Annotated in this window: 56 protein-coding genes, 1 tRNA gene and 1 riboswitch; of the genes, 30 read left to right on the top strand and 27 right to left on the bottom strand. The window is 57.1% G+C overall.

Translation table 11 applies throughout. From position 1 onward, the window contains the following. Positions 1 to 170 precede the first annotated feature (170 nt). Both AACZ86_RS14855 and folK read right to left on the bottom strand, forming a co-directional pair. Positions 171 to 246 (bottom strand) — tRNA-Lys (locus AACZ86_RS14855). 44 nt (positions 247 to 290) lie between these two features. Further along, complete coding sequence (gene folK, locus AACZ86_RS14850; protein WP_339693848.1) at positions 291 to 821, bottom strand: 2-amino-4-hydroxy-6-hydroxymethyldihydropteridine diphosphokinase; 531 nt, start codon at positions 819 to 821, stop codon at positions 291 to 293. Between the two features lie 117 nt (positions 822 to 938). Between folK and AACZ86_RS14845 the strand changes: the two genes are divergently transcribed. The 4 genes from AACZ86_RS14845 (at position 939) to AACZ86_RS14830 (ending at position 3,908) form a co-directional block, all read left to right on the top strand. Then, positions 939 to 1,490 (top strand): superoxide dismutase family protein, encoded by a 552-nt coding sequence (locus AACZ86_RS14845; RefSeq protein ID WP_339693845.1) that lies wholly within the window; start codon positions 939 to 941, stop codon positions 1,488 to 1,490. Between the two features lie 36 nt (positions 1,491 to 1,526). Next, a complete protein-coding gene (locus tag AACZ86_RS14840) occupies positions 1,527 to 1,991 on the top strand; it encodes a low molecular weight protein-tyrosine-phosphatase (protein WP_339693841.1) in 465 nt (154 codons plus the stop codon). 328 nt (positions 1,992 to 2,319) lie between these two features. Further along, positions 2,320 to 3,054: a Bax inhibitor-1/YccA family protein gene (locus AACZ86_RS14835; protein WP_339693838.1), complete on the top strand. Its 735-nt coding sequence runs from the start codon at positions 2,320 to 2,322 to the stop codon at positions 3,052 to 3,054. A 149-nt stretch (positions 3,055 to 3,203) separates the two neighbouring features. Then, positions 3,204 to 3,908, top strand: a complete 705-nt coding sequence (locus AACZ86_RS14830; RefSeq protein WP_339693835.1) for a hypothetical protein — start codon at positions 3,204 to 3,206, stop codon at positions 3,906 to 3,908. A gap of 71 nt (positions 3,909 to 3,979) precedes the next feature. On the opposite strand, the gene AACZ86_RS14825 is transcribed toward AACZ86_RS14830, so the two are convergent. From AACZ86_RS14825 to AACZ86_RS14765, 13 genes are all read right to left on the bottom strand, one after another. Further along, the gene (locus tag AACZ86_RS14825) at positions 3,980 to 4,594 is read right to left on the bottom strand and encodes a glutathione S-transferase family protein (RefSeq protein ID WP_339693833.1); all 615 of its coding nucleotides are present in this window, start codon (positions 4,592 to 4,594) and stop codon (positions 3,980 to 3,982) included. A gap of 1 nt (position 4,595) precedes the next feature. Then, positions 4,596 to 5,315, bottom strand: coding sequence for a YafY family protein (locus tag AACZ86_RS14820; RefSeq protein ID WP_339693832.1), 720 nt, complete (start codon positions 5,313 to 5,315; stop codon positions 4,596 to 4,598). Continuing rightward, positions 5,315 to 5,689, bottom strand: a complete 375-nt coding sequence (locus tag AACZ86_RS14815; RefSeq protein ID WP_339693831.1) for a VOC family protein — start codon at positions 5,687 to 5,689, stop codon at positions 5,315 to 5,317. The genes AACZ86_RS14820 and AACZ86_RS14815 overlap by 1 nt, the downstream gene beginning before the upstream one ends. Before the next feature lie 105 nt (positions 5,690 to 5,794). Then, positions 5,795 to 6,586 (bottom strand): VOC family protein, encoded by a 792-nt coding sequence (locus AACZ86_RS14810; RefSeq protein WP_339693829.1) that lies wholly within the window; start codon positions 6,584 to 6,586, stop codon positions 5,795 to 5,797. Between the two features lie 12 nt (positions 6,587 to 6,598). Next, on the bottom strand, positions 6,599 to 6,982 hold the full coding sequence (locus tag AACZ86_RS14805) for a DUF1428 domain-containing protein (protein WP_339693827.1): 384 nt from the start codon (positions 6,980 to 6,982) through the stop codon (positions 6,599 to 6,601). Between the two features lie 25 nt (positions 6,983 to 7,007). Beyond that, positions 7,008 to 7,682, bottom strand: coding sequence for a glutathione S-transferase family protein (locus AACZ86_RS14800; protein WP_339693826.1), 675 nt, complete (start codon positions 7,680 to 7,682; stop codon positions 7,008 to 7,010). Positions 7,683 to 7,803: 121 nt separating this feature from the next. Further along, complete coding sequence (locus tag AACZ86_RS14795) at positions 7,804 to 8,262, bottom strand: SRPBCC domain-containing protein (RefSeq protein WP_339693824.1); 459 nt, start codon at positions 8,260 to 8,262, stop codon at positions 7,804 to 7,806. A 15-nt stretch (positions 8,263 to 8,277) separates the two neighbouring features. Further along, a complete protein-coding gene (locus tag AACZ86_RS14790) occupies positions 8,278 to 8,916 on the bottom strand; it encodes a glutathione S-transferase family protein (RefSeq protein ID WP_339693822.1) in 639 nt (212 codons plus the stop codon). Next, positions 8,913 to 9,395, bottom strand: coding sequence for a VOC family protein (locus AACZ86_RS14785; RefSeq protein WP_339693821.1), 483 nt, complete (start codon positions 9,393 to 9,395; stop codon positions 8,913 to 8,915). Before AACZ86_RS14785 ends, AACZ86_RS14790 begins: the two co-directional genes overlap by 4 nt. 28 nt (positions 9,396 to 9,423) lie before the next feature. Next, a complete protein-coding gene (locus tag AACZ86_RS14780) occupies positions 9,424 to 9,861 on the bottom strand; it encodes a VOC family protein (RefSeq protein ID WP_339693819.1) in 438 nt (145 codons plus the stop codon). Between the two features lie 102 nt (positions 9,862 to 9,963). Then, positions 9,964 to 10,611 (bottom strand): TetR/AcrR family transcriptional regulator, encoded by a 648-nt coding sequence (locus tag AACZ86_RS14775; protein WP_339693817.1) that lies wholly within the window; start codon positions 10,609 to 10,611, stop codon positions 9,964 to 9,966. 157 nt (positions 10,612 to 10,768) lie between these two features. Further along, positions 10,769 to 13,087 (bottom strand): ATP-dependent Clp protease ATP-binding subunit ClpA, encoded by a 2,319-nt coding sequence (gene clpA / locus AACZ86_RS14770; RefSeq protein WP_339693816.1) that lies wholly within the window; start codon positions 13,085 to 13,087, stop codon positions 10,769 to 10,771. Positions 13,088 to 13,356: 269 nt separating this feature from the next. Then, a complete protein-coding gene (locus AACZ86_RS14765) occupies positions 13,357 to 13,554 on the bottom strand; it encodes a DUF1192 domain-containing protein (protein WP_339693815.1) in 198 nt (65 codons plus the stop codon). Positions 13,555 to 13,657: 103 nt separating this feature from the next. Here AACZ86_RS14765 and AACZ86_RS14760 point away from each other — a divergent pair, with 103 nt between their 5' ends. The 6 genes from AACZ86_RS14760 to AACZ86_RS14735 all read left to right on the top strand — a co-directional run bounded on the left by AACZ86_RS14760 (position 13,658) and on the right by AACZ86_RS14735 (position 19,308). Continuing rightward, positions 13,658 to 14,668: an NAD(P)H-quinone oxidoreductase gene (locus AACZ86_RS14760; RefSeq protein WP_339693813.1), complete on the top strand. Its 1,011-nt coding sequence runs from the start codon at positions 13,658 to 13,660 to the stop codon at positions 14,666 to 14,668. Between the two features lie 4 nt (positions 14,669 to 14,672). Then, positions 14,673 to 15,092: an NUDIX hydrolase gene (locus tag AACZ86_RS14755; protein ID WP_339693812.1), complete on the top strand. Its 420-nt coding sequence runs from the start codon at positions 14,673 to 14,675 to the stop codon at positions 15,090 to 15,092. A 95-nt stretch (positions 15,093 to 15,187) separates the two neighbouring features. Continuing rightward, positions 15,188 to 16,117 (top strand): UDP-2,3-diacylglucosamine diphosphatase, encoded by a 930-nt coding sequence (locus AACZ86_RS14750; protein WP_339693810.1) that lies wholly within the window; start codon positions 15,188 to 15,190, stop codon positions 16,115 to 16,117. Next, positions 16,114 to 17,178 carry a glycosyltransferase family 1 protein gene (locus AACZ86_RS14745; protein ID WP_339693809.1) on the top strand — a complete coding sequence of 355 codons (1,065 nt, stop codon included), beginning with the start codon at positions 16,114 to 16,116 and terminating at the stop codon, positions 17,176 to 17,178. Before AACZ86_RS14750 ends, AACZ86_RS14745 begins: the two co-directional genes overlap by 4 nt. A gap of 152 nt (positions 17,179 to 17,330) precedes the next feature. Continuing rightward, positions 17,331 to 18,017 carry a DUF1013 domain-containing protein gene (locus tag AACZ86_RS14740; protein ID WP_339693851.1) on the top strand — a complete coding sequence of 229 codons (687 nt, stop codon included), beginning with the start codon at positions 17,331 to 17,333 and terminating at the stop codon, positions 18,015 to 18,017. 172 nt (positions 18,018 to 18,189) lie between these two features. Beyond that, on the top strand, positions 18,190 to 19,308 hold the full coding sequence (locus AACZ86_RS14735; protein ID WP_339693807.1) for an MBL fold metallo-hydrolase: 1,119 nt from the start codon (positions 18,190 to 18,192) through the stop codon (positions 19,306 to 19,308). Positions 19,309 to 19,346: 38 nt separating this feature from the next. On the opposite strand, the gene AACZ86_RS14730 is transcribed toward AACZ86_RS14735, so the two are convergent. Further along, the gene (locus AACZ86_RS14730) at positions 19,347 to 20,630 is read right to left on the bottom strand and encodes a TCR/Tet family MFS transporter (RefSeq protein ID WP_339693805.1); all 1,284 of its coding nucleotides are present in this window, start codon (positions 20,628 to 20,630) and stop codon (positions 19,347 to 19,349) included. A 97-nt stretch (positions 20,631 to 20,727) separates the two neighbouring features. Between AACZ86_RS14730 and AACZ86_RS14725 the strand changes: the two genes are divergently transcribed. After that, positions 20,728 to 22,407 (top strand): long-chain fatty acid--CoA ligase, encoded by a 1,680-nt coding sequence (locus AACZ86_RS14725; protein WP_339693804.1) that lies wholly within the window; start codon positions 20,728 to 20,730, stop codon positions 22,405 to 22,407. A 21-nt stretch (positions 22,408 to 22,428) separates the two neighbouring features. Here the strand turns inward: AACZ86_RS14725 and AACZ86_RS14720 are convergent, their stop codons facing one another. Next, the gene (locus AACZ86_RS14720) at positions 22,429 to 23,589 is read right to left on the bottom strand and encodes a diguanylate cyclase (protein ID WP_339693803.1); all 1,161 of its coding nucleotides are present in this window, start codon (positions 23,587 to 23,589) and stop codon (positions 22,429 to 22,431) included. Positions 23,590 to 23,753: 164 nt separating this feature from the next. Between AACZ86_RS14720 and AACZ86_RS14715 the strand changes: the two genes are divergently transcribed. Further along, complete coding sequence (locus tag AACZ86_RS14715) at positions 23,754 to 25,733, top strand: lipoxygenase family protein (RefSeq protein WP_339693802.1); 1,980 nt, start codon at positions 23,754 to 23,756, stop codon at positions 25,731 to 25,733. A gap of 24 nt (positions 25,734 to 25,757) precedes the next feature. Here the strand turns inward: AACZ86_RS14715 and AACZ86_RS14710 are convergent, their stop codons facing one another. Continuing rightward, positions 25,758 to 27,050 carry an NADH:flavin oxidoreductase/NADH oxidase family protein gene (locus tag AACZ86_RS14710; protein ID WP_339693800.1) on the bottom strand — a complete coding sequence of 431 codons (1,293 nt, stop codon included), beginning with the start codon at positions 27,048 to 27,050 and terminating at the stop codon, positions 25,758 to 25,760. Between AACZ86_RS14710 and AACZ86_RS14705 the strand changes: the two genes are divergently transcribed. The 4 genes from AACZ86_RS14705 (at position 27,049) to AACZ86_RS14690 (ending at position 29,958) form a co-directional block, all read left to right on the top strand. Then, positions 27,049 to 27,177, top strand: coding sequence for a hypothetical protein (locus AACZ86_RS14705; protein ID WP_339693798.1), 129 nt, complete (start codon positions 27,049 to 27,051; stop codon positions 27,175 to 27,177). The two genes, AACZ86_RS14710 and AACZ86_RS14705, sit on opposite strands and share 2 nt — an antisense overlap. A gap of 79 nt (positions 27,178 to 27,256) precedes the next feature. Then, positions 27,257 to 27,649, top strand: a complete 393-nt coding sequence (locus AACZ86_RS14700) for a hypothetical protein (protein WP_339693796.1) — start codon at positions 27,257 to 27,259, stop codon at positions 27,647 to 27,649. A gap of 87 nt (positions 27,650 to 27,736) precedes the next feature. Continuing rightward, positions 27,737 to 29,083, top strand: coding sequence for a metallopeptidase TldD-related protein (locus AACZ86_RS14695; protein WP_339693793.1), 1,347 nt, complete (start codon positions 27,737 to 27,739; stop codon positions 29,081 to 29,083). A gap of 86 nt (positions 29,084 to 29,169) precedes the next feature. Then, entirely contained in the window at positions 29,170 to 29,958 is a 789-nt protein-coding gene (locus tag AACZ86_RS14690) for an inositol monophosphatase family protein (RefSeq protein ID WP_339693791.1), read from the top strand. On the opposite strand, the gene AACZ86_RS14685 is transcribed toward AACZ86_RS14690, so the two are convergent. From AACZ86_RS14685 to crtY, 3 genes are read right to left on the bottom strand one after another with little or no spacing between them, the layout of a single operon-like run. Beyond that, positions 29,955 to 30,890 (bottom strand): phytoene/squalene synthase family protein, encoded by a 936-nt coding sequence (locus AACZ86_RS14685; RefSeq protein WP_339693789.1) that lies wholly within the window; start codon positions 30,888 to 30,890, stop codon positions 29,955 to 29,957. The genes AACZ86_RS14690 and AACZ86_RS14685 overlap by 4 nt on opposite strands. Then, entirely contained in the window at positions 30,887 to 32,407 is a 1,521-nt protein-coding gene (locus AACZ86_RS14680) for a phytoene desaturase (RefSeq protein WP_339693787.1), read from the bottom strand. Before AACZ86_RS14680 ends, AACZ86_RS14685 begins: the two co-directional genes overlap by 4 nt. Before the next feature lie 13 nt (positions 32,408 to 32,420). Beyond that, on the bottom strand, positions 32,421 to 33,593 hold the full coding sequence (gene crtY / locus AACZ86_RS14675; protein WP_339693785.1) for a lycopene beta-cyclase CrtY: 1,173 nt from the start codon (positions 33,591 to 33,593) through the stop codon (positions 32,421 to 32,423). A 109-nt stretch (positions 33,594 to 33,702) separates the two neighbouring features. Here crtY and AACZ86_RS14670 point away from each other — a divergent pair, with 109 nt between their 5' ends. From AACZ86_RS14670 to AACZ86_RS14655, 4 genes are all read left to right on the top strand, one after another. Next, complete coding sequence (locus AACZ86_RS14670) at positions 33,703 to 34,467, top strand: sterol desaturase family protein (protein WP_339693783.1); 765 nt, start codon at positions 33,703 to 33,705, stop codon at positions 34,465 to 34,467. Next, positions 34,433 to 34,867 carry a DUF2141 domain-containing protein gene (locus AACZ86_RS14665; protein ID WP_339693781.1) on the top strand — a complete coding sequence of 145 codons (435 nt, stop codon included), beginning with the start codon at positions 34,433 to 34,435 and terminating at the stop codon, positions 34,865 to 34,867. The genes AACZ86_RS14670 and AACZ86_RS14665 overlap by 35 nt, the downstream gene beginning before the upstream one ends. A 69-nt stretch (positions 34,868 to 34,936) precedes the next feature. Beyond that, positions 34,937 to 36,316: an HD domain-containing phosphohydrolase gene (locus tag AACZ86_RS14660; protein ID WP_339693779.1), complete on the top strand. Its 1,380-nt coding sequence runs from the start codon at positions 34,937 to 34,939 to the stop codon at positions 36,314 to 36,316. Positions 36,317 to 36,413: 97 nt separating this feature from the next. Further along, positions 36,414 to 37,280 (top strand): MipA/OmpV family protein, encoded by an 867-nt coding sequence (locus AACZ86_RS14655; protein WP_339693777.1) that lies wholly within the window; start codon positions 36,414 to 36,416, stop codon positions 37,278 to 37,280. On the opposite strand, the gene AACZ86_RS14650 is transcribed toward AACZ86_RS14655, so the two are convergent. Continuing rightward, complete coding sequence (locus AACZ86_RS14650; protein ID WP_339693775.1) at positions 37,277 to 38,176, bottom strand: LysR family transcriptional regulator; 900 nt, start codon at positions 38,174 to 38,176, stop codon at positions 37,277 to 37,279. The two genes, AACZ86_RS14655 and AACZ86_RS14650, sit on opposite strands and share 4 nt — an antisense overlap. A gap of 147 nt (positions 38,177 to 38,323) precedes the next feature. Here AACZ86_RS14650 and AACZ86_RS14645 point away from each other — a divergent pair, with 147 nt between their 5' ends. The 10 genes from AACZ86_RS14645 (at position 38,324) to AACZ86_RS14600 (ending at position 46,137) form a co-directional block, all read left to right on the top strand. Then, positions 38,324 to 38,968, top strand: coding sequence for a pyridoxamine 5'-phosphate oxidase family protein (locus AACZ86_RS14645; RefSeq protein WP_339693774.1), 645 nt, complete (start codon positions 38,324 to 38,326; stop codon positions 38,966 to 38,968). A 2-nt stretch (positions 38,969 to 38,970) separates the two neighbouring features. Continuing rightward, positions 38,971 to 39,381, top strand: coding sequence for a VOC family protein (locus tag AACZ86_RS14640; protein ID WP_339693772.1), 411 nt, complete (start codon positions 38,971 to 38,973; stop codon positions 39,379 to 39,381). A gap of 11 nt (positions 39,382 to 39,392) precedes the next feature. Further along, positions 39,393 to 39,863 (top strand): nuclear transport factor 2 family protein, encoded by a 471-nt coding sequence (locus AACZ86_RS14635; protein ID WP_339693770.1) that lies wholly within the window; start codon positions 39,393 to 39,395, stop codon positions 39,861 to 39,863. A gap of 38 nt (positions 39,864 to 39,901) precedes the next feature. After that, positions 39,902 to 40,020, top strand: a riboswitch (TPP riboswitch). Positions 40,021 to 40,065: 45 nt separating this feature from the next. Continuing rightward, positions 40,066 to 40,470 (top strand): hypothetical protein, encoded by a 405-nt coding sequence (locus AACZ86_RS14630; protein ID WP_339693768.1) that lies wholly within the window; start codon positions 40,066 to 40,068, stop codon positions 40,468 to 40,470. Positions 40,471 to 40,492: 22 nt separating this feature from the next. Beyond that, positions 40,493 to 42,415, top strand: coding sequence for a phosphomethylpyrimidine synthase ThiC (gene thiC / locus AACZ86_RS14625; RefSeq protein WP_339693766.1), 1,923 nt, complete (start codon positions 40,493 to 40,495; stop codon positions 42,413 to 42,415). Then, positions 42,412 to 42,993: a DUF2199 domain-containing protein gene (locus AACZ86_RS14620; protein WP_339693764.1), complete on the top strand. Its 582-nt coding sequence runs from the start codon at positions 42,412 to 42,414 to the stop codon at positions 42,991 to 42,993. Before thiC ends, AACZ86_RS14620 begins: the two co-directional genes overlap by 4 nt. A gap of 293 nt (positions 42,994 to 43,286) precedes the next feature. Further along, positions 43,287 to 43,742 (top strand): Rid family hydrolase, encoded by a 456-nt coding sequence (locus AACZ86_RS14615; RefSeq protein ID WP_339693762.1) that lies wholly within the window; start codon positions 43,287 to 43,289, stop codon positions 43,740 to 43,742. Between the two features lie 170 nt (positions 43,743 to 43,912). Further along, the gene (locus AACZ86_RS14610) at positions 43,913 to 44,779 is read left to right on the top strand and encodes a hypothetical protein (protein ID WP_339693760.1); all 867 of its coding nucleotides are present in this window, start codon (positions 43,913 to 43,915) and stop codon (positions 44,777 to 44,779) included. 1 nt (position 44,780) lies between these two features. Then, positions 44,781 to 45,398 carry an alpha-ketoglutarate-dependent dioxygenase AlkB gene (locus AACZ86_RS14605; RefSeq protein WP_339693758.1) on the top strand — a complete coding sequence of 206 codons (618 nt, stop codon included), beginning with the start codon at positions 44,781 to 44,783 and terminating at the stop codon, positions 45,396 to 45,398. A gap of 154 nt (positions 45,399 to 45,552) precedes the next feature. After that, positions 45,553 to 46,137 carry a hypothetical protein gene (locus AACZ86_RS14600; protein ID WP_339693757.1) on the top strand — a complete coding sequence of 195 codons (585 nt, stop codon included), beginning with the start codon at positions 45,553 to 45,555 and terminating at the stop codon, positions 46,135 to 46,137. Between the two features lie 278 nt (positions 46,138 to 46,415). Here the strand turns inward: AACZ86_RS14600 and AACZ86_RS14595 are convergent, their stop codons facing one another. The 5 genes from AACZ86_RS14595 to AACZ86_RS14575 all read right to left on the bottom strand — a co-directional run. Then, the gene (locus AACZ86_RS14595; protein ID WP_339693755.1) at positions 46,416 to 46,586 is read right to left on the bottom strand and encodes a CsbD family protein; all 171 of its coding nucleotides are present in this window, start codon (positions 46,584 to 46,586) and stop codon (positions 46,416 to 46,418) included. A 504-nt stretch (positions 46,587 to 47,090) separates the two neighbouring features. Then, positions 47,091 to 47,264 (bottom strand): CsbD family protein, encoded by a 174-nt coding sequence (locus tag AACZ86_RS14590; protein ID WP_339693754.1) that lies wholly within the window; start codon positions 47,262 to 47,264, stop codon positions 47,091 to 47,093. Between the two features lie 116 nt (positions 47,265 to 47,380). Continuing rightward, a complete protein-coding gene (locus AACZ86_RS14585; RefSeq protein WP_339693752.1) occupies positions 47,381 to 47,923 on the bottom strand; it encodes a lipocalin family protein in 543 nt (180 codons plus the stop codon). 138 nt (positions 47,924 to 48,061) lie between these two features. Next, positions 48,062 to 48,508 (bottom strand): GFA family protein, encoded by a 447-nt coding sequence (locus tag AACZ86_RS14580; protein ID WP_339693750.1) that lies wholly within the window; start codon positions 48,506 to 48,508, stop codon positions 48,062 to 48,064. Between the two features lie 247 nt (positions 48,509 to 48,755). Further along, on the bottom strand, positions 48,756 to 49,618 hold an 863-nt coding region (locus tag AACZ86_RS14575), incomplete at its 5' end, for a GIY-YIG nuclease family protein (protein ID WP_339693748.1).

Below are 49,618 nucleotides of genomic sequence, written 5' to 3'. Positions count from 1 at the left end.
ATTCGTTCTGGTGGCGCAGCTTGAGTTTCGCAGTGCTTAGGCCAATAAAATTGTTGTCGCTGAAAATAAATTTTCGGCAACCGTCCTGACTTTTGTTGCCCGAGATGTTGCCCCGCGCATGATTTTAGCTCAGACATTTTCGAGGATATTTCAATAAATAATTGAAATAATGGTGAGCCCTGCTGGGTTCGAACCAGCGACCTACTGATTAAAAGTCAGTTGCTCTACCGACTGAGCTAAGGGCCCCTCGATCGGCTGTGCAGTCCGCAAAGCCGTCGGGAAGCGCCTCCCTAGGGACGCTTTGTTTCATGGTCAAGCGGCTTTGGCGCTTTTTCCTGTCGTTTCTTGGGGCGGCGGTTGCGGGCGTCCAGTTGGGCGATGGTCCGGCCGGTCAGGGGATCGCGCCAATCGCCCGCTATTTGCGCCGCCGGGCGAAGCACAAAGCTGCGCTCGCGCATCAGTGGATGGGGGATGGTGAGGGCGGGCGCGTCGCCGTCAAACGCCCCGCCGCTCCACAGCAGGATATCGAGATCGAGCACCCGGCGCGACCAGGCCTGACCCCGCCGGCGGCCGAATTCCGCTTCGATGTGCTTGAGCCGGTCGAGCAGGTGAGGGGGATACAGAGTCGTTTCAATGAGTGCGACAGCATTGGCATAGGACCGTTGGGAGGGACCGATTGGCCGCGAGGTGATTACTGTGGATATTTTGGCAATACTCAGATCGTGCGCGGCAAGCCGCTCGATCGCTGCAGCAAGAACGTCACGCGGCAGGCCAAAGCGCTGGTGGCGCTGGTTCGAACCGAGGGCGATCAGATAGAACATATGCGGCAATCGAGATCCTGTGCGATACAGAAGGGACGAGAACGGAACAAAGGGTTCCAAGCGGGTGTATCGGCTGCTATCATGCAATCAATGTCAAGGAAATCAAGGAGAAGCTTCGTGCGCCAGCATCATATCGCTCTATCGAGCGTGGCCCTTTTGTCCCTCATGGTTGCCGGATGCAGTAAGGAAGGTGTGTCCCCGGGTGAAGTCAGCGGCAATGTTGCGCGCGCGGCATTGGTCGGTGCGGACCAGGCACAATATGGCGAAGTGATTGTCGCGCAGGGCGATAACGGTCTGCTGGTCAATATCAAGGCGCAGGGCATGTCGCCCGGCCAGCATGGTGTGCATATCCACGAGACCGGCAAATGCGTAGGTCCCGATTTCAAATCCGCTGGCGGCCACTGGAACCCTGCTTCGAAGCAACATGGATTCGACAATCCGCAAGGGGCGCATGCCGGCGATTTCTTCAACCTCGATATCGGCGCCGACGGCACCGGTGCGCTGGAAGCACTGGTTCGCGGCGCGACGCTCCGCGACGGAGAAAATGCCCTGCTTGATGCTGATGGCGCCGCCTTTGTCGTCCACGCAGGTCCGGATGATCTGAAGACCGATCCTTCCGGTGAAAGCGGCGGACGGATAGCTTGCGGCGTGTTCGTCGGCGGGCGTTGAGCCAACCAGTTTGTGAATGAAGATTAGAGTATTTTTATGAGTGTGTCGGTTCTGTTTGTTTGTCTGGGTAATATCTGTCGTTCTCCGCTGGCCGAAGCTGCCCTCCGTCAGGAATGCGCCGGCGCCGGTCTGAACATCATCATCGATTCTGCCGGCACCGGTGACTGGCATGTCGGACATGCGCCAGACAAGCGCGCGCAAGCGGTTGCGGTAAAAAACGGCGTTGATATCAGCCATCTCCGGGGGCGCCAGATATGCGCAGCGGATTTTCACGATTTCGATCATGTGATCGCGCTGGACAACCAGAATTTGAACGATTTGAAAGCGATGAAACCGGCCAGCGCAGCTGCGGAAATTTCGCTATTGTCTGACCATCTCGCGGGCAGGGCAGGCGAGGATGTCGCCGACCCATATTATGGCGAAGAGGCTGGCTTTGACCAGACCTGGGCAGAGGTTGCCGAGGCCGCCAGGAATCTCAGGAAATGGCTTGAAACCGTCTAGGAAATAAAGATTTCCTTCGATATCGGATATTCATGTCCCTCCGTTGCCGCGACGAAAGACGAGCCGGTTTCCGGCAATGTTCAGAACTGCTATTCAGGGTCACTGCAGCAAACGGCAAGGCGCGATTGGGCGAGATTGCGCTTCGGCAAATGTTCCTGATCGACAAAGCCAGCGTGGTTAAGGGAACGCGATAGATTTTATCTATCGGAACGCCGTCGGTTTTTTTAGAGCAGCGCGCCGGTTTCCCTTGAAAAACATGCGCTATTACCCGATATTGTAAACAACAGAGCCCGTTTACCGGCTCGTTAATTTGAGGAGTATGCATATTATGGCTTGGCAAGACCCAAGAACAACCTTCGGGCAGCCCGCTGTGGGCACGGCACCGCAGACGGAGGTCGCGTATGACGCCGGCCTGCGTACCTATATGCTCAAAGTTTATAATTACATGGCCAGCGGCGTATTGCTGACCGGCGTAGTGGCAATGCTGTTCGCCAGCTCCGGCCTCGCCCAGGACATCATGTTCGGCGGCGGTCCGTTGAAATGGGTGATCATGCTGTCGCCATTGGCCATCGTTTTCGCGATGAGCTTCGGGCAGAATAAATTTTCCACCTTCACGCTACAGGCGATGTTCTGGGGCTTCGCGGCTCTCATGGGCATGTCGATGTCGACGATCTTCCTGGTCTATACCGGCGCTTCGATCGCACAGACATTCTTTGCCACCGCCGCCGCTTTCCTTGGCCTTAGCCTTTATGGTTACACGACCAAGAAAGACCTGTCCGGCATGGGCAGCTTCCTGATCATGGGCGTTATCGGCTTGCTGGTCGCGATGGTCATCAACATCTTCCTGCAGTCGACAATGATGAACTTTGTCATCAGCGCGATTGGCGTGCTGATCTTCGCGGGCCTCACCGCTTATGACACGCAGCGGATCAAGAGCATGTATGCCTATGTCGCCGGAACCGATATGGTCGGCAAGACCGTGGTCCTCAGCGCGCTCAGCCTGTATCTGGACTTTATCAACATGTTCCAGTTCCTGCTCTTCTTCATGGGCAACCAGGATTAGACAGCAGGTCGAGTCAGAATATCGAAAAAGCCCGGCAGGAAACTGTCGGGCTTTTTTGTTTGGCAGTTCGTCGAGATTTGACTGCTAATGCTGGACAAGCGTCAGCGCGAATCATAAAGAAATCGCTGTTGTTCAGGGAGAGTGATAGTATGCCGCGTTTGAAGGATTTACGTCTTGTTTTGGTAGCTGGCGGATTGGCTTTTCTGGCCGCCTGTCAAACAGCGCCACCTCCGCCACCACCTGCTCCCGTTGTACAGCCGCAATATACGCCGCGTGCACCGACACCTCCATTTGGTGCGAGTAACCTGTCCGTGGTTCCCATGCTTCGTGCTGACGGCCTGCGCGACACAATAAACCGTGATCTCGGCCCGCTGGAAACCCTGTGGCATGTCCGGGCGGCGATGAACGTGGCGGCGTTAAGCTGCACCGGTCCGCTATATGAGCGGCTGGTCGACGACTATAATGCGTTCATCAATAATAACAGCGCCTCGCTGCGCAACGCGAACAACGCGATCATCCGGAAATTCCAGCGCGATGTCGGTGCCGGTTACAAGACGGAGCATGATCGTCACCAGACGCAGCTCTATAACTACTGGTCTTTCTCTCCGCTTCGCCGGCCCTTTTGTGATCAGGCCGTGCAGATCAGCCAGCGGGCCATTGTAACCAAGTCTGCCGACCTCAACGCATTTGCGGAACAGGCTTTGCTGGAACTGGAAAAACCGTTCACCGACTTTTATCTCGCTTACGAGGAATATGAACGGGACCTCGAAAAATGGAACATCCAATACGGTCAGCCAGCTGCCGAGACTGGTCAGCCGGCTTTAGCCTATGAAGAGCCAGCCGCCGGAGAATGACTTGTCTCTAAACGATTAAAAAAGGCCAGGCGGGCATCCCGTCTGGCCTTTTTTCTGTCCGGTTCCGGCGATCAGCTATTTTCTGCGATCAGGGCGTCATCGACCGCTTTGGCCGATTCATAGGCATCACGGTGTATCAACCGCTCTCCGTAAGCGATAAAGGAATCCCGCTTGGGCAGGGTGCCGAACTGCGTACCCCAAACCAATTGCGCGCCGACATAGACATCGGCCATGGTGAAGCGGTTGCCGCAGACATAATCATCGGTCTGGAATTTGCGATCCAGCGCATCGACAACATGATCGTAATTTCCGTAACCCGCCAATTTCTCTTTGTCCGGTTCGACTTCGAAACCCATTGAGCGGTTGGTGATAGCCGATTCGAGCGGGCCGGCGGCAAAGAACAGCCATCGATAATAATCCGCGCGCTCGTCCGCGGTCGGGGCGAGTCCGGCATCGGGAAAAGCGTCCGCGAGATAGGCGCAGATGGCAGCCCCTTCGGTCACGACCTTGCCGTCATGATCAATCGCCGGCACCTTGCCCATGGGATTGATAGCGAGATAGTCCGGAGCCTTCATCGTGGTGTCATATTCCAGCAGCACCTGCTCATAGTCGGCGCCCGCTTCGTGCAGGGCCCAGCGGGCAGTCTGGCCGCGAGACATCGGATTGGTGTAGAATTTCAGGGTCATCTCATTTTCCTTCCTGGTTTAAATTGTCCAAATGCTTTTGATATTTCTCTCTCTGTTGCCGCGAAAATTCTTCGAGCGATCGGTTCGCGGCCGGTTTGTAGCGATCACCGGTTGGCGCGAGCTTGGCGATGCGGTCGAGCCGGAATGCGCGGAAATTATCGCGCAATTCGCACCATCCCACCAAAGTCCAGACCTTGCCCCAGAACCAGAGTCCCAGCGGCTGGACCGTTCGGTTGGTGGTGGATCCGTCCTCGTCACTATATTCCAGGGCCACAATCTCCCGGGCATCGATGGCCTGCTCGCAACGGTCGATCAATTCTCTCGCCTGACCTGCCAATCCTATCGAGGGCGAGAATATTTTGGTGTCGCCAACGCGGCCTCGCTCGGTCTCCGGCAAAACCGCCTCGATCTTGATCAAAGCCTCTTCGGCCGCAGCCATCATCGACGTACCGCCCCAAGCCTTGACCATCCGCGCGCCTGTAACCAGCGCGACAATCTCGTCGCGGGTGAACATTAATGGCGGCAGGTCGAAACCGCTACGCATGATATAGCCGATGCCGGCTTCTCCGTCGATCGGCACGCCGGTGGACTGGAGATCGGCAATATCACGATAGATGGTGCGTTCGGAGACTTCCAGACGCTCGGCCAGACGGGCTGCCGTCACGAGCCGGCCTCCGCGCAGATATTGGACTATCTGGAAAAGGCGGTCGGCTCTGCGCATCAGTCGTTATATTTGAAGATACCGAGGCTGTTGCCCTCTGTATCCTTCGCGTAGAAAAACGCGCCCGACGGGAGCGAAATGGTCTCGGATACCACTTCGCCGCCGCTGGCCCTGATCCGGTCCATCGCACCGGCCAGTTCGCCAGCGACGGAAAGATGCGCGGTGATACCATCTCCGGCTGTCGCTGGCTTGCCTGCATAGAGATGGCCGCACATCGCGCCATTGGCGCTGGGGATCATCTGCATGGTCTGCGGGCCGTCATTATTCTCGATTAGTGACGTCTCGAGCACGGCTTCGTAAAAGCCTTTGGCGCGGTCGAGGTCGGTTGCGGGAATTTCCACCCAGACCAGTCTGTCATATATTGTCTCGGTCATTTGCTTGCTCCTCCTTGTTGATTGAACAAGCACCGGATATCATAACCCTCCTGACAGCATTATGTCAGGAGGGTTTCGACATGTGCAGATAGTTGCGCGGATTGTCTACTTTCGTGCGCCGACCAGAGCGAAGGCCGCTCCTTGCGGGTCGACCGCGTTGAGCTGGAACTCGCCGCCCGGAATTTCATCCGGTTCAAGCCTGATCTGACCGCCCTTGGCGATAATGGTTTTTACCGCCTCATCAATGTCAGCGACCCGGAAATAATAGGTCCACGCCGAAACCGGCATTGCGTCCGGCTTGTCCATCATCGCGCCGATCATGAAATCATGGCGGAGAAAATTATACGTGCCCATCGGGCCCATATCCATCTCTCCATCCTTCTCCCAGCCAAACAGATCATGATAGAAGTTGAGCGCAGCCGCCGTGTCGCTGGTGGCGAGCTCGTTCCACGCGCAATGACCGATCGTCGGCTCGGTCGCCGCAAAGGCGAGGCTGGTTGCGTCCGGTTTATCAGCCGGCGGGATCGGCTTCATCACATAGAATGGAGCGCCTTGCGGATCGGCGACCAGCGCGAACCGCCCGACACCGTCTATATCCTGCGGCTGCATATGAACGCTGCCGCCGGCGGAGGATATTGCCTCCGCCATCCGGTCAACGTCCTCGACCGTGATATAACCCAGCCAGCATGGCTGCGCGCCATTGCCAGTCATTTCCGGTGTCATCGGCATCACGCCTCCGACCCCGTTGCCCTTCATCGAGATCTCTCGATAATCCTTATCGGCCTGACCGCTATCGGCAAAATCCCATCCGAGCAGCTGCCCGTAAAAATCCTGCGCGTCGTCGGCGTCGCTGGTCAGCAATTCATACCAAATGAAATCACCATGTTTGTTGGACATATTTCCTGCTCCTTATTGTCCCAACGTGACGACGGGCTGAAAGCCGCCAAAGATCATCCTTTTGCCATCGAAGGGCATCGGATTCTTCACCGGATCCATCCGTGGATCGGCGTTGTCCGGATCTTCCATTGCTGCTTCCAGTTTCGCCATGCCGGCATCCCGCGTCGCCTTGTCCGGCCATTCGATCCACGAAAAGACGATGCTTTCATCCTCGTTGGCCTTCACCGCCTTGCGGAAATCGGTGGTGCTGCCTTCCGACACGTCGTCGCCCCAGCATTCCACCACTTTCAGGGCGCCCATTTCGACGAACATGCTGTCCGCATTATTGGCATGATCGATAAATTTCTGTTTGTTGGCGGTGGGAACCGCGATTACAAATCCGTCAATATAGCTCATCACTCTCTCCTTGGTTTTGTTCGGGTCAGGCCATCTGTGGCTCGTATTCGGCAAACGGTTCTGTCTGTGCCTTCAATGCGCGCTGGAACGCAGGACGCTGCTCGCCGCGTTGCTGATAGGCGGCAAGGGTGGGGAAGCCTGCCACCATGTCCGTGTGTTTCACATTCCTCAGCACCGTCACCATCATGATATCTGCGATGGTGAAACGGCCGGTCAGCCAGTTCTTGTCGCCCAGCGCATCGGAAACGCTTTGCAAGCGCGCCTCGGCAAGTTCGACCGCTGCCGGCCGCGCTGCCTTGGCCCAGTCCTTGTCGGCGTGAAATATATCATAGCTGACAATCGTGGACAACATCGGCTCGACGCTGTTGAGCGCCGCGATCAGCCATGCCGTCGCTTCCCAACGGTCCTGAAGCTTGCTTGGCAGCAGCCGTTCGTCCTGTTCGCCGAGATAGAGCAGGATCGCTCCGCTTTCGAACATCCGGACATTGCCGTCGTCAAAGGCCGGCACCTGACCAAAGGGTTGCCATTCGCGATATTTGGCATCGCGCGGCTGGGTCGCGTCGAACAGGCTAGTGTCGTAGGGCCGTTCAATTTCCTCCAGCGCCCAGCGGATCCGGATATCGCGGACCATGCCCTGCGCGAAATCGGGTACCCATTGGAAGGCGGAAATTTTGATATCAGAATCGGAATCGGCAAGCATTTTCATTCTCCTTTCAGTTTCAGCTAATCATTTTCTGACAGGCGTGCAGTTGGCGACCGCCAGCTCCTTGCCGCCATCGGACGAGCATCCAAAGCCCGTTGAGATGGCCATCATCTGTCGCCTAATTCTCGCAAAGCTCGGCCAACTGTCCCGCGCATGCCTTCCAGCCCTGCTCGAAACCCATCTCCTGGTGCTGGGCCTGTGCTTCCTTGGTCCAGTGGCGTGCGGTGGCGGTGTAGCGGGTGCCGCCATTCTCCGCTTCGATCTCCCATATCCCGATCATGAACGGACCAGCCGGCTCGAGGTCGCCGACAATCGCGTCGGTAAAGGCAAAGCGCCGACCCTCGTCCCAGGCCAATACCAGACCGGGATGGGGATGAACCTCGCCGTCAGGGCCATACATGGTGCAGTTCGAAGCTCCGCCAGCGTGACGCTCAAGTGTTTCGAACTCCGCCCGCCAGGGTTTCGGGCACCACCATTGCTCGATATGGTTGGTCATAATATCCCAGACCTTGTCCGGTGGTGCCGCAAAATGGCGGGTTATCGATAGTTCGTGATGGCTCTCTTGTGTCGCGGTCATATCCTGTCTCCCTGCTTAGTCACGTTCCGGCGCACCGCCGGGGAAAAAATGTCGATAGGGCCGTGCATCGTCGACCGCCCGTTTGACCGATGGCCGTGCCAGCAGGCGGGACCGATAAGCCTTGAGCCGTTCCAGTCCGTCCGGGATCGGATGCACCCAGTCAGCATAGAAAAGCGATGGTGCGGCGGCACAATCGGCCATGGTGAACGCATCCCCGACCGCCCAATGATCGCCCAGATGCGCGTCGAGCCAGGCATAGCTTTTGTCGAGAATCGCACAGCCTTTGTCGGTTTCTGACGCATCGGCGCGACCGAGCCGTACTTCGACCACACGCTGCATCGCGTTCATCACATAATTGTCGAACATCCGGTCGAACATCCGTGTTTCGACACCTGCCATCCCGTCCGGGATCAACCTGGGTTCGGGATGGATGAGTTCCAGATATTCGATAACTGCCGTCGCTTCGAAGATGGTCCGCTCACCGTCCGCCAGCAGCGGAAACTTGCCGGTTGGTGAGCGTCGGGCGAATTCCGCGCTATTGCTTTGATGGTCCCCGTCGAGTTGCCGGAATTCAAACGGGATGTCCTTCTCCCACAGGGGGATCAGCGCTTTCCATGTGTAAGAGGAGAAGGGATGACCAAAAAGCTCGATCACGAGACTTCACCCCGTACAGCCGCTTCAATCGTCGCTATGTCGATTTTCTGCATCGGCATCATCGACTCGAACGCGCGTTTTGCGACATCCCCGCCTTGCGCCATTGCATCGGTCAGGACGCGCGGGGTGATCTGCCAGTTGATCCCCCATTTGTCCTTGCACCAGCCGCACTGGCTTTCGGTACCGCCATTATCGACGATCGCGTTCCAGTAGCGGTCGGTCTCTTCCTGCGTGTCGGTATGGACCACAAAGGAAAAGGCCTCGCTTTGCGGAAAGGCAGGGCCACCGTTCAGTCCGAGGCAGGATATGCCCAATACGGTAAAGTCTACCGTCAGATCATCGCCTTTACTGCCGCCGGGGAAATCGCCGGGCGCTTGCCGGACGGCTCCGATTGCGCTGTCGGGAAAGGTGGCCGCGTAAAATTCCGCTGCCGCCTTTGCATCTTTGTCAAACCACAAGCAGATTGTTGCTTTCGACATAAACATTCTCCTCTCCTTCGTCCCGCAATCAGGCGGCGGGTTGTTCTGCCCCTTCACCCATTGTTGCCATCGCAGCATCCATGTCCATCCACGCCGCTTCCCACACATGGCCGTCGGGATCGGCGAGATTCCGGTTGTACATCCAGCCATGGTCCTGTTTCGGATTGATATCGGCGGTGCCGCCACTGGCCGCGGCGGCCTCGTTCATCCTGTCGACCGCTTCGCGACTGTCGCAGGATATCGCCAGCATCACCTCGCTCGAAGTCGACGGCGGGATCGGACGGTTTGTGAAGCTGCGCCACTTGTCGTGGGTCAGCAGCATCGCGTTGATCGTCTCGCTCCAGACCATGCAGGCGGCCGTTTCATCGGTAAATTGGGGGTTGTTGGAAAAACCAAGGGCCTCGTAGAAGGCCATAGAGGCGTTGAGGTCGGTAACGGGAAGGTTTACGAAAATCATCTTGGTCACTTTTACATCCTTTCGTTCATTTCAGGGTATAATGGTCAGGGGAAACAGCAGCCTCGGGGAAGGTTGCGGCGTAATATTTCGCGGATATGTCTGAAGCATTGCTCACGATCCCGTCTCCTTCCCGAATAGCAACGAGACATAATGCTTGAGATGCCGGATATTATCGCGGGCGATCTCGGGGCTGCCCTTCGCCTTCGCCAGTATGAAGGCGCCCTGCAGTACGGCCTGGACATGATAGGCCAGACTCAGTGCGCTGATGCCGCCGCCGGCGATGTTATTGACGATGCCATGCTGGTCGATCGCGGCCTCGATGTCTTCGGCCAGCCTTTCGGCATAAGCGGTAAGGCTGGCATCGCTTGCCTCGCGCAGAATGTCACTGCTGGCAAAGCTCTCCTGCACCATCGTGCCTACGAAGCAGGTAAAATCCTCCGCTGACCCTTCGATCATCGCGGCACGAAAATCGATATGGGTGAGAAGCCGATCGAGCGGATCCGGCATTCGTGTCCATTCGGGTAGCGTGAATATCAGCTGTTCGGCGCGTTCGGTCCAGGCTTTTGCTGCTGCCGCGCCCAATGCTTCCTTGCTGGCAAAATGGTGGAAAAATGCACCCTTGGTTACTTTTGCTTCCGCGCAAATCTGGTCAACCGAGGTGGCAGAAAATCCGCTGTGCCGGACCAGTTTGATCGCGGCATCGAGCAATTTTGCCCGAGCATTGGGCTTGCCGGCTGGGATGTTTCGAATCGCGTTCATGTCGTCAACATACCAACTAGTCGGTATGCGTCAATATCCTGATTGATCCTTATCGTCGGACAGGATCGATGCACTTGATTTCAAGACGAAAAAAAACGGCGTGGGATTAGCCACGCCGTTTTCATATCTTGCTGGGTTTGAAGCCCGACTGGCGAAATTATTTTGTCTCGCTGTCGGCCTTTTTCTTGGCCGGAGCCTTCTTTTTCTTCGCCTTTGGTGCGGCTGCCGTGGTTTCGAAGGTCAGGTTATTGTCCTTCAGGTGAACCTTGACCTCGCCGCCGTTCTTGAGCTTGCCGAACAACAGTTCCTCGGCGAGCGGCTGCTTGATCTTCTCCTGGATCAGGCGGCCCATCGGACGGGCACCGTAAAGCTTGTCATAGCCGCGCTCGGTGAGCCATGCCTGCGCATCCTCGTCGAGCGTGATATGGACATTCTGGTCGGCCAGTTGCAGCTCGAGCTCGAGAATGAATTTCTCGACCACCCGTGCCACCACTTCGGTCGGCAGATAGGCGAAGGGAACGATCGCATCCAGACGGTTGCGGAATTCCGGGGTGAAGGTTTTCTTCACCGCTTCCTCGCCGGCATCTTCCTTGGACATATTGCCGAAGCCGATGCCTTCTCTTGCCATGTCGGACGCGCCGGCATTGGTTGTCATGATCAACACCACGTTGCGGAAATCGACGGTCTTGCCGTGATGATCGGTCAGCTTGCCGTTGTCCATTACCTGCAGCAATATGTTGAACAGGTCGGGATGGGCCTTCTCGATCTCGTCGAGCAACAACACGCAATGCGGATTCTGGTCGATGGCATCGGTCAGCAGACCGCCCTGGTCATAGCCGACATAGCCCGGAGGCGCGCCGATCAGGCGCGAAACGCTGTGGCGTTCCATATATTCGGACATGTCGAAACGCTTGAGCGGAATGCCCATGATCGATGCCAGCTGCTTGGCGACTTCGGTCTTGCCGACGCCGGTCGGGCCGCTGAACAGATAATTGCCGATCGGCTTTTCCGGTTCGCGCAGCCCCGCACGCGACAATTTTATCGCGCTGGACAGTTTCTTGATCGCTTCGTCCTGGCCAAAGACCACGCGCTTGAGATTTTTTTCCAGACTCTCGAGCGTTTGCTTGTCATCCTTGGACACGGATTTGGGCGGGATCCGCGCCATTGTCGCGATCACGGCTTCGATATCCTTGGAGGTGATCATTTTCTTGCGGCGCGAAGGCGGCAACAGCATCTGCATCGCGCCGACTTCGTCGATCACGTCGATGGCTTTGTCCGGCAGCTTGCGGTCGTTGATATAGCGGGTGGACAATTCCACCGCCGATTTCAACGCATCGGGCGAATAGCGAACCTTGTGATGCTCTTCGAAAGCACCGCGCAGGCCGGTAAGGATCTTGATTGTATCCTCGACCGACGGCTCGTTGATGTCAATTTTCTGGAAGCGCCGCAGCAGTGCCCGGTCCTTCTCGAAATGGTTGCGGAATTCCTTGTAGGTGGTCGATCCGATGCAGCGGATGACGCCGCCGGACAGGGCCGGTTTCAAGAGATTCGATGCATCCATCGCGCCGCCGCTGGTCGCGCCGGCACCGATCACGGTGTGGATCTCGTCGATGAACAGGACCGCATCCGGCATTTTTTCCAGCTCGGAAACAACCTGTTTCAGCCGTTCTTCGAAATCACCGCGATAGCGGGTTCCGGCCAGCAGGGCGCCCATGTCGAGCGAGTAGATGACGGCCGGAAGCAATACTTCCGGGACATTGCCCTCTACGATACGCAGCGCCAGACCCTCCGCAATCGCGGTTTTACCGACGCCGGGTTCGCCGACATAGAGCGGGTTATTCTTCGAGCGCCGGCAAAGGATCTGCACCGTCCGGTCGACTTCTGCCTGCCGCCCGATCAACGGATCGATACGGCCATCAGCAGCCTTTTTGTTGAGATTGACGGTAAACTGGTCGAGCGCCGTCTCTTTCTTGCTCTTTTCTTTCTTGTCCTCTTCACCTTCCATGCCGGACAATTCTGCCGGTTCGGCGGTCTGACCGCCCTTGCCGACACCATGGCTGATAAAGCTGACGGCATCGAGCCGGCTCATATCCTGCTGCTGGAGGAAGTAGACCGCATAGCTTTCCCGCTCGGAAAATAGCGCGACCAGCACATTGGCGCCGGTGACTTCATCCTTGCCGGAAGATTGAACATGCAGGATTGCCCGCTGGACAACCCGCTGGAATCCGGAAGTGGGGGAGGGGTCGATGGCTTTCTCGACCTTCAGGGAATCGAGTTCGCTGTCGAGATAAAGAACAACTGCGTCCTCCAGCTCGCCCAGATCGACACCGCACGCGTTCATCACTTGAGAGGCATCGCCATCTTCAATCAACGCTAGAAGGAGATGCTCGAGAGTCGCATATTCGTGGCTGCGATCAGAAGCATTTTTCAAAGCCTGATGCAGGGTTTTCTCGAGCGATTCCGCGAATGATGGCATATAATTTACTCCAATATCGGGACGGTGATACCGCCCCCTGTTGCCGAGACCGATGTTGTCCCATCTGGTTCCGGACTTTAACCAATAGCTTATACTCTAGATCGTGAGCCTTGCCTTAAACGTCAAGAGCGTCAAGCCTCGGATCTGTAGCAATTGGCCAAAGCTGCCAATTTTTCGTCTCACTTCTCCTTTACGGTCCAATTTGGAACGGTTGAACCCAACTATTATTAAACAAGGTTAACAAATGGTTTAGCGAATGCCAGCCTTTATCATTTTTTGAACAGATTTTCTGCGCTGGCACGGTGCGTTACGGCGAAGTTTTTCTTCTCTTCACAGCGGCTTATTTCCGATTTCAGCAAAGAAATTCTTTGATCGAGTTCGTCCACCGATAATGGATCAAGATCCTGTTTGACCAACACGGCCACAGGATCATTGGCATTGCGTGGTAAATTATCGTCATCGTCCATGAATCGACATTCCTCCTGCAGGGTAATGTTGACCGCCCGCGCTTTGCTGTCAATAAGGGCGAGAAATAACGGGGGCACGCAAAATCCCCGTGGGGGGTATATAATGGCCGTATCGGAAGTGTTGCAAAAAGAAATGACCGCCATCGCGATTAGCGAGCCGGGCGGACCGGAAGTCTTGAAGGCTGAAACCGTTGCGGTTCCGCAGCCAGCTCAGGGCGAAGTGTTGATCCGCGTCGCTGCTGCCGGCGTGAACCGGCCGGACGTGGTGCAACGGATGGGCCTCTATCCTGTGCCGCCCGGCGCGTCGCCGCTGCCTGGTCTGGAAGTGTCCGGTACCGTTGTGGCGCTGGGCGCCGGCGTCGAACCGGAATGGATTGGCCGCAAGATTTGCGCGCTGACCAACGGCGGCGGCTATGCGCAATTTTGCGTCGCTCCGGTACAGCAATGTTTGCCGGTTCCCGACTGCCTGACCATGGCCGAAGCGGCGGCTTTGCCGGAGACTTTGTTCACCGTCTGGGGTAATTTGTTCAATCGCGGCTTTGCCCGTGAAGGGGAAACGGTTCTGGTTCATGGCGGCACCAGCGGTATCGGGACGATGGCGATCAAGCTTGGCAAGCTGTTCGGTCTGGATGTCATCGTGACTTGCGGCAGCGACCAGAAATGCACCGCCGCAAAGCAGATCGGCGCCGATCATGCGATCAACTACAAAAGTCAGGACTTTGTCGAGGAGATCAAGAAGATCACCGACGGCAAAGGCGTGGAAATCGTTCTCGACATGGTCGCTGGCGACTATGTCGCGCGTAATATCCAATGTCTGAAAGAAGACGGCCGCCACGTCACCATCGCGGTTCAGGGCGGGCTGCAGGCCACGATCAACATGGCCCATGTCATGATGAAACGACTGACCCTCACCGGTTCGACGCTCCGGCCACAGTCGGCCGAGCGCAAGGCGCTGATGGCGGATGAACTGCACAGCTATGTCTGGCCCGACGTGGAAGCGGGCAAATTGAAGCCGGTGATGGACGAAAGCTTTCCGCTTGCCGATGCTGCCAAGGCCCATGCCCATATGGAAGCCGGCAATCATATCGGCAAGATCGTGCTGATCGTCGAATAGCCCGATGAGCGGTGAAATAGATTTTCACGGCGCAAAAGTGGCTTTCTTCATCGACGATCATATTCTGGTCTATCGCCGGGACGACAGGGCGGACATTCCGTTCCCCAATATGCTGGACTTGCCCGGTGGTGGCCGGGAAAATGGCGAGAGCGGTGCGGAATGCGTGGCGCGCGAAACATTTGAGGAATTCGGCATCCGCATCGCGATTGACGAATTGGATCATGTGCAAACCTACCCGAACTGGCGCGGATCCGGCGCGGTAGCTCTGTTCTTCGTCTGCCGGTTATCGGCCCATATTCTGGACGAGATCGTCTTTGGCGATGAGGGGCAGGGCTGGCAAACCATGCCGGTTGCTGAATTTCTGGCTAGCAATGACGCCGTGCCGCACTTGCAATTGCGGCTTCAGGAATATCTGAAAGCGTAGGTCTCCCGTCACCAAAACTTCATAAAACGGGAATCCGGCTGTCACAATCAGCCCGTAAAGCCACACCCATGGATCGTTTCCCATGGGAGTTTTCAATGGCCAAACAATTTCCACCCGTTAGCAGAGCGGATATTCCGCTGCTCGATGCCGACCGATACGAAGCGCGGCTGAAGCGCAAACCGCTTGTCCATTCGCGCGACCGGACCCGATATCGAACCATATGGATATCCGATATCCATCTCGGCACACGCGGTTGCAACGCCGATCTGCTGATCGATTTTCTCGACCATGTCGACAGCGATACGCTCTATCTGGTCGGTGACATCATCGACGGCTGGCGCTTGAAGAAGAGGTTTTTCTGGCCGGACGGTCATAATGACATCATCTGGCGCATATTGAAACGGGCCCGGCGCGGCACCCGCATCGTCTATATTCCCGGCAATCATGACGAGATGTTCCGCCAGTTTACCGGGCTGAATTTCGGCGGGGTGGAAATCCGGCGTTCGGCGATCCACGAAACCGCCGACGGTCGCCGCCTGCTGGTGCTGCACGGTGACGAATTTGATACCGTCATGCTCGCCCATCGCTGGCTCGCCTTTGTCGGTGATGCTGCCTATGTGACCCTGATGCGGGTGAACTGGCTGGTCAACAAGCTGCGCAACCGCCTGGGCCTTCCTTACTGGTCCCTGTCGAAAATGGCGAAAAACAAGGTCAAAAACGCGGTCGAGTTTATCGGCCGTTACGAAGAGCTTGTAGCCAAGGCGGCGGAAAGCCGCGGCGTTGACGGTGTCGTTTGCGGCCATATCCACACCGCCGAGCATCGCGTGATCAAGGGCATCGAATATTATAATGACGGCGACTGGGTCGAAGGCTGTACTGCTCTTGTCGAATGCGACGACGGCAATATGCAGATCCTGCACTGGGCCGACGAGATTGCCGCCCGGAACGCCAAGCAGGAGCAACCGGTGCGGTTGATAGCGGTGGAGGCTAATATAGGCCGCAGCGACATGGGGCAGGCGGCATGAAGATCGCTCTGGTGACGGATGCGTGGCATCCGCAAGTCAACGGGGTGGTGCGGACGCTCGATACGGTTATCGGTCTGCTGCGGGACAAGGGGCACGAAATTCTGGTGATTTCGCCGGACCTATATCGCTCCGTCCCGGCGCCCAGCTATCCGGAGATCCGCCTCGCGTTCACCCGCGCGCGTACCGTCGGCAGGCAAATCGAGCAATTTGGCGCGGACGCGGTCCATCTGGCGACCGAAGGGCCGCTCTGCGTCCAGGCGCGCCGTTGGTGTCGCAGAAATAGACGTCCATTCACAACCGCCTATCACACACAGTTCCCGGAATATCTCGCCAGACGCACGCGAATGTCACCACGCATATTCTGGCCCTATATCCGCTGGTTTCACCATGGATCGGAAGCGATCATGGTCTCGACGGAAAGCATCCGCAACCAGTTGCGCGGCGAGAAGCTGAGCCATGTCCATCACTGGAGCCGCGGCGTCGATCTGGCAAATTTCCGTGCAGATGCTCCTACGCCCGGGATTTACGGACAAATCAAGCGGCCGATCCAGCTTTATGTCGGTCGGGTGGCGATCGAAAAGAATATCGAGGCCTTTCTGTCGAGCGATCAGCCGGGATCAAAGGTCGTGGTCGGTGACGGACCGGCGTTGGCGGGGCTCAGATCGCGCCATCCGGAGGCGCATTTTGTCGGGAGGCAATCGGGCGAGCAACTGGCCGGCTATTATGCCGGAGCTGATGTCTTCATATTTCCGAGCAAGACCGACACTTTCGGTCTGGTGATCATCGAAGCCCTCGCGTGCGGTACGCCGGTTGCCGCCTTTCCGGTGACCGGGCCAATTGATATACTGACGGCAACCAGTGGTGCGATGGATGAGGATCTGGACGTGGCAATACAGCGCGCGCTCGGGCTCAATTCCACCGATTGTATTGCGCGTGGTAAGGACTTTAGCTGGGACGCCAGCGCCAGCCAGTTTCTGAACGGACTGGTGTCGCAGGAACGGCGGCAGGATTATCATTTGTCGCGACGGATCCTCGCAAAAGCGATTTTTGCGCGCGTATAGCCAAATATCTTGCCGTCTTCTTCCAAACGGCCTACATAAGCTTCCAACAGGCCGTCTCCGCAAGGGGGCGGCCCTTTATTTTTATATTCCGCTGGCGTAGAAATGCCAGCCATTGGAAGGATGCCATCATGGCCGAACAAGCAACTCCTCTTATGCAGCACGCAACTGCCAGCTGGCTCGTCGACAACACGGCGCTCAGCTTTGTACAAATTGCCGAATTTTGCGGTATTCATATTCTTGAAGTCAACGCGATGGCCGATGATCTCGCCAGCTCCAAATATACCGGACGCGATCCGGTGCAGGCGCACGAACTGACCCACGAGGAAATCGAGAAAGCGGAGAAGGACCCGGATTACCGGATGGTCATCCAGAAGGGCCCGGACCAGATTCGCCGGACCAAGGGACCGCGCTACACGCCGGTTTCCAAGCGTCAGGACAAGCCCGACGGCATCGCCTGGCTGCTGCGCAACCATCCGGAGATTTCCGATGCGCAGGTTGGCAAGCTGATCGGTACCACCCGTACAACGATTAGCGCCATCCGTGATCGTGAACATTGGAATATCGCCAATATCGCACCAAAGGATCCCGTGACATTGGGTCTGTGTTCACAGCGCGAACTGGATGCTGTTGTTGCCAAGGCCGCTAAAAAGGCCGGCATCGAACCGGAAGCCGAAGATGAAACGAAGCTGGGCGGCGACAAGGAAGCCTTGATTGCCGAATTGCGCGAGGAACGCGCACAGGCTACCCGCGATGCAGAAGCTGCATTGTCGGGTGAGGCAGGCGAAGAAGAAAAAGCGCCCGTCGAGCATACTGCAGAGACGCTTTTCAAAGACAGCTGAGCCGTTGCGGCTTGCGCCGGTGCTGGTGATCGGGATAGCGATGCTGCCGGAGGGGACTTCAGCAGGCGCTGGCTGGCATGTCCGGCAATTGCCCAAAGCCAGTCAACCAGTGATTTAACTAGTCGATTAAACCGGCTTGCGCTTGCCGTGATTCAGGGGCTATGGCTGGCCCATGGATGCTCCCTTAAAACCGCCCGCATATGATGCAATGCTCGCCGATCATGGCTTTGACCCCATTGAATCGGACGGACTGACCTATCCGCTCGGCGACTATGAACCGAAATATGGCGAATATTTTGAACTGATGCCCGGCATCGGCTGGACCCGCACGCCGGTGCCCGGTCCGCTGGGCCATATAAACAACTGGGTGCTCGCCGACCGCCATGAAGACGGCAGCGCAGGCTTCGCCATTGCCGACACCGGCCTGTTCATGCCGCAGGTTGTCGAAGCGTGGAAACATCTGTTCGAGGAAGGCGCGCTGCAAGGGCAGAGCGCTACCAAGATTATCGTGACCCATTATCACCCCGATCATGTCGGTTGCGCCGGCTGGCTGGCAAAGCGGTTCAAGGCGCCTTTGCACATGAACCGCACCGAATGGATGCTGACCAAGATGCTGATCGCCGACAAACGCGACGGCGTCCCGCAAGAGGCGCTGGACGAATGGCGTTTCTGCGGCTGGGAACAGAATCTGATCGACGATTTCGCTGCCAAGGGCTGGGGACGCTTCGCCCGCGCCGTGTCGGACCTGCCAATCGGCCATATCCGGATGGAAGAAGGCACCAGAGTGCGCACCGGCGACCATGAGTGGCGGGTGATGATCGGCAACGGTCACACACCCGAACATGCCTGCCTGATCGACGACAGCGCCAGGGTGATGATCTCCGGCGACCAGATACTGCCGCGGATCACATCGAATATCTCGACCATGTTGAGCGAACCGACCAGCGACCCGCTCGGTGAATGGCTGGCAAGCATCGCTCATTTCCGTGCCCAACTCGATAATGACCTGCTGATATTGCCGGCCCATGGCCGACCGTTTCTGGGCGCGCATCAGCGGCTCGATACGCTGGCATTGCGCCACAACGAGGCGCTGGACGATCTGGAACAGGGGTTGCGCGAAAGCCCAAAGCGGGTGGTCGACAGCTTCCCCTATCTGTTCAGACGGCCGATCACGCCGGATGTTATCGGCATGGCCAGCGGAGAGGCGATGGCGACGCTGAGGCATCTGGAATATACCGGACGGGCTACGCTTGAGATGAAGGACGGCACCGCCTGGTATAGCGCCGCTTGATATCCGCGGTCGATACAGCGGCTAGGAGTTATTCCCGATCAATGGGTGGCCGACTTGGCATCCTGTGGCGGTTCGACATCGCCGCTGGTGCAGTGCAGGGCGTAGCCGCGCAGGAAAATCGCCAATGCGACCAGCGAAATTATGCCCGCCAACCCGAATGGTGCGCCCGGTATATAGTAAATGCTTCCCGCGACAGTGAACGCCGCGAAAACGGCCGCGAACAAGGGTGGTCCGATGACCGAGGCGAGGCTCTGCAGGCTGGCCACGGCGCCTTGCAGCTCGCCTTGCGTGTCATCGGATACCGCGTTGCTCATCAGGCCGTTTATCGACGGCTGGAACAATCCCTGAAGCGAGCCGACCGGAATCGCGAGGAAGATCAACCATCCCTGATCGGGGCCAGCGACGACATAGAAGACCGAACTGATCGCCATGGAAAGCGCGGCGATGATGACCGCGTTGCGCTCGCCAATGCGCGGGATCAGCACCCGGATCAAAAGGCCCTGGACGATCGCGGCGCCAATACCGACGCAGGCGAGCGCCATACCCACGGTCCATTCGCTCCAGCCGAAGGCTTCCATCGCGTAAAAGGCGAAGATGATTGGATAGACGACATGGGCCGTCATCCATATCGTCAGCGATGCGGCGTACCAGAAGACGATCTTGTTCTGGCCATGCAGGCCCTTGAGCGCGACAAAGGCGTTGGCGCGAGCGATATTGAAGGGGCGCCGTTTTTCCCGCGGCAGGCTTTCCTTGAGCATGAAAAACCCGAAAAGGAAATTGACCATAGCCAAAAGGCCGGCTGCGAAAAAGGGTAGACGAGTGCCATATTCCCCCAATATGCCGCCAATCGCCGGGCCAAATATGAACCCCAGTCCGAATGCGGCTCCAATCAGGCCGAAATTCTGCGATCTTTGCTTGGCCGACGAGATGTCGGCAATATAGGCATAAGCGGTGCTGAAACTGGCACCCATGATTCCGGCGACGATCCGCGCGATGAATAGCCATAACAAGGTCGGTGCAAAGCCCATCAGGACATAGGCGATGGCATAGCCTCCCAATGCTGCGAGCAGCACCGGCCGACGGCCATAGCGGTCAGACAGATTGCCGACGATCGGACCAAAGACAAATTGCATCGCGGCATAGGCAAAGGCCAGCCAGCCGGCATAGACCGCAGCGTTGGAAATCGACTCACCGGTGATATCGGTAATCAGTTTCGGCAGGACCGGCATGATGATGCCGAAGCCGAGCATGTCGATCAGTACGACCAGAAAAACGAAGACCATGGATGATTTGGCGACGGGAGGAGGGCTGGACTCGGACATTGGATCATCCCCCTACACCCTGGTCTTGCCGAAAGGGAGGCATAAACGTCAGGAATTTTCATTGTCAGTTAGTGCTGCTTCACTTACGTAAATATCGATGACCGAAACTTATCCTGACGAGCCGCCGATCTGGAAATCGCGCTATAATCATCCCACGCCATGGGACCAGTTTTATGCACCGCTGTCGATGCCCGGAATGTTCTTCCGCTCGGCCGGCCGCCGCGGCGACGCCAATCTGCTCGATTTCATGGGCCGCAAATATAGCTATTCCGAGGTTGCCGCCGGAGTCGTCCGTGTGGCCAAGGGGCTGCAGGATCTCGGAGTCCAGAAAGGCGACCGGATCGGTCTGTTTCTGCCCAATGTCCCGCATTATGTTACCGCATATTACGGCGCGATGGCGATCGGTGCGACGATCGTCAATTTCTCGCCGCTCTATACGGTAGATGAACTGAACCATCAGGTGGAGGATAGCGGCACCAAGATCCTGTTCACGCTTTCCGCCACCGCGGTTTTCCCGACCGCCTATCAGGTGCTCGAGCAGTCCAGCCTCGAGCGGCTGGTGGTCGGCAGCATTTCGGGTGCGCTGCCAAAGGGCAAGGCGCTGCTCTATTCGCTATTCCGCCGCAAGGAGAACAGCCCGCAGCCCGAAGATGACCGGATCACCGTTTTCTCGGACCTGACCGACAATGACGGTAACTACAAGGCACCCAATATCCGTCCGGACAAGGACATTGCTCTGCTGCAATATACCGGTGGCACAACCGGCACGCCGAAGGGCGCGATGTGCAGTCACCAGAATCTGACCGCCAATGCGCGGCAGATCAACGGCATCGATCCGTTTCTCGACGAGCCCGATCGGGTGATGGGCGTGCTGCCGTTTTTCCATGTCTTCGCCAACAGCGCGGTACTCAACCGCACCGTCGAACGCGGCGGCGAGATTGTCATGCTGCCGCGCTTTGACGCAAAGCAGACGTTGAAGGCGATTACCCGCACAAAGATCACCGCAATGCCCGGCGTGCCGACCATGTATCAGGCTTTGCTCGACCATGCCGATATCGGCAAAACCAATTTTTCTTCGCTGAAAGTCTGTGTCTCGGGCGGTGCGCCGCTGCCGATGGAGCTGAAGAAGAAATTCGAGGCGACCACCGGGGCAAAGCTGGTCGAAGGCTATGGCCTGACCGAAAGCTGCGGCGTGGTCAGTGCCAATCCCTATATGGGGCTCAACAAGCCCGGTACGATCGGGCAACCGGTCCCCGGAACGATTGTGAAACTGGTCGACAAAAGCGATCCTACCCGGCCCGCGCCGGAAGGCGAACCGGGCGAATTGATATTTTCCGGACCGCAGGTAATGCAGGGTTACTGGAATTTGCCGGCAGAAGACGACCAGGTGTTTGTGAACGGCTTCCTGCGCACAGGTGATGTCGCGACGATCGACGAGGACGGCTATATCAAGATTGTCGACCGTCTGAAGGATATGATCTCGGTCGGCGGCTTCAAGGTCTTTCCGAGCCATGTCGAGGAAGTGCTCTACCAGCATGAGGCGATCAAGGAAGCTTTGGTTATCGGCGTGCCCGACGCCTATCGCGGCGAGAGTCCGAAAGCCTATGTCGCGCTCAATCCGGGAATGGATGCCACGGGAGAAGAGCTGAAAAAATGGCTCAATCCCCAGCTCGGCAAGCATGAACGGGTGATGGATGTCGTGGTCCGGGACAGTCTGCCCAAGACGATGATCGGAAAGCTCGATCGCAAGGCGCTGCGGGCCGAGGAACTGGACTAGTCCCGACTGGTCCGACCGCGATTATCCCGACTTGGAGCGCCGGTTCTTTCGATGCTCTGGGGCGGGCCCTTGTACTCTGGCGGCATAATTCTTCACCGCATAAAGTTGCCTGTCCGCCGCCTCGAACAGGGATTCGGCTGTCTCTCCGTCGATCGGCCATGTGGCAATACCGATACTCGCACGGACACGGATGACATGTCCGCCGACGTCGCAGGGAGGCACCAGCGCAGCGAGCATATGGTCGGCGCAGGCCGAACTGGAGATCGTCGATTCCGGAGACAGCAGGATGGCAAATTCGTCGCCGCCCATCCGCGCGACAATACCATTTTCGCCACAGGCATGCTGCAGACGCCGGGCAACCTCGATCAGCAACTGGTCACCGACGGAATGGCCATATTGGTCATTGACCGGCTTGAACCCGTCCAGATCGATCAACGCCACGGTAAAGCCGCGCTGTTCGACGCCGGTTGCAATCTGGCGTTCAAGATGTTCGGCCAAGGCCCGGCGGTTGAATAGATTGGTCAGCGGATCGGTATGCGCCAGATCGCGCATCTCGTGACGCAGCATCAGCAGGTTGATAAACTGGTCATTCTGCGACGTGATCAGGCGGAACAGGAAGGTGGTTACCATGATCAGGCTGCCGGCAGCAGACCAGCCGATCGGATCGCCCGACATCAGCAAGATGATGGTGATCGGAACGATCCCGATGATGATATTGAGGATTGCCGCGAGCCGGATCGTCGCGAGCGTATAGATTGTGGTCAGCGAACCCATGGCCAGCGTGAAGGGATAGAATAAGCGCAGTTCGGCCGGTGCATTCACCCAGCTGAGCACGCACCAGACGCTGACAAGGACGCAGATGGCGGCGGAGAAGAAGGTCGATTCGGCGATAAATTTGCGCGCCAGATCCGGACTGCCCGAGGCGTTGCGGTCCTTGATCAACGAGATAAAGCCGAGCAGGCAGCATCCTGCCATTGCCAGCGGTATGCCGTAGCGAATCTGTGGATCAGCACCGGAGCTGGAAGCATATAATACGAAGGGTATGGTCAGGAACATCGCCAGAAACAAGGCACGGGACTGGGCTTGCAGGCGGGTCGCGCTCAATATGGCAAATTCGTCCCGAACCGCTTCCGGGATCGGCGGGATGAGTCTTTGCAGGAACTGTCGGATGGCTGACTGCATGATGCGTAGCTAGCAACTAATGGTAAACGCGGCGTTAAGTCTGTATCATCTTGTATCAATCAGCTCTCAAGCGGCCTGTAGCGGATATGCTGAAGGCCCCTTTACAACCTGTTAACCATGAATCGGTTAGATGGCCTCGTCTGATACCGAGTTCAGGAGCCATTATGTCCTATGAAAACGCACCGCCCGTTGTCCCGCAGCACAATCTGGCCGGAGAGGACGTAAAGCGCGGCACACGTCATCCCAGCCTGCCGCAGAATGACAGCCGCGAACAGCGCGAGCAGCGCCGTGAACAGATTGCCGCCACTTCGGTGGAATATCAATGGACACGGGAGGTCGCGAGCCTGCCTGGCGTGCCGCTGGCCACGAAAGTGCCCTCCGATGACCAGCCGTCGATCGAATGGTGGTTCAAGGTGCTCGAAGTGGGGCTCAAAATTCTGGACAATATTGCCGCCGTCCAGCTCCATCCGCTATTTTCCGGTCTCAGCGAAGCAGCACAGAAAATCATCAGCGATGCGCTGGAAGACGGACAAGAGGTCAGATCCAAAGTTGACGCATTGCGCGAAAAACATCGGGTAGACAGCGCCGGTCCCGGCCTCGAAAGCAGCATCGAGCAGGCGACACAAGCTGCCGACATCGAAGTCCTGAAAGGCCATGAAAGCATTCTCCGCGATATCATCACGGCGATTGTCGACGTCCTCAAAGCCGAAGAAGCGGCAGATACGCGCTCGATCGAGGCCTATCGCGATCTCTACCAGACGATTCCGGCTCCGGGCATCGCCTATACATTTCTGGATGATGACCAGTTCGCCCGGCTGCGCGTGGCTGGCCCCAATCCGATGTTGCTGCAGGGTATCGGGCAGATTCCCGAAAATTTTCCCGTAACAGCGGCGCAATATGCGGCCGTCATCAATGGCGACAAGCTGTCCGATGCTTTGGCAGAGGGAAGGGTATATTTATGTGATTACAAGGAATTGGGCGTCCTTGTTGATGGAGTATGGCAAGGGCAGGCCAAATATATCTATCGCCCGATGGCGTTGTTCGCCGTCCCTCCCGGCGGTGCATCGCTCAAGCCGGTGGCGATCCAGTGCGGGCAGGACAGCAGTCGCTATCCGGTGATGATTCCGTCGGTTTCGGCTTCGGAAAAATGGGGCTGGGAAATGGCGAAATTCGTCGTCCAGGTCGCAGACTGCAACTATCACGAGCTTTTCGTCCATCTCGGCAGCACCCATCTGGTCAGCGAGGCAATCGCCGTCGCGACCCGCCGCAATCTTGCCAATGTCCACCCGCTCTGGGCCTTGCTGGTTCCGCATTTCGAGGGAACTTTGTTCATCAACAATCTGGCGGTGGAAACGCTGATCAACGCTGGCGGTCCGATTGATGCCTTTTTTGGCGGTACGATCACCTCCAGCCAGCTTGCCGCGGTAAAGGCGCGTCTGTCCTTTGACTTTTTCAGGAAAATGACCCCGGTGGATTTCGCGGAGCGCAACGTTGCCGATCCGGCGAAATTGCCGGACTATCCCTATCGTGACGATGCCATGCTGGTCTGGGATGCGATCCACGACTGGGCCGCTCAATATATCGATATTTATTATAAGGATGATGATGCGGTCACCGGCGATACCGAATTGGCGCAATGGGCCACATCCATTGCCTCGGAGGGGCATATTATCGGTTTCAAGCCGATTACCTCCCGGGCCCAGCTGACCGACGTCTGCACGATGATCATATTTACCGCCAGCGCCCAGCATGCTGCGGTCAATTTCCCGCAACGGACGATCATGACCTTTGCACCGGCTGTCACCGGGGCAGGGTGGACCGCTGCACCCACCGGGCAAAAGGGCCATGATAAGGGCGAATGGCTGGACTATATGCCGCCGATGTCGCTGGCGCTGGAACAGCTGTCCTCGCTGTTCTTGCTCGGATCGGTCTATTACCGCCCGCTCGGCGATTATCGCACTAACCGGCTCCCCTATGAAACATGGTTCCAGGATCCGGCGATAATCGGCACAGAAGGCCCGCTAGCGCGCTTTCAGGCTGGATTGAGGGCGGTCGAGGAGCGAATCATCGCCCGCAACGAGAAGCGGATGCATCCCTATGTCTATCTGCAGCCGAGCCAGATCCCGACGAGCACGAATATCTAGCATCGGACCATTGCCGGAATATGGTCAGCGCGGGCTGCGCGCTGCCAATATCCTTTTATTGCGCGCTTCGACCGCGCGGAACGCCTTGAACACGCTCAGCTTCGGATCGGTGCTGCCGCGCTTGCCAAGATTTTCCAGCTGTTCGTAGAACCAGTAGATGGTCGCGAAGCCGGCAATCGCCTTGACCATCTGAAAACGCATGAGAAAACCCAGCCATTCGGGGATCAGACGAAGCTCGTCCTCGTAGCGCGGCAATGCTTCCAGATCTTCCAATAAACGCTTCGGAGCGTCGGTCATCACGCACATCGGCCGGCCCAGACCGATCAGATCGGCGGCACCGCTTTCCACCGCCGATTCCATCGCCGCGCGGGTCCGGAAACCGCCGGTTACCATCAACGGAACCGTGACCGCATCCTGCATCGCTTTGGCGAAGTCGACGAAATAGGCTTCGCGCTTCTTGGTAGAAGGCGCGAGATTCTGCTGCTCCTTCTCTTCGATACCGTCTGCGCCCATCAGCGCAGGCTGTTCATAGGTGCCTCCGGATATCTCGACCAGATCGACGCTGGCCTCCTCCAGCCATTTCAACACCTGCAGACTATCATCGAAATTGAATCCGCCCTTCTGGAAATCGGCGCTGTTGAGCTTGACCGCGATAGGAAAGCCGGGACCGACCGCCGCGCGCATCTTGGCCACGACCGCAAGCAGGAAACGCGCCCGGTTCTCCAGACTACCGCCATATTCGTCGGTCCGCTGGTTGGCTCGCGGGCTGAGGAAGCTGCTCAAGAGATAACCGTGAGCGGCATGGATTTGTGCGCCGGTAAAGCCGGCAGCCTGACAGGTCTTCGCCGCCAGCGCGAATCGATCGACCAGTTCTTCAATCTCTGCTGTCGTCAGCGCAACCGGTTCACCAAATTGTCCGCCCGGCAGGCCGAGCTTGACGGCCGACGGCGCCTTGGGATGTTTGTTGATATTGCTCTGGGTCTGACGTCCGGCATGGCTGATCTGTGCCCAGAAATGATTGCCGTTGCGCGTCGCGGCCTGCGCCCAGCTTTTCAGCGCGATCATCATGATATCATCCGCCTGGCGATCAATGACAACATTTCCCGGTCGTTCGAGATGGTCGCGGTCAATCTGGATATTGCCGCTGAGCAGCATCCCGGCGCCGCCATCAGACCAGAGCCCGTACAGGCGTTCCAGTTCCGCTGTCGGGACACCGTCCGGACTCGCCAAACCTTCGGTCATTGCCGCTTTGGCGAGGCGATTGGGCAGCGCGACACCGCACGGCAGCGTCAGTGGATCGGAAAGTTTTGTGGTCATGCTAATGCCCCTGGAGCTGGATTGCGTTCAAAATCTGATCCTGTCGCATCCGGCAATTTTGGGCAAGGGAAACGGCCTGATCGTGCAATATTATGTTGTTAAACTGGCAATTTTGCATTTACAGTAAAAAGGTATAGTGTAGTTCTTATTGCACGGGGGCAAACTTCCGGCGAAAATTACAGGATGAATTTCTGAAGGGGATAGAAATGGTCGCAGCAGCATCTCGGAAACCGGTTAGCAAGAATCATGCGCGTCAGGATGTGCAGAACACAGCCGTTCGCTGGGACAAGAAGATGAGCAACAATTGTGCTGCCGCCTTGTTGGCCTACACGATGATGCAGATTTTCTTCGTGCTCAGCTTTATCGAAACCAGCGGCATGTCGATTGCTCCATATTTTGGTCTGGTTGTGCTGGTTGCCGTCATTATCCCTTTCTGCCGGAAATTTGAAAAACGATGGGCAGATATCGGTAGCAGCCGCCTGTCCGAGCAGAGCATTGCGGCAAAATTCCGGTCGGATCAGGTGCTCCTTTGGGTGTTGGCTATCGGTTTGCCCTTCGTCTTTGTCGGTGTCATCAAGGCCGTTGGACCGATGCTCTGAGAACGGACAAAGAAAACCGACGATCGTTTCTTTACCAATTAGCACCGCATCGTTGACCTTGCAGGGTGCCGCACCTATGTCCGGCAGATGCTAAAACCTACAGAAGCGCAGGATCGCGCTGACGCCCTTATATCCCAAGCAAAAAAAGCCGGTGCTGACGCTGCCGACGCCATCTATGTCTGCGATGCCGCGACTCAGGTGCAAATCCGTCTCGGAAATCTCGAAGATGTCGAACGGTCGGAAGGCGAAGAAATCGGCCTGAGAGTGTTTGTCGGCAAGCGTTCGGCAACTGTGTCTTCCTCCGATATGGACCCGAAAATCCTGTCCGCTCTGGTCGGACGCGCTATGGATATGGCGAGAGAGGCACCGGAAGACCAATATGCCGGCCTCGCGCCCGAAGAATTGTTGCTGAAATCAGAGCCGCATCCGATCGACGGTGATGACGGCCAGAATCCGGAACCCGAGCTGTTGCGCGAACTGGCGCTGAAAGCCGAAGATGCTGCGCGGGCGGTCCAGGGCGTTACCAACAGCGAAGGCGGCGGTGCCAGTGCCGGTCGCAGCATCGTTGCGCTGGCGACAAGCCACGGCTTCTCCGGCGCTTATTCCACCAGCGGCTACAGCCTGTCCGCCAGCGTTATTGCCGGCGAAGGCGACGGCATGGAGCGCGACTATGCCTATGACAGCGTACGCTTTCTCGAGGATCTCGAGAATCCCGAAAATATCGGCAAGGAAGCCGGGGAAAGAGCCATTTCGCGGCTCAATCCGGTGGACTTTGCATCCGGCGCGATGCCGGTCGTCTTTGATCCGCGCGTCGGCAACAGCCTGCTCGGCCATTTCGTCGGCGCCATTGCCGGCAGTGCGATCGCGCGCAAAACCAGTTTCCTGCTCGATGCGCTCGACACCCAGGTATTTGACAGCGCCCTGAACATCATCGACTGCCCCCATCGCAAGCGGGGCCTGCGCTCAAAGGCGTTTGACGGCGAAGGCCTGCCGACCGCGAAGACCAAATTGATCGACAATGGCCGCTTGACCCAATGGCTGATGGAAAGCGCTTCTGCCCGCCAACTGGGGCTGCAACCAACTGGACATGCCTCGCGCGGCGTCGGAGGCGCGCCGGGAGTGAGCGTCACCAACCTGCATATGGGCAATGGCTCGGTCAGCAAGGCGGAGCTGATCAAGGATATCAAGCACGGCGTCTATATTACCGAACTGATCGGCATGGGCGTCAATCCGGTCACTGGCGATTATAGCCGTGGTGCTGGCGGCTTCCTGATCGTCGACGGAGAAATCGGGCCGCCGGTTTCCGAAATCACCATTGCCGGTAATCTGAAAGACATGTTCAAGAGCCTGATTGCGGCCGATGATCTGGAATATCGCTATAGCATCAACGCGCCGACCTTGCGCACCGACAGCATGACGGTGGCGGGCGGCTGAACAAATCCGTTAGTGGTACGCCCGTCGAACCACATCTATCGGAATAGAAGCGCCCCTCGACAAGATCGGGGCGAACGGAGAAACTTGTGGAAGATATCGATTTTGACCGGGTCATCGCGATCGCCCAGGAGGGCGGGGCGCTCGCCATGCGCGACTGGGAACTCGGTCAGAAGGACGACAAGGCCTGGGAAAAGTCACCGGGCCAGATCGTCAGCGACGCCGATCTGGCGGTCGACCGGTTTCTGCGGCAGGAACTCGAAAAACTGCTTCCCGAAGCGGGCTGGCTTTCGGAAGAAACCCATATCGATCATAGCGGTGCTGGCGCCGAACTGACTTGGGTGGTCGATCCGATCGACGGCACAAAAGACTTTGTCGCGGGCAAAACCGGCTGGTGCGTCTCCGTCGCGCTGGTCCAGAATGACTCTCCGGTTTTCGGGATACTCGTCGCGCCCGCGATGAAGGAAGTCTGGATTGCCAAGGCGGGCAGCCATAGCGAGGTGAACGGCAGGGCCCTGATTGCCAGCCATGTCCAGCAATATGACGGCTGCCGCATCCCGGCGGAAGAGCTGCCGCCCGGACTCAATTTCACTATAGTGCCGAAGCCAAACAGCATTGCGCTGAGAATGGCGATGGTTGCGGATGACCGCGCTGATGTTGTGGCGTCGACCCGCTGGGGTCACGAATGGGATATCGCCGCTGCCCATGTAATCGCCGCCGAAGCGGGGGCCAGCGTTACCAACGCGCTAGGCGAAACACTGGTTTATAACGGTACTCACGGCAAAGCGCTCGGGGTTTTGTGCTGTTCACAAAATCTCTTTGACACCGCGGTGCAGCGTATCGGCAAATATGTCACCGAAAACGGCGCCAGCCACTAGGCCAGACGGATCGCGCGCTCTCTTGTCCAGAGCGCTTCGCGGTCGCGCCGGGTCGATTTGAACAGCGCCTGACCAAAGGCTTTCACTATCCAGCCCAGTTTTTTGAACTTGCTGGTATATATCCGTTGTTCCAGCGAAGCGCCGTCGCTCTTTTTGATGGCGCGCGCAATATCACCGTAAATGCCGGCAGCAGCCAGCACCGCCCAGCGCGACCGGAACGGCAGGTTTGCAGCGCCGGACCGCGCGGACTGTTCATACTCGCCCGCGAGATCGCAAAGCCGGTTGATCAGGGCGATCAGCGCATCCCTGTGGTCGGGGTTCATCATATCATCGGGATCGATGCCCGCTTCGGCGAGCCATATTTTCGGCAGATAGCAACGCCCGGCCTGTGCATCCTCGGCGACATCCCGGGCAATATTGGCTAGCTGGAATGCCAGTCCCAGATCGCAGGCGCGGTCCAGAACATCCTGATCATTCGCGGAAATCCCCATCACGATTGCCATCATGCAGCCAACCGTGCCCGCAACATGATAGCAATATTGAAACAGGTCATCCTCGCTTTCCGGCTGCCATCCCCGGGCATCCAGTGCAAAGCCGTCGATCATGTCATTGGCCAGAGACAGGGGAATATTGCATTCCTGCGCGACAATGCCAAAGGCGTCGAACGGCGGATTTCCGGTCTGTTCGCCGCCATGCGCACGCCGCGTCATCATCCGCATGGCCGCGATCGCTTTTTCCGGATTGGCTACTGTGGACATGCCATGACCATGATCCTGCCCGTCCGCCAGATCATCGCAGGCGCGGCACCAGCTATAGAGCAGCCAGGCGCGTTCGCGGGTCGGTCTGGAGAATAGTTTCGAGGCTCGCGAGAAAGATTTCGACCCGCGTTCGATGCTCTTTCTGGCGTGAAGGACGAGATTTTTGCGGTTCATCGCGCCTCTCCCAGATCCTCCAGCATCAGTTCGGCGGTTGCCTTGGCGCTGCCGACCACGCCGGGTATACCCGCGCCCGGATGGGTGCCGGCACCGACAAAATAGAGATTGCCGATGATATCGTCACGATTGTGCACCCGGAACCAGGCGCTTTGTGTGAGCAGCGGCTCGAGGCTGAATGCGCTGCCGAGATGCGCGTTCAGGTCGGTGCCGAAATCCTGCGGCGTATAATGGAAACTGGTGATGATCCGGTCGTGGATATCCGGGATCAGCCGGTGGCCGATTTCGTCGAGAATGCGTTTCTTGTAGATCGGTCCCATGACCTCCCAGTCGATCGGCAGCTTGCCCTGATGCGGTACAGGAGCGAGCACATAGAAAGTGCTATGTCCTTCGGGCGCCATTTCCGGATCGGTGACCGTCGGATGGTGCAGGTAAAGCGAGAAATCGCTCGGCAACACGCCATTGTCGTAAATATCTTCGAGCAACCCTTTATAGCGCGGACCGAACAGGATCATATGGTGCGGGATGCCCGGCCAACTGCCCTTCAGACCAAAATGGACGACGAACAGCGATGGCGAATATTTTTTCTTCTTCAGCTTTTCGGTGACGGTGGTGCTGCGATGCTTGTGGCCGAGCAGGTCGCGGTAGCTGTGCATGATATCGGCGTTGGAGGCGACGGCGTCAAAGCGCTCGCTCCAGCCCGATTTGCAGGTAATACCGGAGGCGCGGTCGCCGATTGTATTGATGCTCGTGACCGGATCATCGAGCCGGATCACCCCGCCGATCCGTTCGAAATGTTTGACCATCGCTGCAACCAGCATATTGGTCCCGCCCTTGGCAAACCAGACCCCGCCAAGCCGCTCGAGCTTGTGGATCAGGCCGTAAATCGCGCTGGTCTTCATCGGATTGCCGCCGACCAGCAGCGACTGGAAAGACAGGAACTCGCGCAATTTCTCGTTTTTCACAAAACTGGAAACCTTGGAATAGACAGAGCGATAGGCTTCATATTTCATCAGGGCAGGGGCCGCCTTGATCATCGATTTGAAATCGAGAAACGCCTTGGTCCCCAGTTTGACATAGCCTTCCTCGTACAGCCCGCCGCTATATTCGAGGAATTTTTTATAGCCTTCGACATCATCCGGTTCGATAGCCGCGATATTGGCGTAAAGCTCTTCCGGATCGTTGACATAGTCGAAATTTGTGCCGTCGGGCCAGTTGAGCCGGTAGAAAGGCGATACCGGCATCAGCTCGATATCTTTCGCCATGTCATTGCCGGTCAGTTCCCACAGCTGCGACAGACAGTCGGGATCGGTGATGACCGTCGGGCCGCCATCAAAGATAAAGCCTTCCTTTTCCCAATAATAAGCCCGCCCGCCCGGCTTGTCGCGGCCTTCCAATATGGTGGTCTGGATACCGGCCGACTGTAACCGGATGGCGAGCGCGAGGCCGCCAAAGCCGGACCCGATCACGGCCGCTTTCTTGAACAATTCGCTCTGGGATTTTGCAACATCACTCATGTAACAGGAATACTCATCTAAATTTTAACAAAAGGAGAATGGCACGGGACACCGGAATGGGTGGTTTGCCGGTCAGCAGGCTGATCTTGTCCATCCAGGTCGATTTTCCGGCATAAAAGCGGGCGAGTAACGGTTCGCTCTTGGCATAGCTATGTTCCAGTGTCTTGTAACGTTTCTCGGGATCGGCACCGAGAAACAGGAAGGCGCAGAGCAGCCGGTAGAATTTGCCGTCTTTCCAATGTTGCGCCGCCAGATCGCGCAGCATTTTGTCGATTTTGCTCTGGCTGATCTCGGGCATTTCGGCGATCAGAATGGCGGTCCGGACCGCCATTGGCAGCGAATAGCTGGTGATCGGCTGGATCAGCGCCGCCCGAGCGCCGGCACGCGCTTCTACGCCTTTGTTGGCATTCCAGAAGGCTTCGAAGTTCCCGCCGTAGATCACTGGAAGCTGGCCTTTTTCTTCGCTGAGCACCGTTTCGATATCCCATCCCCGTGCGCTTGTATATTCGGCAATCCGGCTATGGGAGGTGGCGCTGTCGAGCGCTGCCGTGTCGGCATAATAAGTATCTTCGACGAAAATTTCCGTATCGCTGAACGGCAGGCAATAGACGAAGCGATAGCCGTCAATCTGCTCGACCGTCGCATCCATGATGACCGGTCGGTCCAGTCCGTGCGGGTCTTTCAGTCTGAGCATCTGACCGCAAAATTTCTGCCAGCCGATATCCAGCGCCGAAATGTCGCCGCCACCGCGCACGTCGAGCACAGCATTCGCCGCAATTTTTTTGCCATCTGATAGCTGGACAAGCCCGGGTTCGACCTTCTCCACTTTTTGCCCGGTCTTCAGCGCTTCGGCGGGCAGGTGCTTCCTTAATTCCCGGTCGAGATTTTTCGATTCAATCGAATAATAGCCATTGCCGAGCGTGCGGCTATATTTCGGGAAATGCACATCATAGCTGCTCCACTGGCGGGAGATGAGCGGCTCGACCAGCCAGCGATGTTGCGGTTCGACATCGCTTTCGAAAAAGGACCAGATATGGTTGCCGCCAAAATGGTCTTCGGCCTCGATCAGCGCGATATTCAGCTCGGGCCGCAATTTTGCCAGCGCCAGCGCCACCAGACCCCCCGCCAGACCACCCCCGGCGATTGCCAAATCATGGGGTGGTGAATTGGGCATTTTGCTCGGCATCCCATATCCTTAGCCGAAGGCGAATGCGGAGGAAAGCCTGTCTGAAAGCAGGTAGTCGGTTCCTGCTTTAGGCCTTGCTCACGGGCGACCGGCGGCATATTCCCTGCCAATGGAATATGTCCTTCCGGTCCTGATCTCCGCGCTCGCGATGACCGTCATCGTCGGCGGACGCTATCTGCTGAGCAGCGGGTTTTTTGCCTGGCTGACCGGTCGGGTGCGGCCGGGCCACTATGACCGGCTGAAACCCCAGATTGGCCGGGAAATCCTCTGGTCTCTGCTGTCCGCCGCGATTTACGGCGTGCCTGCCGGAATCGTCGCATGGGGCTGGCAGAACGCCGGCTGGACCAAAATCTACACCGATCCGAACCTCTACCCGCTATGGTATTTGCCGCTGTCATATTTTCTCTATCTGGTCCTGCACGACACATGGTTCTACTGGACCCACCGGCTGTTCCACCGGCCGCAATGGTTCAGGGTCGCTCATGCGGTCCATCATGACAGTCGCCCGCCGACTGCATGGGCGGCGATGAGTTTTCACCCGGTGGAGGCGATTAGCGGAGCGATCGTCATCCCGGCTCTGGTCATCGCAATCCCGATTCACGTCGGCGTTTTGGGTTTGGTATTGCTGACCATGACGCTTATGGGCGTGTCCAATCATATGGGGTGGGAGATGTTTCCGCGCTGGCTTGTTCAGGGTAGATTGGGACGGTGGCTGATAACCGCGACCCATCACGAGAAACATCATGAATATTACAGAGGTAATTATGGGTTATATTTCCGCTTTTGGGACAAGATTTGCGGCACGGATATCGGTCTGGCCGATACTGGGAGCGGTTTCGGTGGCGGTTCTGGCCGCCAGCGCGTCGGCAAGTGAAGCACCGGTTGCGACGGCACCGGCCATTGCGGCTTCGGTTGATCTGGCCATTACCGGACTGCGGTCCGAAAAAGGCAATATACTGGTCTGCTTGAGCACCGATCCGGATTATTTTCCCGATTGCACCAAGGACAAAAAAGCCCGCAAGTTGAAAATTCCTGCTACCAATGCGGAGTCCATAAAAATCGCCGGAGTGAAGCCAGGAACCTACGCCGTTGCGCTGATTCACGATGAAAATGCCAATGGAAAGATGGACTTGCGGCTATTCCTGCCACGCGAAGGCTTTGGCTTCTCGCGCAACCCCAAAATCGGCATGGGGCCGCCAAAGTTCAAATCGGCGCAATTCACCCTCGGTGCCGACGATGTACATTATGCGGTACGCATGAAATATATCCTCTAATCCCCCAAAAATTAACCGCTTAATAGGATTGGCAGAGCAATATACCGGGGTAGACAGGAGCCATCGGAAATGTTTCAATCCAGCCGCGCATTTTTCACAACGAACGAGCATTCCGGCCAATCGCGATTGTCCGAAATTCTCGGTGCCTTTTCCTATGCGCTGGACCTGACCGAGGGGCAGACCGCCGGGCACAGTATCCGCGCCTGCTGGATCGGCACGCAAGTGGCGATGGCGCTGGGATTGAACGGAGAGGAATTGCGGGATATCTATTATGCGGTTCTGCTCAAGGACCTTGGCTGCAGCGCCAATGCTGCCCGGGTTAGCGAGATGTTTGCCGGCGACGACCGCAAGCTGAAGCATGATTTCAAGCTGATCGGCCCGCAACCAGAAGATTTTGGCGCATTTGTCGCCAGCGAAGTGGGTGTGGATGCGCAAGCGGAGGTGCGCGAACAGGCTTTGTGCAATCTTGCCGAAAATGGCGGTGCGATCATGACCGATATCATGGCGACCCGCTGCTCGCGCGGCGCCGATATCGCCCGGCAGTTGCGCTTTTCCGAGGATGTCGCCCAAGCCATCGGCCATCTCGACGAACATTGGGACGGATCCGGCCTGCCGCTTGGTATTGCCGGGGCCGATATCCATCTTGGCGGCCGGATCGCCCTGTTGGCGCAAGTCGCCGATGTCTTCTATTCGGCCAAGGGCAAGGACGCTGCCATTGCAGAAATCCGCAGCCGCGCCGGAAGCTGGTTCGACCCGGAGCTTTGCGCGATATTTGAAAAGCTGTCCGCAGCGAGTGGCTTCTGGGAGGAGCTGGCGCTCGACGATCTGGCCGAACAATTGTGGGAGCTGGAGCCGGCGGCGCAATATGTCACGGTCGACGAGGATTATCTCGACGATATCAGCTCTGCCTTTGGCCGGGTGATTGATGCAAAAAGCCCTTATACCGCTGGCCATAGCGAACGGGTCGGGTTGATCGCCGACAAGATTGCCGAACATCTCGGCATGGCCGATGATCGCCGCCGCGTGCTTCGCCGCGCCGCTATCCTGCACGATGTCGGGAAACTGGGCGTCAGCAGCGCGATCCTGGAAAAACCGGGCAAGCTCGACGCTGATGAATGGCAGGTCATGCAAAGCCATGCCACCCACACGACCAATATTCTCGGCCAGATAGGCGTGATGAGCGATATGGCGATGATCGCCGGTTCGCATCATGAACGGCTTGATGGCAAAGGCTATCCGCTCGGTCTCGATGAGCGCAGTATCGCTCTGGAATCGCGGATTATCACTGTCGCCGATATTTTTGATGCGCTGACCACCGACCGGCCATACCGGTCCGCCATGCCAATCGGAAAAGCGATGGCGATATTGCAAAGCGAAGCGGGCGTAGCGGTGGACCAGCGGTGCGTCGAAGCGCTGCAGGACCTGCTCGCTCACGGGCAACTCTCCTAGAAGCATTTTGCCAAATGGTCGTGCGACGACTATATCGGATTGGAACCGTTCCGCTGTCTGCGCGTTGGACCGTTGCGAAATATCATGGGGAATTGTCTTGAAAAATCTGAATGTTCTGAGCCGTACTGCATTAATCTCACTCGGCCTCGGGATGTCGTCCCCGCTTATGGCGCAGGAAGACCCGGCGCCAATGCCGGTCGAAAGCTCCGTCTTTGATGGCGATTATCTGACCGCAGGCATCGGTATCGCCGCTGGCCCCAGCTACGAGGGTTCGGACAATTACGCTGTTTCTCCGCTGCCGGTGATATTGGGCAGTTTTCGCGGTGTCGATTTCCAGCCGCGCGGACCGGGCATTGCGCTCGACTTTATTCCGGATCGGAAAGGCGCGAAAGTCGACCTGATATTCGGTCCGGTTGTCCGGGCGCGTTTCGACCGGCAGAATTCGATCAAGGATCCGGTGGTCCGTTCGCTCGGCAAGCTCGACTTCGCCGTCGAAGTGGGGCCATTTGCGGGTGTTCAGGTCAACCGTGTGCTCAATCCCTATGACTCGCTGACGGCTCAGGTCGATCTGCGCTGGGATGTTGCCGGCGCGCATGACGGCATGGTCGTCTTCCCCAGCCTGACCTATTTTACCCCGCTTAGCCGCGGTGTCATCACCAGCCTCGCGATCAGCGGCGAATATGTCGATGACAATTATGCCGATTATTATTTCAGCATTTCCCCCGCCGGTTCGGCGGCGAGTGGTCTGCCGACTTTCACCGCTGACAGCGGCTGGAAGAATGTCGGCGCTACGATGCTGACCGCGGTCGACCTTGATGGCGACGCCACCAACGGCGGCTTCGGCCTGATCTTTCTCGGCAGCTATTCGCGGCTGCTCGGCGATCCGAAACGCTCGCCGGTCACTTCGATCCGCGGCAGCGCGGACCAGTGGTTTGGCGCGATTGGCATAGGCTATACTTTTTAAGCGCCGTCCAGACCGGTCAGCCCCTGATCCGTCGCCCGGCTCTTCATCGCGTCGATAAAAATGCGGGTGGCCGGCAAACCGCGCCGGGTGCTTTCGAACAACAGGTTGACCGGCAACAGTTGCGGATCGACGGGTTTCAGCACCTCTGTCAACTTACCCTGCCGGATCGCTTCCTCGACCTGATAGCTGAGCAAATTGGCGATCCCCAGTCCGGCTTCTGCGGCGGCAACCGTGGCATCCATCGTATTGAGCAGCAGGCGGGGTTCGGTTCTTATCCGCTTGTCGTCCAGACGCCATTCGCCCATCGCGCGCGGCCCCGTCGTGCCGATGGTCTGATGCCGCGAGAGGTCTGACGGCTTTTCAGGATGGCCGTGTTTGGCAAGATAAGCTGGGCTGGCCACCAGTTTCTTTCGGACAAGGCCGATCGGCACTGCCAGCAGACTGCTGTCGGTAAGCGGCCCGATCCTGACGGCGACGTCGATGCCCTCTTCAACCATCCGCACATTGCGATCGATCAGCATCATCCGGACGTCGAGCTGCGCATATTGTTCCAGCATCATTGCGATGACCGGCAGCACATGCAGGCGTCCGAACATCACCGGCGCGGTGACGTAAAATTGCCCGCGTGGTTCGCTCTGACCGCCGGAGACCTGTCGCTCGGCGTCCTGAATATCTGCCAGGATTTGTCGTGCCCTGGGAAGAAAGCTCGCGCCGTCGTCGGTTAGCGACACGGCACGGGTGGACCGGTGGAACAGCGAAACCCCCAGCCGGCCTTCCAGTTCGCCGATACCGCGGGTTACCGCCGGGGGCGATACCCGCAGCAGCTTCGCCGCCGCGGAAAAACCGCCTTGATCGGCGACCGCAATGAACATTTCGAGAGTCTGCAATCGGTCCATTATTATTACCAGATATGGAATAGTGTAGTTCAAATATATAATATTATCACCAGTCAGGCAATGGACTATCACCTGTACTGCGCGGTCGGTCGAGCTTCATTCCCCCCCGACTCAGGAAGTTCCCGACCGCAGCAACAGGAGCATGTGATGGCACAAAACTATATCCGGACGCTTTTTACCGATGCCGCGCGGGCGATGCAGGAGGAGGCCGGATCGCGTGGCGCCTATGCCCGGATGGAAGAGGGCGGCGACGGCGGCCCCGATCTGCTCGGCAAGAAGGAAGCGATGTTCCTCGCCGCGCGCGACAGTTTCTATATCGCCAGCGTGACCGCCGACGGCTGGCCCTATGTCCAGCATCGCGGTGGTCCCGCCGGTTTCCTCAAATTGCTCGACGGCAATCGTCTGGCATTCGCCGATTATCGCGGCAACAAACAATATATCAGCACCAGCAACCTGCAGACCGAGCCGCGGGTGTCGCTGTTCTTGATGGACTATCCCAACAGGCGCCGCCTGAAGATTTTGGGCAAGGCCAGGATTGTCGAAGTGGCTGAAGACCCGGCGCTGGTCACCTCCCTGATCAATGTGGACGACAAGACAGTAGTCGAACGCATTTATCTCATCGACGTAATCGGCTTCGACTGGAATTGCCCGCAGTTTATCACCCCGCGCTTCACCGAAGCGGAGGTCGCGTCGGCAGTAGCGCCGCTGACCGCTGAGCTTGAACAGCTGAGAGCCGAAGTCGCGCAACTGCGCGCCGGACAATCCCCGTTAAACCCTGAACAAGGAGAATGAACATGACCAATCCCCTGACCACCGGCGTGCACCATGTCGGTCTCGCCCTTCCCGACATCGATGCGGCGCGCGATTTCTTTCGCGATGCACTTGGATATGAAGTGGCGGGCGGCGCGGCCGACTATCCCGCCCATTTTGTTTCCGACGGTTCGACCCTGATCACGCTCTGGCAAGTGAGCGATCCGGAAACCGCCACGCCTTTCGACCGCAAGAAGAATATCGGTCTCCACCATCTCGCTATCGGCGTCGCCGATAAAGCGGCGCTTACAACCGTGTTCGACCGGGTCAGGGCATGGCCGGGCGTCGCAATCGAATTTGGTCCCTGTCCGATGGGCGAAGGCTCCGCGGTCCGCCATTTCATCTGTGCCATCCCGGGCGGTGCGCGGGTGGAATTTGCTACCCCGTTTGCTTGAGGAGTTACGGTGTGACTGAACAGCGTCCCCCGATGCCGCCTTTTACCCGGGAAACGGCGATCCAGAAGGTGCGCGGTGCCGAAGATGGCTGGAACAGCCGCGACCCGGCGAAGGTCGCGCTCGCGTACACAGCCGACAGCGTTTGGCGAAACCGCGATATTTTTCTCAAGGGACGGGCCGAGATCGTGGATTTTCTCCATATGAAATGGGAGAAGGAACAGCAATATCGACTGATCAAGGAACTATGGGCCTTTTCCGGGAACCGGATAGCGGTGCGCTTTGCCTATGAATCCCGGGATATGGCTGGCCGATGGTGGCGCTCCTACGGCAATGAAAATTGGGAATTTGATGCCAATGGCCTGATGGCCTGGCGTCACGCCAGCATTAATGATCGGTTGATTGGCGCCTCGGACCGACTGTTCCACTGGCCCCAGGGGAGCCGCCCCGACGACCATCCGGGATTGAGCGACCTCGGTCTGTAAACTTCACTGGACCTGCTCCCCGCTTCGCTCTACCATCCGGCCATTCCCCGGGGAGTCGTTTGACTGAGAGGGGCGCGTAACGTCGCCCGACCCGCAGAACCTGATCCGGCCCCGCAGATGCGGGCTCACCGGCGTAGGGAGGGAGCGGTCATCCGGTTATCCCGACACGCTCTTTCTCCCTCAGGACAGAAGGAGAGAGGCGATGGGCAGTGCAGGCGATATCACCGGGTGGATCACCCTATTCTTTGGCCTTTATGGTCTGGCCGCCGGCGTCGGCGAATTCCGCAATCCCGGATTCTGGTCGAAAATGGTCCGCGAGGTCCAGACGACCAGCGCCTTGCAATTTCTCACCGGCCTGTTCGTCCTGACTCTCGGCGCCACCATCTATCTCGTCAATCCGTTCAATCCGGCCGACTGGCTGTCGATCCTGATCACCGTCATCGGCGGCTGGATCGTGGTCGAGGGGCTGTTGATCCTCGCGGTCGGCGACTGGTTCATGGGGCTCGCCAGCCGCATGATGGCCAACGGATCACGCGCCTGGGCGATCTTCGCGATCGTCTTCGGCTTCGCCGCAATTTTCGCCGGTCTTCTCCGGCTCCAAGTTTAACCCCTACAGAAAGCAGAATATTATGGCTGACCTTCCAGCAAAGACCGAAATTGGTGTGACCACAGGCCCGATCAGTGGCTCGAAAAAAGTCCATGTCGCGGCGCACAGCGGTTCAGGCATCCGCGTCGCGATGCGCGAGATTCATCTCGAGGGCGGCGAAGCGTCGATCCGGGTCTATGACACCAGCGGGCCTTACACCGACCCCGAAGCCCTGATCGATATCAAGACCGGCCTCAACGAATTGCGCAGCCCGTGGATCAAGGCGCGCGGCGATGTCGAGGAAGTCGACCAGCGCGAGATCAAGCCGGAAGACAATGGCCAGCTCGGCCCCGACCGCTCCGGCGGCGTTGCGCCTTTCCCCAATGTCCGCCGCAAAGTGCTGCGGGCGAAAGCGGGCGCCAACGTCTCCCAGATGCATTATGCGCGTCAGGGCATCATCACCCCGGAAATGGAATATGTCGCCGAGCGCGAAAATCTCGGGCGCGAGCGGCTCAAGGAATATAAGCGCGACGGCGAAAGCTTCGGCGCGTCGATCCCCGACTATGTCACGCCCGAATTCGTCCGCGACGAAATCGCAAGGGGCAGGGCGATCATCCCCAACAATATCAACCACCCCGAATCCGAACCGATGGCGATCGGACGCAATTTCCTCGTCAAGATCAACGCCAATATCGGCAATAGCGCGGTAGCCTCCGACGTCGCCAACGAAGTCGACAAGATGGTCTGGTCGATCCGCTGGGGCGCCGACACGGTCATGGATCTGTCCACCGGCCGCAACATCCACGACACCCGCGAATGGATCATCCGCAACAGCCCCGTGCCGATCGGCACCGTGCCAATCTATCAGGCGCTGGAAAAAGTCGGCGGCGTCGCCGAGGACCTGACCTGGGAAATTTTCCGCGATACCCTGATCGAGCAAGCCGAGCAGGGCGTCGACTATTTCACCATCCACGCCGGCGTCCGTCTGCCTTATGTGCCGATGGCGGCCAAGCGCGTTACCGGCATCGTCTCCCGCGGCGGATCGATCATGGCGAAATGGTGTCTCGCGCACCACAAGGAAAGCTTCCTCTACGAACATTTCGACGACATCACCGAGATCATGAAGGCCTACGACATCGCCTACAGCCTCGGCGATGGCCTGCGCCCCGGCTCGATTGCCGACGCCAATGACGAAGCGCAATTCTCCGAACTCTATACGCTCGGCGAACTGACCCACCGCGCGTGGAAGTCCGACGTGCAGGTGATGATCGAAGGACCCGGCCATGTGCCGATGCACAAGATCAAGGAAAATATGGAAAAGCAGCTCGCGGTCTGCGGCGAGGCGCCTTTCTACACGCTCGGCCCCCTCACAACCGACATCGCGCCCGGCTATGACCATATCACCAGCGGCATCGGCGCCGCCCAGATCGGCTGGTATGGCACCGCGATGCTCTGCTATGTCACGCCTAAGGAGCATCTCGGCCTGCCCGACCGCGACGACGTAAAAGTCGGCGTGATCACCTATAAACTGGCCGCCCACGCCGCCGATCTCGCCAAGGGCCACCCCGCGGCTCAGGTCCGCGACGATGCGCTGTCAAAAGCCCGCTTCGAGTTCCGCTGGCGCGACCAGTTCAACCTCAGCCTCGACCCCGAAACCGCGATGCAATATCATGACCAGACGCTGCCAGCAGAAGGCGCGAAAACCGCGCATTTCTGCTCGATGTGCGGCCCGAAATTCTGCAGCATGAAAATCTCGCAAGAGGTCCGCGACTTCGCCAGCAAGCAGAACCAGAGCGCCGAAGGCTTCATCGCTAGTGAGAAACTGGGTGCCGATACGGCGGCAGCCAGCAAGGCCGCAGCGGAAGAAGGCATGCGCGAGATGGCCAAGGTTTATAAGGACAAGGGGGATCGCTTGTATTTGCCGGAAGATGAGGTGAGCGAGCCAAAAGTTGAACCGGCTGAGTGAAACTACCGCGTCTATTTGGTCGTAAGCCTTCTGCTGTTGAAATATTGAATGGTGGATCGTGGAAATGCTCCCAATGCGATTTAGAGCATAAAGGTATGTTCGATCTGGCATCGGATCGTCCTGATCAGTGCAGCAAGGATCTTCCGGTAGAGGGAAACTCTGCGATCCGGTTTGAAGGCAACTTCCTTTCGGAAGATTTTTGCGTGCTGGAGGGGGAATATTTTTTCGTTCGCGGGGTGCTGGAAATTCCGGTTCATGGCGTGGCGGAAAAATTCGGTTTTGGCAGTTGGTCCACTCTGTCGCGGAAAAATTTTGATATCTATGTCGATGGTTTTGATGATGGTGAATATGTTGAAGACGGCCCTTGGTTTGGTTGGTTTTCAACTTGGATACGCGGCTATACCGAAAAAATCCCTTTTGAATGCTCGGTCTATCCGCAACCTGGCCGCCAATGCCCGACTTTTGAGATTGCGGACGATAATCATCCGCTGGCTGTTGCTCAAAGACTCGGTATCAGCGCGGAAGGAATATTGAAGATTTATGCGGATTATGGACATGAGATGGATTCCTCCGCTTGAATGATCAGCTCTCCTCATTTTGAGCAGGCCTGATCATGCTGAACCAAAGACCATCGTCATCCTGAATTAAAGATGTTCGTCATCCTGAACTTGTTTCAGGACCTCGGGCGGCAGTGCACATTCTCACGGAATCCTGAAACGAGTTCAGGATGACGAGCGAATATCATGCACACCCCGAAAACCGCACCCGCACCCCACAGCTTGACGACATCCAGCCGAAGAGCGCAGTATAACCCCCTGCAACGGCTGGCCTTTTCCGCCAGCGAGTCGGTAAAGCCGAAGGGGGAAACAATATGTACAAATTTCTGATGGTCCTGCCACTGCTGGCCATGACCGCTCCGCTACAGGCGAAGGACGCAAAAGACGTCCTCATGCCGGAGGATGCCGAGAGTCTCGCGTTCCAGTCGGCTGTTGGCTACGCCGATGCTGTGATCGCCGGAGACAACGTCTATCTGTCCGGCGTGATCGTTACGCCAGAGCCCGGAGAGAGCGACCTGAAACCCGCCTTCACCCGCGCCTTCGACCGCATCGGCCGGACGCTGGAACGGGCCGGAGTCGGCTGGGACGATGTCGTCGACCTGACCAGCTATCACACCGACTTGCAAAGCTCGATCAACGAAATGGTCGAGGTCAAGAACCTCTACATCAAAGCCCCGTTCCCCACCTGGACCGCGATCGGCATCAGCGCGCTCTACGAGGCGGACGGCGTGGTCGAGATCAAGATTGTGGCGCAGCGGCGAGGGGAGTGAAGGGAGAAAATCCGCTTCTATTCTGTAGTGTCGCCGTGCTTCGAGATTATTAAGAACAGCACCGAATGGGTATATTGGTTTACTGAAGATTGAGGTTTGGAAGTCTCATGCTTTAGCTTGCATTGCTGCATACTATATGAGAACATAAGTAGAACAATCGGAGAGATGGCGTGATAGAAGAGATTTTCGAAAAATTGCTTTACAGCCTAGACCAACAAGGGGGTGAGCAGTGGGAGGATAGATGGGAGGGCAAGGTTGCAGATAGCCTCGAAGGTCTCCGAATTGCTTACGAAAACCTTACTGAAAGTCAAAGGCAAGCTATCGATTATAGTGAATTGTCTACTCAGGCCGCGTATGTTTTCGCTTATGCGATTGGACGAGCAGAGTTTACATACCAGTTGTTGATGCAACATCGTGCTGCACTCGGAATGCCGATATTTGAAAGTGAAGAGGCCAAAATCACGAGTTTAGGCGGCGGGCCAGGCAGCGAGATCGCCGGAATAGTAAAATATCTTCTAGACCCAACGAATGGTGAAAAAGTGAGTGCTCTAAAGTATTGGGTTTTTGATAAAGACAAGCATTGGGAGCATCCCTGTAGTTTCTTGATCGAAGAACTTTCGGAGTTAATTCCAATTGAATTTGCGTTTGACACATTAGATTTGAGTGATCGACGGGCTTGCAGTAAGGTTTCGCTAGCAGGCGACGATCTGTTGGTCTTGAGCTTTGTGATATCTGAGCTTTGTTCCATTCCTGAGAAAAATGACGTTTTGGAGTGCATGAGAGAGCTGTATAAAACTATCGATAGCGGTTCAAAAATATTCTACAATGACAGCAATGCTTCTAGCTTCTACTATTTTTTCAATGAGACCCGCAAATATGTGACAGGCCTTGGTAAAGCGAGTCAGAAGAATGAGTGTATTCAGAAAGTTGCTGTGGATTTGGACTTTGGAGTGACCTACGAAAAATATATCGAAGATTTTGACGCGACGCCCCATCTGACGAGTGATGCTTTGTCCAAACTGTTAGTTAGGGTTTGACGTGAGAGATTTGTTTTCGCTTGATCGGCAATTTACGCCTATCGATATCCCGGACGCTGATGTATCAATTTTGCACGAAATCGAAATGCCGATCGGTTACGATGCGATCATGCGTAAGCTCAATGATCAGACTAAGTGGAGACAGGAAAACGTAAGAGTTTATGGTAAGGAACATAAACAACCAAGGCTCGTCGCTCTTTATGGCGACCCTGGAAAGCAGTACGATTATTCTGGCATATCTATGCACCCTTTGCCTTGGACCGATTTGCTTCGTGAAATCAAACGACGGATAGAAGATTGTACTGATGCGACGTTCAATGCGGTTTTTTTGAACCTTTATCGGGATCAAAATGACAGTATGGGATTTCATAGCGATGATGAAAAAGAGCTCGGTAAAAACCCTGTCATCGCGTCGCTCACTTTTGGTGCGACGCGGACATTTCTGATGAAGCACAAAAATAATAAGGAAATTCCACTTCAAAAGATACCTCTAGAAGCAGGAACCGTTTTGTTGATGAAAGGAAAAACACAACATTTTTGGAAACACGGAATCAACAAGCAAACACAGCCATGCGGACCCAGAATAAACCTGACTTTTCGTACTCTTCTTAGCGGATAACTTTGTTTAATCCTTTATGTTGAAAACGCAGTTGGGTCATTCTGGGCTTACGGTACCAATTCAATTTATCGAAATGCTATAGAATGCTACCAACAATCAGGTATTCCACGCCGTGATGGTTGCAACCTTTCCCCCACTCCCGCGTAACCCCAAGATGAAACAAACCCTCTCTCTGGTGCCGCTTGCGTTGCTGGCGGCCTGTTCATCGCAGTCCTCCTCCGACCCGGCCGCGGAAGAGACTGTTTCTGTGACGCCCGCTACGCCGATGGCTCCGGAGAAGACTGCCCCCGCTATTGATCCGGTGCCGTCGGCAAACACCCTCACGCTCGCCGGTCTTGGCGATCTGCGCATTGGGCAGGCGGTGCCCTCCGGCAGCCGCTGGCGCGCTGAGGGCGCGCAGGCTTCGGACATGTGCCGGGTGCTATCCTCGCCCGATTATCCCGATACTTATGCGATTGTCGAAGAGGGCAAGGTGCGCCGCATCTCGATAAGCCAGGGCTCGAAGGTCAGGCTGGCCGAGGGCATTGGTCCCGGGGCGAGCGAAGCATCGGTAAAACAATATTTCCCCTTTCCCGCCACGCCGCACAAATATGTCGACGCGCCGGGCAAATATCTGACCGCCCCCAATGCTGACAACGGCGACGCCGCGTTGCGCTTCGAAATCGGCAGCGACGGCAAGGTCAGCCAGATCCACGTCGGCACGATGCCGGTGCTGGGCTATGTCGAGGCCTGTTCGTAACATATTGGAGCGTTAAACCCCCGTTCGTCCTGAGCCTGTCGAAGGACAGCCGTCTGAAGGGCAATGTCAGCTATTCCCACCGTGCTTCGACAAGCTCAGCACGAACGGACGGTGTGCCGTGGATGCACCCAAGCCCGGATCAAATCCACCACCCACCACCTTCCCAACACCCCCCAACAAAAAAGCCGCCCCCGGAGGGACGGCTTCTTTTCTGGCACTGCTCGCCTAGGGCAAAGGGGGGGAGAGCGGGCAGGGCCGGGTTCAGGGAGGGGGAGAGGCTAGACCTTGTCGCCGAGAGCGCCCTTGACGGAGCCCTTGACTTGCTGGGCCTTGCCCTTGGTTTCCTGAGCCGCACCCTTGGCGCGGGTCTCGGGGTCATTGCTTTTCTGTTTGGCCTTGCCAACGGCTTCGTTCACATTGCCTTTTACTTTGTCTACGAGTTCGCCCATTTTCATGGTCCTTCTGTTGTGGCCGGTTGTCCGGCCGGTGGGGGATGCCGGCGTTGTTGCCTGCACAGTCTATACAAGCCGCGAACAGGCGGTTTGTTCCCGCCGCAATCACGGGTTGGCGCTCAATAAAAACGGACTGGCGCTCCGGCGGAGGAGGGGGGCGACGAGGCAAGGCTATTCCCACTCGCGCTTCGACAGGCTCGGCACGAACGGACTGGTCGGGGCGAGAGCAGGGCGTGTCCACATCCACCGTTCGTGAGTCTGTCGAGCCGAAGAAATCCGTTCGCCCTGAACTTGTCGAAGGGCAGCGTCTATGAGGCGGGTGGCTATTCCCACTCGTACTTCGACAAGCTCAGCACGAACGTAGCGAGGGCGGCCGAGAATGCGCCCCGCCACCGCTATCTCCGCCACCACAAAATAAAAAAGCCGGCCCCCCGCAGGGCCGGCTTCTCGTTTGGCGCTACCCTTGGGGGCAAGGGGCGCCAGCTAGTGCCCTGGGGCAAACTATTCGATATTTTTCGACCGCTCGGCCTTCAGCGAGGCCTTGACCTGCTGGGCCTTGCCCTTGATTTCCTGCATCGCGCCCTTGGCGCGGACCTCGGGGTCGCTGCTCTTGCGTTTCGCTTTGCCGACGGCTTCGTTCACATTGCCCTTCAACCGGTCTAGAAGTTCACCCATGATATTCTCCTTCTGTCTCGCCGGATAGCCGGCCCGTTGGATTGGCCGCGACAAAGCCCGCCTGCTCAATCAAATAATGCGCGAGCCGCCAGATGGTTCCCCGCGCGCCGTTCTTCTCAGCTCTGGTCGGTCACCCGCACCAGATTCCAGTCATAGCCAAGCTCCCTGACCCGCGCCTCGATCAGCGCCCGGGTCGCGGCATCGGGCTGCGCCTGCCGCGTCAGCATCCACAGATAGCGCCCGCTCGGTTCGCCGACGATCGCCCAGCCATAATCATCGGCCCGGTCGAGTATCCAGTAGTCGCCGTAAAACGGCCCGAAAAAGGATACTTTCAGCTTCGCATTGCCGCTGCCCTCGACGATCTTCGCCTTGCCGTCGGCGGTGGTCAGCTTGCCGTCCCTGGTGCAGCTGTTGACGACGGAAATCTTTCCGTCCTCGCGCAGCGCATAATCGGCGGTCACGCCCTCGCAGTCTTTCTGGAACGGCGCTTCATAGCGGGCCATTTCAAACCATTTGCCGAGATAGCGATCCAGTTCCACCGCCTTGGCCGGTTCCGGCACCGCGTTATTGCCGACGGGGCCGGGCGAACCGGCGCAGGCGCCGAGCAGGGCAATCGGCAGGGTGCAAAGCGCCAGCCTCTGTCCGGTCGATAATATCATGCGATAGTCTCCATCCTGTGAAGACTGTCTATCGCGGATGGCGGTGGCCCAAAATATGGCCCTTGGTACATGTCGCGTCCATCCCCACCGTTCGTCCTGAGCCTGTCGAAGGACCCGGCACGAACCGGACTGGAGTTCCTATTCCTGCTCGCCCTCGATCATCGCGAACAGCTCGGCGCCGGTCAGCTTTTCGCTTTCCCCGGCAAAGCTGTAATAAGACGGCTTCTCGTCGATAAACACCTGCCGCCGCAGGGTCAGGGTGCCATCCTTGTCGGTCGCGTCGTCGAACAGCCCGGCGCAGACCATATGCTCGCCCGTGCCCTTCAGCCGATAGAAGAGATGGGAGCCGCAATCCCCGCAAAAGGCCCGCTCCGCCCATTCCGACGAGCTGTAGACGGTCATCCGCTCCGCCCCGTCGATCAGCACATCCGTCCCGCAATCAATCTCGACAAACGGCCCGCCACCCCAGCGCCGGCACATCCGGCAATGACAGGCATCGACATGGCTGGCGGCCTGTGTGGCGGTGATGGTGATGGCGCCGCAGAGGCAGTGGCCCTGGCGGTGGGTTTGTTGGGGAGTGGTCATGGTGGGGCTTCCTGCTGTTGTGGGTTGGGAGGAGGGTATCAAAAAAGTGAGGTTTTTGTATCGGTAATACCGGGATTGAATCTTATCACGGGACTATATTACCTCCGTCACCCTAAACTCGTTTCGAGGTCCATTAATCCAACTGCTCAGTCCAGTGATCTGAGCGCGAACTGTAGGACGCCCTGCACAAGGTCCCGCGGCTAGGAGCGATGGGATATTGTATGAGCCTTCGTAACCTGAGGATACTTCAGGCAATCTCGGCTGCAGCTTCTGTAATTACTTTTTCAACGCATTCTCGAATGAGTTTATAGTTTAGCCTGAAAAATTCTCTATTTTTATTTACTCTATGAGCTTTCAGCCTCAAGTGTACTTCTCTTTCTATTGCTCGTGGATTCTTAACTTTCCAATCTTGTACTACCTCAAATCCATCTGGTTGACCACTAGTTGCTGCCAATCCTTGAGCCCGTTTCTCTGATGCTTTGGTAGTGAATCCAATCTTAAACGTATTACGAGGGTGTTGTGCATTCCTTAGCACGTAGATAAACCCTATTGCATCTCCGTCTACAATTTCGATTGATATCGGTTTCTGAATTTTTGGTTCAATCCCTGTCCCTTCATACCAAGACTTTTGTGATTCAACCCAAGTTTTACCTTGTACTGGGTTACCAGATTTATCTGCCCCAACTTTATCCATCGGAAGATTTTTCCAGTATCCAGAAGATTCAATTTGTAGATTGCTTGGTTGAATGCTGAACTCACTAGGTAAATCAATAGACTGTACCAATGTCCGAACATCGACATAATTTGGAGCATAGTTAAGCGGTAGGTGTTTACGTATCGCTTTGGCTGTAGCACCGCCTGATTCAAGTTTCATTTTGGTTGGGTATCGAACAACTTGTAACTCGTCATCGTGCGCATGGAGTTCCATGAAAAAAAGAGGCATTTTTTCGATGATATCATGAACCTCCCGATAGCCATTGAGCAAAGAAAGCTGATTTTTTATAGTTTCATTATCGATCCCCATAGATTCCAAATCCTTCAGTAATTGGGGATCGTTCGATATAACGTTAAACGCGTCCTTTTTTTCCTCTAACAGATATCGGACTTGAG

Origin of the sequence: uncultured Parasphingorhabdus sp. (assembly GCF_963975735.1) — a bacterium.
Classification (GTDB): Bacteria; Pseudomonadota; Alphaproteobacteria; order Sphingomonadales; family Sphingomonadaceae; genus Parasphingorhabdus.
Note: the sequence above shows the minus strand (reverse complement) of the source record. Positions and strands in the feature narration are given on the sequence as shown.

What these genes read in the sequence shown, in the direction of transcription:
- AACZ86_RS14830 (WP_339693835.1), top strand. Translation starts at nt 3,204, where the DNA reads ATGCCGCGTTTGAAGGATTTACGTCTTGTTTTGGTAGCTGGCGGATTG.
- AACZ86_RS14740 (WP_339693851.1), top strand. Translation starts at nt 17,331, where the DNA reads ATGCAGCACGCAACTGCCAGCTGGCTCGTCGACAACACGGCGCTCAGC.
- crtY (WP_339693785.1), bottom strand. Translation starts at nt 33,593, where the DNA reads ATGCCGAGCAAAATGCCCAATTCACCACCCCATGATTTGGCAATCGCC.
- AACZ86_RS14800 (WP_339693826.1), bottom strand. Translation starts at nt 7,682, where the DNA reads ATGCTTGCCGATTCCGATTCTGATATCAAAATTTCCGCCTTCCAATGG.
- AACZ86_RS14670 (WP_339693783.1), top strand. Translation starts at nt 33,703, where the DNA reads ATGGAATATGTCCTTCCGGTCCTGATCTCCGCGCTCGCGATGACCGTC.
- AACZ86_RS14785 (WP_339693821.1), bottom strand. Translation starts at nt 9,395, where the DNA reads ATGTCGAAAGCAACAATCTGCTTGTGGTTTGACAAAGATGCAAAGGCG.
- AACZ86_RS14630 (WP_339693768.1), top strand. Translation starts at nt 40,066, where the DNA reads ATGGGCAGTGCAGGCGATATCACCGGGTGGATCACCCTATTCTTTGGC.
- AACZ86_RS14820 (WP_339693832.1), bottom strand. Translation starts at nt 5,315, where the DNA reads ATGCGCAGAGCCGACCGCCTTTTCCAGATAGTCCAATATCTGCGCGGA.
- AACZ86_RS14815 (WP_339693831.1), bottom strand. Translation starts at nt 5,689, where the DNA reads ATGACCGAGACAATATATGACAGACTGGTCTGGGTGGAAATTCCCGCA.
- folK (WP_339693848.1), bottom strand. Translation starts at nt 821, where the DNA reads ATGTTCTATCTGATCGCCCTCGGTTCGAACCAGCGCCACCAGCGCTTT.
- AACZ86_RS14745 (WP_339693809.1), top strand. Translation starts at nt 16,114, where the DNA reads ATGAAGATCGCTCTGGTGACGGATGCGTGGCATCCGCAAGTCAACGGG.
- AACZ86_RS14810 (WP_339693829.1), bottom strand. Translation starts at nt 6,586, where the DNA reads ATGTCCAACAAACATGGTGATTTCATTTGGTATGAATTGCTGACCAGC.
- AACZ86_RS14735 (WP_339693807.1), top strand. Translation starts at nt 18,190, where the DNA reads ATGGATGCTCCCTTAAAACCGCCCGCATATGATGCAATGCTCGCCGAT.
- AACZ86_RS14585 (WP_339693752.1), bottom strand. Translation starts at nt 47,923, where the DNA reads ATGATATTATCGACCGGACAGAGGCTGGCGCTTTGCACCCTGCCGATT.
- thiC (WP_339693766.1), top strand. Translation starts at nt 40,493, where the DNA reads ATGGCTGACCTTCCAGCAAAGACCGAAATTGGTGTGACCACAGGCCCG.
- AACZ86_RS14720 (WP_339693803.1), bottom strand. Translation starts at nt 23,589, where the DNA reads ATGCAGTCAGCCATCCGACAGTTCCTGCAAAGACTCATCCCGCCGATC.
- AACZ86_RS14640 (WP_339693772.1), top strand. Translation starts at nt 38,971, where the DNA reads ATGACCAATCCCCTGACCACCGGCGTGCACCATGTCGGTCTCGCCCTT.
- AACZ86_RS14590 (WP_339693754.1), bottom strand. Translation starts at nt 47,264, where the DNA reads ATGGGTGAACTTCTAGACCGGTTGAAGGGCAATGTGAACGAAGCCGTC.
- AACZ86_RS14710 (WP_339693800.1), bottom strand. Translation starts at nt 27,050, where the DNA reads ATGACCACAAAACTTTCCGATCCACTGACGCTGCCGTGCGGTGTCGCG.
- AACZ86_RS14755 (WP_339693812.1), top strand. Translation starts at nt 14,673, where the DNA reads ATGAGCGGTGAAATAGATTTTCACGGCGCAAAAGTGGCTTTCTTCATC.
- AACZ86_RS14600 (WP_339693757.1), top strand. Translation starts at nt 45,553, where the DNA reads ATGAAACAAACCCTCTCTCTGGTGCCGCTTGCGTTGCTGGCGGCCTGT.
- AACZ86_RS14650 (WP_339693775.1), bottom strand. Translation starts at nt 38,176, where the DNA reads ATGGACCGATTGCAGACTCTCGAAATGTTCATTGCGGTCGCCGATCAA.
- AACZ86_RS14595 (WP_339693755.1), bottom strand. Translation starts at nt 46,586, where the DNA reads ATGGGCGAACTCGTAGACAAAGTAAAAGGCAATGTGAACGAAGCCGTT.
- AACZ86_RS14765 (WP_339693815.1), bottom strand. Translation starts at nt 13,554, where the DNA reads ATGGACGATGACGATAATTTACCACGCAATGCCAATGATCCTGTGGCC.
- AACZ86_RS14645 (WP_339693774.1), top strand. Translation starts at nt 38,324, where the DNA reads ATGGCACAAAACTATATCCGGACGCTTTTTACCGATGCCGCGCGGGCG.
- AACZ86_RS14805 (WP_339693827.1), bottom strand. Translation starts at nt 6,982, where the DNA reads ATGAGCTATATTGACGGATTTGTAATCGCGGTTCCCACCGCCAACAAA.
- AACZ86_RS14705 (WP_339693798.1), top strand. Translation starts at nt 27,049, where the DNA reads ATGCTAATGCCCCTGGAGCTGGATTGCGTTCAAAATCTGATCCTGTCG.
- AACZ86_RS14750 (WP_339693810.1), top strand. Translation starts at nt 15,188, where the DNA reads ATGGCCAAACAATTTCCACCCGTTAGCAGAGCGGATATTCCGCTGCTC.
- AACZ86_RS14615 (WP_339693762.1), top strand. Translation starts at nt 43,287, where the DNA reads ATGTACAAATTTCTGATGGTCCTGCCACTGCTGGCCATGACCGCTCCG.
- AACZ86_RS14580 (WP_339693750.1), bottom strand. Translation starts at nt 48,508, where the DNA reads ATGACCACTCCCCAACAAACCCACCGCCAGGGCCACTGCCTCTGCGGC.
- AACZ86_RS14695 (WP_339693793.1), top strand. Translation starts at nt 27,737, where the DNA reads ATGCTAAAACCTACAGAAGCGCAGGATCGCGCTGACGCCCTTATATCC.
- AACZ86_RS14730 (WP_339693805.1), bottom strand. Translation starts at nt 20,630, where the DNA reads ATGTCCGAGTCCAGCCCTCCTCCCGTCGCCAAATCATCCATGGTCTTC.
- AACZ86_RS14660 (WP_339693779.1), top strand. Translation starts at nt 34,937, where the DNA reads ATGTTTCAATCCAGCCGCGCATTTTTCACAACGAACGAGCATTCCGGC.
- AACZ86_RS14825 (WP_339693833.1), bottom strand. Translation starts at nt 4,594, where the DNA reads ATGACCCTGAAATTCTACACCAATCCGATGTCTCGCGGCCAGACTGCC.
- AACZ86_RS14835 (WP_339693838.1), top strand. Translation starts at nt 2,320, where the DNA reads ATGGCTTGGCAAGACCCAAGAACAACCTTCGGGCAGCCCGCTGTGGGC.
- AACZ86_RS14775 (WP_339693817.1), bottom strand. Translation starts at nt 10,611, where the DNA reads ATGAACGCGATTCGAAACATCCCAGCCGGCAAGCCCAATGCTCGGGCA.
- AACZ86_RS14840 (WP_339693841.1), top strand. Translation starts at nt 1,527, where the DNA reads ATGAGTGTGTCGGTTCTGTTTGTTTGTCTGGGTAATATCTGTCGTTCT.
- AACZ86_RS14685 (WP_339693789.1), bottom strand. Translation starts at nt 30,890, where the DNA reads ATGAACCGCAAAAATCTCGTCCTTCACGCCAGAAAGAGCATCGAACGC.
- AACZ86_RS14760 (WP_339693813.1), top strand. Translation starts at nt 13,658, where the DNA reads ATGGCCGTATCGGAAGTGTTGCAAAAAGAAATGACCGCCATCGCGATT.
- AACZ86_RS14725 (WP_339693804.1), top strand. Translation starts at nt 20,728, where the DNA reads ATGACCGAAACTTATCCTGACGAGCCGCCGATCTGGAAATCGCGCTAT.
- AACZ86_RS14700 (WP_339693796.1), top strand. Translation starts at nt 27,257, where the DNA reads ATGGTCGCAGCAGCATCTCGGAAACCGGTTAGCAAGAATCATGCGCGT.
- AACZ86_RS14680 (WP_339693787.1), bottom strand. Translation starts at nt 32,407, where the DNA reads ATGAGTGATGTTGCAAAATCCCAGAGCGAATTGTTCAAGAAAGCGGCC.
- AACZ86_RS14715 (WP_339693802.1), top strand. Translation starts at nt 23,754, where the DNA reads ATGTCCTATGAAAACGCACCGCCCGTTGTCCCGCAGCACAATCTGGCC.
- AACZ86_RS14795 (WP_339693824.1), bottom strand. Translation starts at nt 8,262, where the DNA reads ATGACCGCGACACAAGAGAGCCATCACGAACTATCGATAACCCGCCAT.
- clpA (WP_339693816.1), bottom strand. Translation starts at nt 13,087, where the DNA reads ATGCCATCATTCGCGGAATCGCTCGAGAAAACCCTGCATCAGGCTTTG.